The organism is Bradyrhizobium sp. WSM2254 (assembly GCF_000472645.1).
Lineage (GTDB): Bacteria > Pseudomonadota > Alphaproteobacteria > Rhizobiales > Xanthobacteraceae > Bradyrhizobium > Bradyrhizobium niftali.
Window position 1 is genome coordinate 449,977 of sequence record NZ_AXAB01000001.1, and the last position, 54,355, is coordinate 504,331.

The window sequence follows — 54,355 nt, forward strand, 5'->3', positions numbered from 1 at the left end:
CCGCCCAGAGATGGCTGCCCGACGTCGCGTCGTTGAGCTGTGCGGTGATGCGCACCCGGTTGTTCGCCTTGCGCACGCTGCCTTCGACGATGTAGCGGACGCCGAGTTCCTCGGCGATCTGCCTGATGTGGACCGCGCGTCCCTTGTAGGTGAAGGACGAGTTGCGGGCGATCACCATGAACCAGCGCTGCTTCGACAGCGCGGTGAGGATGTCCTCGCTGATCCCGTCGCCGAAATAGTCCTGTGCGGGATCGCCGCTCATGTTCTCGAAGGCGAGCACCGCGATCGCCGGGCGGTCCGCCGCGGTGCGCGGCCGGGCAGGGACGGGCTCGGCGGGAGCAGGCGCCGCTGCCAACTCTTCCCGGACCTCGCCGATGAAACGAAAGCCCTTGCGCGGGATCGTCTTGATCAGCCGTTGTGCGGCGCCGTCGTCGCCGAGCGCCTTGCGCGCGGCGTTGATCCGGCTGTTCAGGGCGGAATCCGAGACGATGCGGTCGCTCCAGATCTGGCTGATCAGGTCATCCTTGCTGACCACTCGCGCCCGTTGCGCGACGAGGTAAAGCAGCAGATCGAACACCTGGGGCTGCAACGGCACGGCCACCCCGGCGCAGGTCAGTTCGCGCAGGTCGCCGTCGAGCACGTTGTTTTCAAAGCAAAATCGCACGTTTCTGTCGTCTCAAGCAAAAATCAAAGTCGTCTCAGGCGAAAATCAACCGTCCGCGAAAGTCTTGGGCATACCGATGCGGCATGGTGCAGCGACCAATGAAGTGCCGGCGTTTTGGCACAACGGAGCTTTCCATGTCCCAAATTGATCAACAGGTTCATTCAATCGGCCCGGAGGTTGCGGGCTCACGCATTTTCAAGTTCATCGCCTTTCTGTACGGAATTGCGGCATATCTCGTGTTTTTCGTCACCATTCTCTACGCTATCGGCTTCGTGATGGGGCTGGCGGTGCCGAAGACCATCGACACCGGAGCCGAAGCGCCCGTCGTTCGCGCGGTCATCGTCAATCTGCTGCTGATGTCGCTGTTCGCGGTTCAACACAGCGTGATGGCGCGCCAGCAATTCAAGGCGTGGTGGACGCAGTTCGTCCCCAAGCCGGTCGAGCGATCGACTTACGTGCTGTTCGCGAGCCTGTCATTGCTCCTCCTGTTCTGGCAGTGGCGTCCGCTGCCTGCGGTCATATGGGAGGTCGAGGATCCCGATCTTGCCGTGACGCTGGTCACGCTGTCCTTCGCGGGTTGGATATTGGTGTTCACCTCGACCTTCATCATCAATCATTTCGAATTGTTCGGCCTGCACCAGGTGACCAACCATCTCGTCGGCAAGGAACCGGCGCCGCCGCGTTTCAAGACGCCGCTGCTCTACAAGTTCGTCCGTCATCCGATCTATCTCGGCTTCATCATCGCGTTCTGGGCGGCACCGGTCATGACCGCGGGCCATCTGCTGTTCGCGGCCGTGACCACGCTCTACATCTTCGTCGGCATCGCGCTGGAGGAGCGCGACCTCGTCGATCTCTTCGGCGACGAATACCGGCAGTACAAACAACGCGTATCGATGCTTATTCCCTGGCGCCGGTCAGTTTAGTCGTCGCCTCTTTCCGCCGCGTCCGCCGAACGGAGGACGCGCGACGGAACTGAGGCGTGTATCTCGCCGGACTCCAGCCTTCTGCGTCCCTCGGGGTGATTCCCCCTCACTCCGATGCCACCAGCGCGAGCGAACCTCGTCGCGACCCCGCATCCGACTTCGCCGAGTTATCGGTGAACCGGAGCGGGGAGAGGATTTTCAACCTTCATCAACGGAGACGACCAAATGAAACATGTCGGACACTGCTTCTGCGGCGCGGTCACGGTCGAGGTCACGGGTGCGCCGGAGGCGATGGGCTATTGCCATTGCAGTTCCTGCCGGTCCTGGTCCGGCGGGCCGGTGAACGCCTTCAGCCTGTGGAAGCCCGATGCCGTGCGCATCACCGAAGGCGCGCAGCACGTCGAAACCTTCGCCAAGACGCCGCTCAGCCAGCGCAAATACTGCAGGAAGTGCGGCGGCCATCTCATGACCAATCACCCGCCGCTCGGCCTGACCGACGTCTTCACCGCCACCATCCCCACCCTGGCGTTCACGCCCGGCGTCCACGTCAACTACGCCGAGACGGTGCTGCCGATGCGCGACGGCCTGCCCAAGCTGAAGGACTTCCCCGCCGAGTTCGGCGGCAGCGGCGAGATGATGCAGGAGTAGGAGGCCGCTGCTCTTCCTCGTCTCTCGTGGGAGACGGGAAGAGGGCTGCAGCTCAGCCGTTCTCGACCAGGAACTCCACCCGCTCGGCGGCAAAGCGCGAATGCTTCGTCACCAGCGGCTTGCCATCGAGATCGTGGTCGGTGGCGTCGACCACGAGGATCGGCCGTCCCAGCGGCAGATCGAGCCGTGCAGCGTCGGTCGCATCGACGATGCCGGCGGTGATCCGGGTCGCGCCGCGGCGATAGTCGCGGACACCGAAGTGCTCGAGCAGTTTCGTCATCGAGCGCGTTGCTGCAAACACGCTGCCCGCATCCGGAAACAACTCCGCCGACAGCCACGTGGTGGAGACGCAGATCGGCGTGCGGTCGGCGAGGCGGATCGCCTCGATCCGCACCAGCGGCGCGCCGACCTTCAAGCCCAGCTCGCGCGCAAGCTCACGCGTCGCGACGTCGTCGGCCGCCTCGATCAACTGCCCGCGCGGCTCACGGCCGCCGGCGCCGACGATCTCGGAGAAGCGCGTGCGCGAGCGCAGCGGATAGGCGATGCGCTGCGCCTCGACATAGGTTCCGCTGCCGCGCTCGGCGCGCACCAGGCCGCGCTCGGCAAGGGCTGCCAGCGCCCGCCGCACGGTGTGGCGGTTGACGCGATAGGTCTCGGCGATCTCCATCTCGCCCGGCAGCTTGTCGCCGGCGGCAAAGCGGCCGTCGGCGATGCCGCGCTCGATGCCGTCGGCAACGAGGCGCCATAGCGCGACGCCCGTGGAGGCGGTGTCCTGCATGCTCATATCGCCGGTCAGCCTAGCCCGAAAATCACACGCTTGTCACGAAACAGTCATGGCGCTTCCGTATGAAGTTGTCTACTATCATAGACAACTTGGATTCGGCAAGTTCGGTGGCAAGTTCGGTGGATCGGGTGACGCAGCAGAACAATCAGCAAGCCCAGCGCAAGGCCGCGATGGCCGTGCTGGCGCACGCGGAGGCGGGCGAGATCGCCGCTCGCCTCCGCGCTTTCGCCCTCCCGGCCCATCAGGATCTGCGCACGCCGGAAAACGGCCTCGTCATGCTGCGCGGCCGGGTCGGCGGCGACGGCGCCCCGTTCAATCTCGGCGAAGCCACGGTGTCGCGCGCCGCGGTGCGGCTTGCGAGCGGGGAGGTCGGCTTCGGCTACACGCTCGGACGCAACGGTGAGAAGGCACGCCTGATCGCGCTGTGCGATGCGCTGGTGCAGTCGCGGGATTTTTCAGCATCGGTCGAGCGGGACGTTATCGCACCGTTGCGCGAGCAGCTTACGATCCGGCGCAAGCAGGCGGCGGCCGAGACCGCCGCGACGAAGGTTGATTTCTACACCATGGTGCGCGGTGAGGGGTGAGATCATGACCACGATTGCGGAACTGCCGCCGGGGTTCGCCGACAAGGTGCTGTCGGCGCAATCGACCTTTCGCTCGGTCATGGACGCGATGGCGCGGCCGGGCTCGGTTCAGCGCATCGTACCGGTGGCGGGAACACCCGGGCCGATGATGCGCGGCGTCGCCGCGATCGCGCTGACGCTGTTCGATCACGATACGCCGCTCTGGCTCGATGCGCGGATGGCAGAGAGTTCCGACGTCGTGAAATGGCTCAAGTTCCACACCGGCGCGCCGGTCATTCAGGATTCCTCGATCGCAAGCTTTGCCTTGATCGGCGACGGCGCCTTGCTTCCGGCGCTCGAGCGCTTCGCGCTCGGCACCAGCGAATATCCGGATCGGTCGACCACATTGATCCTCCAGGTCGATCGCCTCGACACAGGACGCAGCTTCGAGCTGCGCGGCCCCGGCATCGACGGCGTCGCGACGCTCCGGGCCTCGATCAAGCCCGCCGACCTGTTCGAGCGGCTGCGTGTCAACGAAACGCTGTTTCCGCGCGGCATCGACGTGGTGCTGGTCGCCGATGACGCCGTGGTCGCGATCCCGCGCACCACGCGTGTCGTGAGTAAAGGAAGCTAGGCATATGTATGTCGCAGTCAAAGGCGGCGAACGCGCCATCGAGAACGCCCATCGGCTGCTCGCCAATGCGCGGCGGGGCGATCAGAGCATTCCGGAAGTCACGCTCGACCAGATCTCGGAGCAGCTTGGTCTGGCTGTGGACCGCGTGATGAGCGAGGGCTCGCTTTATGACCGCGAGCTCGCGGCGCTCGCGATCAAGCAGGCGCGCGGCGATCTGATCGAGGCGATCTTCCTGGTCCGCGCCTTCCGCGCCACGCTGCCGCGCTTCGGCGCCAGCGAGCCGGTCGACACCGGCGCCATGCGGGTGCAGCGGCGGGTGTCCTCGACCTTCAAGGACATTCCCGGTGGTCAGATCCTCGGGCCGACCTTCGACTATACGCATCGCCTGCTCGATCCCTCGCTCGCGGAGGGTTTTGTGCCCGAAGCGCCCGCGATGGCCGAGGCCTCGACCGCGCCAACGCCGCGCGTGACCGATATCCTGGGCCGCGACGGGTTGATCGAATCCTCGCCGCGGGCCGAGGACGGCGCCAGCGTCGGCGATCTTACCCGCGAGCCGCTCAACTTCCCGGCGGATCGCGACCTGCGCCTGCAAAATCTCGCACGCGGCGACGAAGGCTTCCTGCTGGCGATGGGCTATTCCACCCAGCGCGGCTACGGCCGCAACCACCCCTTCGCCGGCGAGATCCGCTTTGGCGAGGTCGAGGTCGAATTCTCCGCCGAGGACGTCGGCTTCGCCGTGCCGCTCGGCTCGATCGAGCTCACCGAGTGCCAGATGGTCAACCAGTTCAAGGGTTCTGCAACGGAAGCGCCGTGCTTCACCCGCGGCTATGGCCTCGCCTTCGGCCAGAGCGAGCGCAAGACCATGTCGATGGCGCTGGTCGATCGCGCGCTGCGTGCCCGCGAGCTCGGCGAAGAGGCGCTCGCACCGGCGCAAGATGAAGAATTCGTGATGTCGCATTCGGACAACGTCCAGGCGACCGGCTTCGTCGAGCATCTGAAGCTGCCGCATTATGTCGACTTCCAGTCCGAGCTTGGCCTGCTGCGCAAGCTGCGTCAGGAGTTTGCCGAGGCCAATGCGCCCGATGCCATGAAGGAGGCCGCGGAATGAACGCGCCCACCTACAATTTCGCCTATCTCGACGAACAGACCAAGCGGATGATCCGCCGCGCCATCCTGAAGGCGATCGCGATCCCTGGCTACCAGGTGCCGTTCGCCAGCCGCGAAATGCCGATGCCCTATGGCTGGGGCACCGGTGGCGTGCAGGTGACGGCGGCGATCCTCGGGCCTGAGGACGTGCTGAAGGTGATCGACCAGGGCTCCGACGACACCACCAACGCGATCTCGATCCGTAAATTCTTTGCCAAGACCGCCGGGGTCGCCACCACGACGGCGACTGACGATGCGACCGTGATCCAGACCCGTCACCGCATTCCCGAGGCGGCGCTGCACGAGAACCAGGTGCTGGTCTATCAAGTGCCGATCCCGGAGCCGCTGCGTTTCCTCGAGCCGCGCGAGACCGAGACGCGGCGCATGCATGCGCTTGCCGAATACGGCCTGATGCATGTGAAGCTCTATGAGGACATTGCGCGCTTCGGACATATCGCGACCGCCTACGCCTATCCGGTGAAGGTGAATGCGCGCTACGTGATGGATCCATCGCCGACGCCGAAATTCGACAATCCCAAGATGGACAATTGTCCGGCGCTGCAACTGTTCGGCGCCGGCCGCGAGAAGCGCATCTATGCGATCCCGCCCTATACGAAAGTGGTGTCGCTCGATTTCGAGGATCACCCCTTCGAGCCCTACCGCTTCAACGCGCCCTGCGCGCTGTGCGGCGCCGAGAATTCCTATCTCGACGAGATCGTCACCGACGACAAGGGCGGCCGCATGTTCGTCTGCTCCGACACCGACTATTGCGAGGGCCGTCAGGCCGCCGGCCATCACGGCAGCCTGAGCGCTGCGCCGTACAAGGAGAGGGCGCAGGAGAAATCAAATGGCTGATCACGACATGCTGGAGAACGATGAGCCGCTGCTGGTCGCGGAGTTGCTCAGCAAGTCCTACGGCCGCATCGCCGCGTGCCGCGACGTGTCTTTCTCGCTCTATTCCGGCGAGGTGCTGGCGATCGTCGGCGAATCCGGTTCGGGCAAGTCGACGCTGCTCCAGCTGCTGTCCGGCCAGCTCGCAGCCAGCGGTGGCCACGTCTCCTACCGGATGCGCGATGGCGTCAGCCGCGATCTCGCCACGCTCGGCGAGGCCGAGCGGCGCTTCCTGTTCCGCACCGACTGGGGCTTCGTGCACCAGGATCCCGCGCAGGGCCTGCGCATGGCGGTCTCGGCCGGCGCCAATGTCGGCGAGCGGCTGATGGCGGTGGGATGGAATCACTACGGCCGCATCCGCGACACCGCGTCCGACTGGCTCACGCGCGTCGAAATCGACGTCGCGCGCATCGATGATGCGCCGCGGACCTATTCCGGCGGCATGCGCCAGCGTCTCCAGATCGCCCGCAACCTCGTCACCGAGCCGCGGCTGGTATTCATGGACGAGCCGACCGGCGGCCTTGATGTGTCGGTGCAGGCGCGCCTGCTCGATCTCCTGCGCAGCCTCGTCGCCGAGCTGCATCTCGCCGTCGTCATCGTCACCCACGATCTCGCAGTCGCGCGGCTATTGTCGCATCGCGTGATGGTGATGAAGGGCGGCCGCGTCATCGAGACCGGTCTCACCGACCAGGTGCTCGACGATCCCCGCGAGCCCTATACCCAACTCCTCGTCTCCTCGATTCTGCCGCCATGAGCCCACTGATGACCGCCATGATTGACGTCACCGATGCCAGGAAGACCTTTACGATGCACCTGCAGGGCGGCATCGAGCTGCCTGTCGTCAGCGGCGTCACCTTCCAGGTGAACCCCGGCGAATGCGTCGTGCTGTCGGGCCCGTCGGGCGCCGGCAAGTCGTCGATCCTGAAGATGATCTTCGGCAACTACCGCTGCGACTCCGGCCGCATCGGCATTCGCCATCGCGGCGCGCTGATCGATCTGGCCACTGCCGAGCCGCGGCAGGTCCTCAATGTGCGCCGCGCGACCATCGGCTATGTCAGCCAGTTCCTGCGCGCGGTGCCGCGGGTTGCCACGATCGACGTCGTCGCCGAGCCGCTGATCGCTGGCGGCATGGCCCGAGCCGAGGCGCAGCAGCGCGCCGGCAACCTGCTGCACCGTCTCAACATTCCTGAAAGACTCTGGCGGCTCCCGCCCGCGACCTTTTCCGGCGGCGAGCAGCAGCGCGTCAACATCGCGCGCGGTTTCATCTCCGACCTGCCGATCCTGCTGCTGGACGAGCCGACCGCTTCGCTCGATGCCGCCAACCGCGCCGTCGTGGTCGAGCTGATCGCCGAGAAAAAGCGCCAGGGCGTCGCCATGGTCGCCATTGTCCATGACGACGAAATCCGGCATCTGATTGCCGACCGCATCGTCGATGTCACCAGCTTTGCCGCCGCGGCCTGAAGGAAATGGAAATGAACGCCAAGCCGAAGGACACCGTGATCGCCAATGCCAGGATCGTGCTGGCCGACCGGGTGATCGAGCAGGGCTGGCTTGCTCTTGCGGATGGACGCATCGCCGAGATCGGCGAGGGCAGGGCGCCTGCGGGTGCCGAGGATGCCGGCGGCGATCTGATCATGCCGGGCCTGATCGAGCTCCACACCGACCATCTCGAAGCGCATTACGTGCCACGGCCGAAGGTGTTCTGGAACCCGGTCGCCGCCGTCGTCTCCTATGACGGCCAGCTCGCCACATCGGGCATCACCACCGTGTTCGACTCGCTCCGGGTCTGGCGCGAGGATGGCGCCGAGGAAGTCGACGGCCGCGCCGGCGTGCTCGCCGCCGCGATCACCACCGCGCGCGATGCCGACCTGCTGCGCGCCGACCACTTCCTGCATCTGCGCTGCGAAATCCCGATGCCGAGCGTGGTCGAGGAGGCCAAGGAGCTGATCGACCGTCCCGACGTGAAGCTGATGTCGCTGATGGACCACACGCCCGGCCAGCGCCAGTTCCGCGACGAGGGCAAGCTGCGCGACTATTACCGCGGCAAGAACGGCGGCAAGACCGATGCCGAGCTCGACGAGCTGTTCGCAAAGCGCTTCGAGTATCAGAAGGCTTATGCGGCGACCAACATGCGCGAGATCGTGGCGCTGGCGCATCAGTACAAGATTCCGCTGGCGAGCCATGACGACACCACCGAGGAGAATGTCGCGGACGCCGTGCGCGATCGCGTTTCGGTGGCGGAATTCCCGACGACGCTGGAGGCCGCGCGCGGCCTGCATCAGGCCGGCATCGACATCCTGATGGGCGCGCCCAACGTCGTGCGCGGCGGCTCGCACTCCGGCAATATCGCCGCGGTCGATCTCGCCCGCGAGGGCCTACTCGACATTCTCTCGTCGGACTACATTCCATCGAGCCTTCTGATGGCCGCGCTGCAATTGCCGGAACACGTGCCCGCGATCAGCCTTCCGGCGGCGGTACGCACCGTGACGAAAGCGCCGGCCGAGGCGGTCGGTCTCTCCGACCGCGGCGAGATCGCGGTCGGCAGGCGTGCCGACCTCATCCGCGTGCACGTCGCGGGCAGCGTTCCCGTTGTCCGCAGCGTCTGGCGCGAAGGAGGCCGGGTGGCATGAGCGAGACCGCGACCATGGCGCAGGGCGGGGTGGGTGCGATCGGCCCTGGCCGGCTCGTGCTCGTGGTCGGTCCCAGCGGCGCCGGCAAGGACACCTTGCTGCGGCTGGCGCAGGCGGCCTGCATCGACGATCAGAACGTCGTCTTCCCGCGCCGCGTCGTGACGCGTGAGTCCTCCGCGGACGAGGACAACATTGCCATGAGCCCGGATGAATTCCGGCGCGGGATCGATCACGGCGATTTCGCCGTGCATTGGGACGCGCATGGGCATTCCTACGCGCTGCCGCTCGAAATCAATGACGACATCCGCGCCGGCCGCGCCGTCGTCGTCAACGTCTCGCGCACCGTGATTGCCGCGCTGCGCCAGGCCTATGCCAATGTCGTCGTGGTCGCCATCACGGCGCCGCCGGACGTGCTGGCGCAGCGGCTTGCCGCCCGCGCCCGGCACAGCGACGGCAATATCGCGGACCGGCTGTCGCGCAGCGTCGAAGACGTATCGGCGCAGGCCGATGTCACCATCCTCAACGCCGGCAGCGCGGATTATCACAGTCGCCAGCTCGTGCGCGTGATCAGGAACGAAGGCTGGCGCGAGTAACCGCCGGCGCAAAAGGAGAGTGGAAGAAATGTCGGTGATCGAAACGGTCGAACAATTGGAGGCCATCTACGGTGCCGTCGGTGACGCCTCGACCGTGAAAGTCGCCGACCATGTGACGCCGCTCTATCGCATCTTCATCGAGAAGGCGCCGTTCGCGGCGCTCGCCACCATCGGGCCCGAAGGCATCGACTGCTCGCCGCGCGGCGATCTGCCCGGCTTCGTCCGCATTCACGACCCCAAGACGCTGATGCTGCCGGATCGCCGCGGCAACAACCGGGTCGATTCCCTGCGCAACATCGTGCGCGACCCGCGCGTGTCCCTGATGTTCCTGGTCCCCGGCTCCGGCAATGCCGTCCGCGCCAACGGCCGCGCGCATTTGTCGATCGATCCGGAGCTGCTGGCCTCCTTCAAGGTCGAAGGCAAGGCGCCGCGCAGTGTGATGGTGATGAATGTGGACGAGATCTACTTCCAGTGCGCCCGCGCCATCGTCCGCTCCGATCTCTGGAACCCGGACAAGCGGATCGATCCGAAGACCTTGCCGACGCCCGGCCAGATCCTCGCCGAGATGAGCCAGAACAAGGTCGGCGGCGAGGAATATGATCGCATCTGGCCGGAGCGCGCGGCTGCCACGATGTGGTAGCGCACTTACCCTCTCCCCCTTGTGGGAGAGGGTGGCTCGCCGCGATAGCGGCGAGACGGGTGAGGGGTCTCCATCAGCGAGTCCGGAATCGTAGGGTGGGCAAAGGCGCACTTGCGCCGTGCCCACCGCAGGTCCAACACCGCGATGGAAATGGTGGGCACGCTCCGCTTTGCCCACCCTACGGCTTCTGCTTCCTTCTCCCTCGCCCCGTTCTTACGGCGAGGCAATCGTATATGGCTTCTTGGCGGGGTCTGAGAGCGCGCCTCGTCCTTCGAGACGACCGCTCCGCGGTCTCCTCAGGATGAGGCTAAGCGGCATCTTTGCCGGTCGAAATTGCTGCCGCACACTCCGCCCTCATCCTGAGGGCCCGCCAAAGGCGGGCGTCTCGAAGCATGGGCCGCAGAGCAACGACCTTAATTGAGATTGCCCTCGTTCTCTCGGGGGGCATGTGCGCCGCTCACGCGTGTTGAACTCATCGCGAGATGAATCTGCCTGTCGGCGCTTGCGGCGGGAGAAGCGGCCCAGCGCGCCGGCCGCAAATATGGATAGCCATTTCATTGACCAATCGTGCCGATCACTCGATATTTACAGCATCGAAACTGCTCCTCGAGCCGAAGCCGCAACATGAGAATCGATCACCAGCGTAATCCAGGCGACATGCACGAATGCATGACGCGGCGCTGTTTCTCGGCGGCCACCGGCGCCTGTTGTTGTTGCTGACCGCCTCCCTCTCAGCACGTCACATCGCAAATCCCAAGACAAATCCCAAGACAGGAACGCCGCAATCCCGGCGAATGAGCAGTCATGTCCCAAGCCCAGTTCGACGCCCAATTCGAAGCCCAATTCGAAGCCCAGTCCAACGCCTACATCATCGAAATCCACGACCGCGCCGCCGGCATCATCACCCGGGACGCGCGCGGCTTCCGCTTCTTTTCCTCCGAGCGCCTGTTCGACAGCCTCGAAGGCCGCCAGTTCCGCTCGGCCCGCGAGGCCGAGCGGGCCGCACGCGCGGTGTTCTCCGAGCGGAGCCGGCGCGCGAATTCGCAACTCTTCGCCAACTGATCCCACCGAAAGGACCGCGATATGATCACCCGACGACGCATACTCGCAACGACACTCCTGCTCGCGACCGCCTTTGCTGTCCCCGCACGCGCCGAGGACAAGCCCGCCGAAATCCGCATCGGCACCCAGAAAGGCGGCTTCTTCCCGGCGGTGCGGCAGCGCCAGACGCTCGAAAACGCCTTCAAGCCGCTCGGCATCGAGATCAAGTGGATCGACTTCCAGTTCGGTCCGCCGCTGCTGGAGGCCATCAATGTCGGCAGCGTCGATTTCGGCTATGTCGGCGACTCCCCGCCGATCTTCGCGCAGGCCGGCGGCGCAAGGATCCGCTACGTCGCCGCGGTGAAATCGGACGGCAACACCCAGGCGATCGTCGTGCCGAAGGATTCGCCGATTCACGCGCTCGCCGATCTCAAGGGCAAGCGCGTCGCCTTCGGCAAGGGATCGAGCGCGCACAATCTCTTGGTCGCGGCGCTCGAGAAGGCCGGTCTGTCCTGGTCCGACATCACGCCTGCGCCGCTCGCGCCGGCCGATGCGACGGCGGCCTTCGTGAAGGGCTCGGTCGACGCCTGGTCGATCTGGGATCCTTATCTCGCGCTGGCCGAACTGAAGGAGAATGCGCGCGTCATCGCCTTCGACAAGGACGTGCACAAGCCGAACGCCTTCTACATCGCCGGCACCGATTTCGTGGAGAAGTATCCCTCCCTCGTCGCGAAGCTCAACACGGCCTTCGCGTCCGAAGGCGTATGGGCGGATTCGCACCACGAGGACGTGGCGAAGGCGCAAGCCGAGGCGACCGGCGTCGATATCGAAGCCGTCAAGCGCTTCGTCGCCCGCTCCAATTATCGCGTGGTGCCGCTCGATGCCGAGGTGGTCAAGAGCCAGCAGGCGGTCGCTGACCGCTTTGCCAAACTCGGCCTGATCCCAAAGCCGGTCAACGTCTCCGACATCGTCTGGAAATGGACGCCGGGGTCTTGATCTGGGCTCAGCCCCTCAGCGCCGCGAGCAACTCATCCGGTCGCTCGGCCATGATCATGTGGCCGGCGCCCGGCACCACGACGGTCTTCGCATGCGGGATCGCGGCCGCGAGCGCCTTGCCCGCCTTCGCCGGTGTCATCATGTCCCGTTCGCCGAGGATCAGCGTCGCAGGCACTTTGACGCTCGCGGCAGCTTGAAGCGCATTGGCGTAAGCATTGCAGGCCGACAAATCCCTGAACAGCACGCCCGGCTCGCAAGACTTCAGCACCGCCTGCGCGCCGCCATGCATCCACAGGCCTGGCGCGAGGCTGCCGCCGAGCTCCGCGTTGAAGCCGAGGCCCCAGATCGACACCATGTCATTGGCATCCTGCGAGTTGGCTTCGGCCGCCTTCAAGAGATCCGGGCCGACCGTCATGGTCGCGGCAGTGCCGATCAGGCTCAGCGCGGAAACCTTGTCGGGATGCCGCGCGGCGGTCTCCAGCGAGATCAGCGATCCCATGGAGTGGCCGATCAGGTGCGCCTTCGCAGCTCCTGCGGCATCGAGCAGCGCCGCCGTCCAATCCGCCATCTCGGCGATGCTTGCGAGCGAGGGGCCGGCCGAGCGGCCGTGGCCGGGCATATCAGGCGCCAGCACGGAGTAGCCGTGATGGGCGAACCAGCGCGTGTGCAGCGCCCAGGTCGAATGGTCGAAGCCGGCGCCGTGGATGAAGACCACCGCGGGCAGGGACTTGTCGAATTCGCGGCCGCCGGTCGCGACAAACACATCAGTGCCGTTGACGGAGAGCTTCATGGCGTCAGACCTTTTGCGAGATGCGCAGCGCTTGATTGAGGTCGTCGATGATGTCGGAGGCGGTCTCGATGCCGATCGACAGCCGCACCAGCTCCTCGCCGATGCCGGCGGCCTTGAGCTGCGCGGCGTCCATCTGCTGGTGCGTGGTCGAGGCCGGGTGGATCACCAGCGTCTTGGCGTCGCCGACATTGGCGAGATGGCTGATCATGCGCAGCGATTCGATGAACTTGCGGCCGGCGGGCCGTCCGCCCTTGATGCCGAAGGAGACGATCGAGCCGGCGCCGCGCGGCAAGAGCTGCTTGGCGAGCTGGTAGTCCGTGTGGTCCTCGAGCGAGGGATGCAGCACCCAGTCCACGGCCTTGTTGGCCTTCAGCGCCTCCAGCACGGAGTGCGTGTTCTGCATGTGACGGTCCATGCGGACGCCGAGCGTCTCCACGCCCTGCAAGAGCTGGAACGCGTTGGTCGGCGACAGGCAGGCGCCGAAATCGCGCAGGCCTTCGGTGCGCGCGCGCATGATGAAGGCCGCGGTGCCGAACTGCTCGTCGAAGACGATGCCGTGATAGCCGCCATAGGGCTCGGTCAGCACGCCAAACTTGCCGGAGCCGCGCCAGTCAAAACGGCCACCGTCGACGATGGCGCCGCCGATCGCGATGCCGTGGCCGCCGATCCATTTGGTCGCCGAATGCATCACGATGTCGGCCCCGAGCTCGATTGGCCGGCTGAGATAGGGCGTCGCAAAGGTGTTGTCGATCAGCAGCGGAATTTTTGCGTCATGCGCGATCGCCGCGACCTTCGGGATATCGAGCACTTCGAGCCCGGGATTGCCGATGGTCTCGCCGATCACGAGCCTGGTGTTCGGCTTGATGGCGCTGCGGAACGCATCGAGATCGCGCGGCTTCACAAATGTCGTGGTGATGCCGAAGCGCGGCAGCGTGTGTGCGAGCAGGTTGATGGTGCCGCCATAGAGCGAGCTCGACGCCACAATGTGGTCGCCGGCGCTCAGCAGCGTCGCGATGGCGAGATGCAGCGCGGCCATGCCGCTCGCGGTGCAGATCGCGCCGACGCCGCCTTCGAGTGCCGCAAGCCGCTCCTCCAGCACGCCGGTGGTGGGATTGGAGATGCGCGTATAGATGTGGCCGGCGCGCTCCAGGTTGAACAGCGCGGCGGCGTGATCGGAATCCTGAAACACGTAGGACGTGGTCTGGTAGATCGGCACCGCGCGGGCGCCGGTCGCAGGATCCGGATGCTGGCCCGCATGCAGGCTCAGGGTCTCGAAGGCAGGCGGTTTTGGCGCGGGCATGCGTGGCCTCGTTGCTCGGTCGGCGATGGCGGCCGTTGTGCCACAAAACGATGGGGAACGTCAGCCCATTGACAGCGCCTCGATGATGGTGCGCTCCCTCGCCCCGCTAGCGGGGAGAGGGTTGGGGTGAGGGGGACTCTCCCCGGGGATGGTGACAGTTGGACTCGCGGAGAGTCCCCCTCACCCGGATTGCATCTAACGATGCAATCCGGCCTCTCCCCGCACGCGGGGAGAGGCGAAGAAGCGCGTCCGTGCCTTAGCTGCGGATCACCTGCTCGATGATCCGCGCCTCCCGCAGCAAAATCTCGGCGACCTCCTGCTCCCGCCTCGGGCCGAGCCTCGTCCGAACGGCGGAGACCGTGATCGCCGCGGCGGGCTGCCCGTCCGGCGTCTTGATCCAGGTCGAGATCGATTTCGTGCCCTGCACGAGGCCGATCTCTCTCATATTGTAACCCCGCCGTCTTGCATCGGTAATCTGGCTCATCACCGTCGCGACGTCGGTCTGGTAGGCCTCGAACCGTTTCTCGTTGGCTGCGACGATTTTTCGCGCGTCCGGCGCCGGCATCGCGGCGAGGATGGCGACGCCGGCGCTGCTGACGCCGAGCGGCCGGCGCGCGCCGACCTCGATCGACAGCACCTGGATCGGATAGACGCCGATCCTGCGATCGACGCACAGCGTGTCGTTGCCGGTCCGCACCGTCAGGAACAGCGTGTCGCCGATCTCGGCGGAGGCGCGCCGCAGCGACGGATTCGCCGCGACCAGCAGCCGCGACGGCCGCGCCCGTGCCAGCGCCAATTCCGGCACCTGGTTGCCGATCGCGTAGCGGCCGGTTCGATCGTGCCGCTCGACGATGCCTTCCTCGATCAGCACGTGGACGATGCGATGCACGGTCGGACGGGTGAGGCCGGTCGCCCGCACGACCTCGGCCAGCGGCACACCGTCCTCGCGCCCTGCGGCAAGAATGCGCAGCACCGCGAGCGCGCGCCGGATCGCCTGCGCGCCCTGTCGCGGTTCCAGCGCGCAGCGGGTGGCTTTCCGAGAAGGTCTCTTGTCCATAATATGGACAAGAACGCCACAATTCACTCGACAGGTAAAGCGCGCATCTGGAGATTGCGCGGCGATCGAGCGCCGTGCGCAACGTCAAGGCGTTCGAAGTGAATTGGAAGCGCCGCCGGGAGGTTAACATGAGATTAATCGCGATTGCCATAGCTGCCGCAGCCGCAATGCTGGCGGGGCCCGCATCGGCTCAGCAGTGGCCGGCGCGCAGCGTCAAGCTGATCGTGCCCTATCCGGCCGGCGGCAATGTCGACAGCGCCGCGCGCATCATCGCCGACAAACTCCAGGAAAAGCTCGGCCAGCCCTTCATCATCGAGAACAAGGCCGGCGCCGGCGGCATGATTGCGGGCGAGGCTTTCGCGAAATCGGCGCCCGACGGCTACACCCTGTTCGTCGGCGCCAACGGCCCGGTGCTGTTCGCGACCGAAATCAACAAGCGCGATGCTTATAGCTGGAAGAAGGATTTTCTGCCCATCTCGACCATCTCGATGACGCCGCTGGTGCTCGAGGTGCATCCCTCCGTCCAGGCCAACAATTTCAAGGAATTCATCGACCTCGCCAAGCGTGAGCCCGGCAAGCTGACGATGGCTTCGCCCGGCCCTGGCACCACCAACCATCTGCTCAGCGAGCTGATGCAATCCAGCCTCGAGCTGCAATGGGTCACCGCGCATTACCGCGGCAACGCGCCGGCCATCAACGATCTGCTCGGCGGGCAGGTGCAGTTCGCGTTCGACCAGCTCACGGTCAGCCTCCAGCACATCAAGGCCGGCCTGTTCCGCGCGCTCGCGGTCACCAGCCCGCACCGGCTGAAGTCGCTGCCTGACGTCCCGACCTTTGCCGAGCTCGGCTACAAGGATTTCGACGGCCAGACCTTTACGGGCCTGTTCGCGCCCGCCGGCACGCCGGCGCCTGTTGTCGACAAGCTGCACGAGACGCTGGTTGCGATCCTGAAAGACCCCGGCGTGATCGACAAGTTCGAGAAGCTCGGCGGAGAATCCACCCCGATGACGCCGGTCGAGTTCAGGGCCTATCTCGAGCGCGAGGACGCCAAGTGGATTCCGGTCGTGCGCAAGGCCAACATCAAGGCGGACTGAGCGATGCGGATCGATCCCAGCGAGCTCGGCGCGGAGCGCATCTACCGGCTGATGACCGGCATCGTGGTGCCGCGCCCGATCGCCTGGGTGACGAGCCTGTCGCGCTCCGGCGTGCTCAACCTCGCGCCCTTCAGCGCCTTCACCTTCGTCTCGCAGAAGCCGCCGATGCTGGCGATCAGCGTCGGCCGCAAGGGCGCCGACTACAAGGACACCGCGCACAACATCCTCGATACCGAGGAATATGTGATCCACATCGCCGATACCCCGCTGATGTCAGCGGTGCACGACAGCTCGATCGAGCATCCGCCCGAAGTCAGCGAGGTCGCCGAGCTCGGCCTCGAAACACTCGCGAGCGAGCGCATCAAGGTGCCGCGGCTCGCGGCCGCGCCGGTCGCGATGGAATGCGTGTTCCGGCAGTGCCTCGAATTCGGCGACGCCCGCAGCCGCCTGATCGTCGGTGAGGTCGTGATGTTCCACATTCGCGACGGCCTCGTGGAAAACGGCAAGGTCGAGACCAGAGCGCTCGACCCGATCGCGCGCATCGGCGGTCCCCGCTACGCCCGCCTCGACGAAATCGTGACACTGAACACCGTGTTCCAGACTCCCAAATCGACCGACTGAGCGCGCGGCGCATCGCGCCGGCCCTAGTGCCCAAAGACCATTGGAGAAAACGACAATGCGACTCCTGAGCTATCTCCTGGACGGCGAGCTTCGCTACGGTGCGGCTGTCGCGGGCGGCGTGGTCGATCTGACCAGGCGGATCGGCCGCGACTTCTCCGACGTGAGGGCGCTGATCGCCGCCAATGCGCTGGTGGAAGCGCAGGAAGCGATTGCCGATCAGAAGCCGGATTACGCGCTCGATGATCTCGTCCTGCTGCCGCCGGTGCTGGCGCCGGAGAAGCTCTGGTGCATCGGCGTCAACTACGCCGAGCGCAACGCCGAATATAAAGACAATTCGGACCTGCCCAAATATCCGAGCCTGTTCGTGCGCAGCATGTCCTCGATGACAGGCTCCGGCCAGCCGCTGGAGAAGCCCACCGTCTCGGATCAGCTCGACTACGAAGGCGAGCTCGTCATCGTGATCGGGCAGGGCGGCCGTCACATCCCGCGCGAGAAGGCCTTCGCGCACATCTTCGGCATGACGCTGTGCAACGAGGGCACGATCCGCGACTGGCTGCGCCACGGCAAGTTCAACGTCACGCAAGGCAAGAATTTCGACCGCTCCGGCAGCATCGGCCCATGGATCGTCACGGCTGACGAGCTCGATCCGCGCGGGCCTCATGACATCATCACCCGCGTCAACGGCGAGGTGCGGCAGCAGGACACCACCGAGCGGCTGATGTTCCCGTTCGATTTCCTGATCTCCTATCTATCCACCTTCGCCACTCTGAAGCCCGGCGACATGATCGTGACGGGCACGCCGACCGGGGCGGGCGCGCGCTTCGACCCGCCGCGCTGGCTGAAAGTCGGCGACGTCGTCGAGGTCGAATCGAGCCGCATCGGCGTGCTGCGCAACACCGTGGCCGCGGAGCAATAGACCATGCTGGATGCCGCCACGATCGAACGCCTTGCCGCGCGCCTCGACGAGGCCGAGCGCACCAAGGCGCTGATCCCGATGTTCTCGAAAGAGTATGCCGATTTCAGCATCGAGGACGCCTACGCCATCCAGCGCGCCTGGACAAAGCTCCAGCTCGGCCGCGGCCGCGTCGTCAAGGGCCACAAGATCGGCCTGACCTCGAAGGCGATGCAGAACGCGGTCGGCATCTCCGAGCCCGACTACGGCGTGCTGTTCGCCGACATGTTCTATGCCGACGCGACGCCCATCCCGTTCGATCGCTTCCATGCGCCGCGCATCGAGGTGGAGCTCGCCTTCGTGCTGAAGGCGCCGCTGCGCGGGCCCGACTGCACCATCTTCGACGTGCTCAACGCCACCGACTACGTCACGCCGGCACTCGAAATCCTGGAGACGCGCATGCATCGCGTCGATCCCGAGACCGGCAAGACCCGCAAGGTCATGGACACGATCTCGGACAACGCGGCGAACGCGGCACTGGTGCTCGGTGGCCGGCCGTTCCGCCCGATGGATGCGGATCTGCGCTGGATCGGCGCGCTCTTGTTCCGCAACGGCGAGGTCGAGGAGACCGGGCTTGCCGCCGGCGTGCTCAACCATCCGGCCAACGGCATCGCCTGGCTCGCCAATCGCCTCGCGCCGCATGACGAATATCTCAAGGCCGGCGAGGTGGTGCTGGCGGGATCGTTCACGCGTCCGGTGGACATCCGCCGCGGCGACACCTTCCACGCCGACTATGGCGCGTTCGGCTCGGTGTCGTGCCAGTTCGTCTGAACCAACACAGAAGAGGGAGCGCACCATGACACGGCGCAAGAGCATCCATATCGGCGGCTTCAAGCACGCCAACCCGATTCCGAACGCCTGCCGCATCGGCAATCTCGTGATGTCGGGCGTCATCCTCGGCCGCGATGCGGCCGGCGCCATGCCCGAGAGCTTGGACGCGCAATGCGCCAACATGTTCGCGCACATGAAGGCGACGGTGGAGGCCGCTGGCGGCACCACCGACGACATCATCAAGATGACGGTGTGGCTGAAGGACCGCTCGCAGCGCGCACCCGTGAATGTCGAGTGGCTGAAAATGTTTCCCGACGAGCATTCGCGCCCGGCGCGCCACGCGCTGCCGATGGACAACATGGACGGCGGCGCGCTGGTGCAGTGCGACTTCACCGCCGTGATCGACTGAAGGAGCCAGCGCATGCCGACCTATCTGCCGTTCGACCCGAACCCGCGCCGCCCGGTCAAGGCGCCGCCACCGAAGACCATCGACAGCCAGTTTCACGTGCTGGGCCCCATCGACAAATATCCGGAGCGCCCCGGTGCGGCCTACCGGATGCCGACCGCGACCTGGGAAGCGGCGCTGTGGATGCACAAGGCGCTCGGCATCGAGCGCGGCATCATCGTGCAGACCACGACCTATGGCGCCGATCATTCCGTCGTGCTCGACGGCCTCGCCGCGATGGGCCCGAATTATCGCGGCTGCGCCAATGCGCTGGTGTTCGCGGAGGCGAGCGACGCCTATCTCTCCAAGCTCCACGACGCCGGCGTGCGCGGCGCGCGCTTCAGCTTCCGCCAGGAGCTCGGCGCGGTGCTGTCGGACGCCGATTTCGCCCGCGCCATCGCCCGCATTCGCGAGCTCGGCTGGTACGTCAAGATCCAGCCCGAGAAGGACGGTATCGTCTCCAGTGTCGCCAAGTACGAGAATCTCGACGTGCCCGTGCTGATCGACCACATGGCCCGGCCCGATCCGCAAGCCGGCAGGAACGATCCGAACCTGCGCAAGATGCGGGAGCTGCTCGCCAAGGGCAATTTCTGGGTCATGCTGTCGCTCGGCGAGAAGACCTCGAAGGCCGGCCCGCCCTACGACGACGTGATCCCGATCGCGCGCGCCTATATCGAGGCAGCCGTCGACCGCTGCGTCTGGGCCAGCGACTGGCCGCATCCGGTCTCCGTCAAGCAGCCGCCAAACGACGCGGACCTGCTCGAGCTGATGTACCGCTACGCGCCCGACCAGGTGACGCTGGAGAAGATTCTGGTGCACAATCCGGCAAAGCTGTTCGGGTTTGCCGACTGATCGGCTCCCGTCGCGATCGGGCCATTCTCGCTCAGGGCGAGATGATCCGGTCGCGCATGGCAATCATCACGGCCTGCGTGCGGGTGGCGGCGCCGAGCTTCTTGCAGCAGCTCTTGATGTGCGCCTTCACGGTGCGTACCGTGATGGTCAAGGCGTCGGCGATCTCGTCGCTGGATCGCCCGACGGCCGCGAGCGTCAGCACCTCGCGCTCACGCGAGGACAGTACGAGCTGCGGAGCCTCGGGCAGGCCGCGCAGCTTCAGCACCCGGTCGAAGGCGTAAAGCGCCATGAGGTGGAGCGCGGGGAGATCGCGCTCCGGCAGATCGATCTCGGCGCCGCCGAACCACACCTGGCCGTTGCGGCCCGCTGGCGAGATGACAGGGATCACCACGCCATCCACCATGCCGAAGTCGCGGGCGCGTCGCACGAGCTCGACGGCGCGCGGCTCCCGTTCCGGATCGTACGGCGCTTCCCTGAACCAGCGAAACGGCTGAAGCGTTGTCCTGCAATAACGCAGCGCGGGATCGTGCCACACATACTGCGCCTCGGAATACATATCGAGAAAGCCGGCCGGCAACCGTTCGGCGAGAACGGCCTCGCGCGGTACTTCGGTCGACAGCGGGGCGACATAGGAAGTGCAGTAATAGTCGAAGCCGTGCTGGCGGAGCGTGCGGCTCATCGCATCCAGGATGCTCGCGACATCCGGAAGCTGCCGCACCGTCTCGACGAAATCGAATGCTCGACTGCGGACCACGTCCATCGGCCGCCTACGATCAGGCTTTGAGGGATCGGCGCTACGCTACCCTCCCAGGCACCGAGTATAGGACGTCAATGCCGTCGCTGCAATCTGCGCGAATTTGCCACGCTCGGGAGGGCATCGCCGACGTCCGGCCCGCTGTGATCACCGGGCCGGCTGCGCCGCCAGCCTGTCACGCACCTCAGCCGCAATCTCGAACGAGCGCAGCCGCGCGGCGTGGTCGTAGATCTGGCCCGTGGTCATCAGCTCGTCGGCGCCGGTCTCGGCGATCAGCGTCGTCAGCTTCTGCTCGACCACTTCAGGCGAGCCGACCGCGGAGCAGGACAGCGCTTGCGCCACGCCGGCCTTCTCGGCCGGCGACCACAGCGCGTCCATGTCGTCGACCGGCGGCGGCAGCGGGCCGGGCGTGCCGCGGCGCAGATTGATGAACTGCTGCTGGAGCGATGAGAACATGCGCTGCGCCTCGGCGTCGCTGTCGGCGGCGAACACGTTGACGCCGACCATCGCATGGGGCTTGTCGAGCTGCGCCGACGGCTCGAAGCGCGCGCGATACTCGCGCAGCGCCGGCATCATCATCTGCGGCGCGAAATGCGAGGCGAAGGCGAAGGGCAGGCCGAGCATCGCCGCAAGCTGCGCGCCGAAGGTGCTCGATCCCAGGATCCACAGCGGCACCTTGGTCCCCATGCCGGGCACGGCGCGGATCGCCTGGTTCGGCTGGACGTCGCCGAGCAGCGCCTGCAACTCCAGCACGTCATGCGGAAAATTCTCGGAAGTGGTGGCGAGATCGCGCCGCAGCGCCCGTGCGGTGAACTGGTCGGTGCCCGGCGCCCGCCCGAGCCCGAGATCGATCCGCCCCGGATAGAGCGACTCCAGCGTGCCGAACTGCTCGGCGATGACCAGCGGCGAGTGGTTCGGCAGCATGACGCCGCCGGAGCCGACGCGGATCGTCTTCGTGCCGCCCGCGACATGCCCGATCACCACCGACGTTGCGGCACTGGCGATCCCCGTCATGTTGTGATGTTCGGCCAGCCAAAACCGCTTGTAGCCCCAGGCCTCCGCATGCCGGGCGAGATCGAGTGAATTGCGGAACGCCTGCGCCGCATCGCCACCCTGGCGGATGGGCGCGAGGTCGAGCACGGAGAAGGGGATCATGCGTCGGGGTCCGAATGGAGGGAGACATGCGGCGGAAGCCCACATGTAGTGCTGTCCAGGTCCGAATGTTAGCGTCGCACGGTCCCCCAGATACGGACGCAACGATGCCATTCGGAATTGTCGTGGGTGACCGGCGAACTGCCCAGATTGCGCTTTTTGACCCAGCGGACTTTCAGCGCAGGTTTGACTTACGTCAACATTCAAGACTTGGCTTCATTTTCACTTCCGACGTTGGTTGCTTCGATTCCCTTTCTGGAGAGGTATGATGGCCGATCCGACCAAGCTCTCGGTTGAGAAAGCGCTCGAAAAGATACGTCAGCGCGACGAGCCGAAATCAGAGAATTCACGCCTTGATGAAAAAACTGACGCTCTCAATGAAGAGATAAAACGTATGAGAGCACAAAGGCTCCGCCTTGAACGACAACAGGGCAAGCGTGGCTGAATAGCGCGTAGGATGGGTAGAGCACTTGCGAAACCCATCATGTTTCGTCATCGAGCAAGGCCTCGATGGGTTTCGCGTCGCTCTACCCATCCTACGGAGCTGTCTGAGCGGCCCGCGCCTCCGTTCACAACACTGTTATTGCGACCTGTTGCGCCCTTTGTCCCAACTGGGCGTTCGGTGCCTGTTGTTGTACTCTTGCCGGAGCCATTGTACGGGCGCCAGGAGGAATGGACATGACCATGGTCGTACTCAACCGCCGAAACCTCCTCGCCGTCGGCGGCTCCGTCCTGGCAACCGGGGTTTTGGCAAGCGGGGTTCCCGGACTCCTGTTGCCGGCCCGCGCGGACGGTCTCGCACCGACCGAGTCGATGTCGGGCGGGGCGAACAACTACCGCAAGGGCGCGGCGATCGTGGACCGGATCGGCAAGGGCGGCTTCTGGATGAGCGGCACCGTCCGCCGCGCCGGCGACGGGGCTCCACTCGCCGGGCAGCGCATCCAGATCTGGGCGCACACGACCGAAGGGCAGGAGCACGAGCCGCAGAGTCATGGCGCCACGCTTACCGACAAGGACGGCAAGTTCCGGCTCGAGATGCCGCAGATCATTCCCATCTTCGGCCAGCCGCATGGTCACCTCGCCTATGACAGCGGCGAGTTCAAAACCGTCTTTCTGCGGCCGGTGATGCGGAGCGCAAGGGAAACCAGCCTGGAAGCGCATTTCGTCCTTCAGCCGGCCTGACCGCGTTGCAAATGAAGGGGTGGAGATCGGCCCGGGCGCCCCTGATCTGGGTCGCCCTTGCTTTGGCCATCGGCGTGCCGATCGCCAAGGCTGCGGGAAGCGAGCAGCTCGCATGGCGCGGTCCGGTCTACATTCTCGCCGGGTTTGCGGGGATCATCGCCCTCGGCCTCGTGCTGGTTCAGCCCCTGCTGATTGGCGGATACCTGCCGGGACTGTCGGCCTATCGCGGACGGCGTGCCCATCACTGGATCGGCGGCGCGCTTGCTCTGGCGGTGGTGATCCACGTCGCCGGCCTCTGGATCACCAGCCCGCCCGACATGATCGACGCGCTGACCTTCTCATCGCCGACGCCGTTCTCCCCCTTTGGCGTGACCGCCATGTGGGCCATCTTCATTGTTGCGCTTCTGGCCGCGCTGCGCCGGCGATTGGGACTGCGACCGCGAACCTGGCGCTTCGTTCACATGCCTCTCGCGATCGTCATCGTCGCCGGCAGCGTGGTCCATTGCCTGCTGATCGAGGGGACGATGGAGACGATCTCGAAGGCGGCGCTCTGCGCGCTCGTCCTCGCGGCAACCGTGAAAGTCATGGTTGACCTGCAGGTGTGGCGAAGGCGAAGGACGTTGCGCGGCGAGGGCATTGCGCCGCGGTAAGCCACGCGCGATTGATCGCGATTTACAGACGTCTTTATTCAAGCACGTTGATTCAAGCTCGTTGGGCGTCGTCATCGCCTGTGTGCGCTCTGCTTGCCGCAGATCGCGACGCGGCGTATCCTTTCGCGATGGTTGTCAGTGCCCCCGAGCTGAAAGCGTTCCTGCTCGCGACGCCGTTCTTCGGCGGTCTCCCGGACCCAAGCCTCGACCTCCTGATTTCGATGCTGGTCGAGCGCCGCTTTGATGCCGGCGCGACCGTCGTGGCGGAAGGCGAGCCGGGACGCTCGATGTTCATCGTCAAATCCGGTCGGCTGACGGTGAGCAAGCGGGCGAATTCGAGGAGCGTCATTCCGATTTCCATTCTGGGGCTCGGCGACTTCTTCGGCGAGATGTCGCTGATTGAAATGCAAAATCGCTCCGCCACGGTGGTCGCGGAGAGTCCGACGGTGCTGTACGAGCTGACGGCGCAAAAGCTCTACGCGTGCTACAAGGCCGATATCCACGCCTATGTGATCGTCCTGCAGAACATCAATCGCGAGCTTTGCCGGCGGCTGCGCCGCTCCGACGATCGCCTCACCGGACACGAGGTGGGCGAAGAGGAACCCTCTGCGCGATGAATGTGCTTCTCCGCGATGCCGCGCAGTTCGCTCCTTTACTTTTTGGCGAAATTCGTGGCGCGGATGGAGCGACGCGCAATCCGGGACGATTGCATCCGCGGCTAACGGTCCAACGCATCGAAGCTCGCGAGCTTGGCGTCGAGCCGGCAGCTTCATGTACCGAAGGTTTCTTCCTCGCCCGTCACTCGTCCTCAGTTGCAGATTTCTGCGCCAGCGTAGCCCGCACGGGGATTTGCACCTTCGATACGACACCCCGGCCGAAGGGGACGACAACCCGCGTTGTTACAAAACATACGACCTGTCGCCTGCGGTTTCGAGGGCGCGGACTCGGTTTTCTTTCTCTCGTCGTCTCGCGGCTTGGCATCCTCGCGGGTTGCGACCGGCTTCTTGTCCTGGACCTTCTCGCACTCGTTGTCGTCGTTGACCCGATAGCCTGCGCGGCAAGTGATCTTGACGCAGCTATCGCCATCAGCTTTGAAGCCGCGGTCGCAGACCAGCGGACAGACACGTCCTTGCTTGCCCTTGATCGCATCGAGAGCGTCGAAGCTCGCCAGCTTGGTGTCGAACTTCGTCCCGGCATGCTTGTTGAACAGCGTCAGCGAGCGCTGCGCGGCGGCGTTCCATTCTCCGTCCGCTGCACCCGTCAGGCACCCGACGCGACGGAGNTCNGACTGCANCAGTTTGGCNGTCTCCTGCGGCGAGAGGCNGGGCGCCGATTGCGTTGGGGCAACTGCNGCGACCTTCNGCTCGCCGTCACGCTGAGCCTTCTCNGTCGCCNGCTTTGCNGCCTGCTCGGNNGCNGCCTTGTCGTTCGCGATCTTGTCGGCGAGCGCCTTCTCGGCNGCCTGCTTGTCGGCCAGCGCCTTNGCNACGGCGGCCTCGGCATCCTTCCTGCGTTGCTCGGCNGCGGCCGCCTTNGCTTCCTCGACCTGCTTGNCCTTCTCGGCCGCGAGCCGGGCATCCTCGGCGGCCTTGGCGGCGGCNGCCGCCTTGTCCTGCTCGGCCTTCTTGGCGCGGTCCGCGACGAGCCGCGCCTTCTCNTCNTCNGCCTGCCGCGCCTTNTCTGCGGCTACAGTGCGGGTTTCTTCGGCGGCGATCTTGTTCAACTGGCCCTTGGCGAGATCGGTGTAGAAGCCNCTCGGAAAGCGGTTGAGGAAGGCAGTCCATCCTTCACGCGTGCCAAGCTGNAGCGCCAGCTCGTAGTCGCGCCGGATTTCGCTGTCGGGGCTTGCCTGCGGCCCGGTCGCGACCGGTTTCGCTGTGACCAGCGGCACGTCGTCGCCGCCGAGCGAGCCGTAGACATAGGGCTCCTGCTTGTAGCCGGTGTTCTTCAAGACATCGTCGCGGACAAAGCCAAAGGCCTTGCGCAGATCGAGCCCCGGCGTCGGCAGCCGCTCGACCAGGGCCGCCGCGAACGGACTATTTTTGGAGTCGCCGTCTGACGCAGTCGAGCCCGCCTTCGCGGCGAAGGCAATCATGGTGTTCGGGCTGGTCGGCTCGATCTTGGCGAGACCCCGGCCAACGGCGCGGGAAGCGACCGTGCGCTTCATCGTCTTGGCGAACGGATTGTCCCGGCAGGCGTCCAGAATGACCAAGCGAAGCTGCTTGGCAGGCTCCACGGCAAACAGCGCCCGGTCGAGCGCCACGGTCTCGTCGAGCACGTCGCCGTCCGTTTCCAGCGCAGCATCCGTGGGGATCAAATAGTTCGTGCCGTCGAGCTCGATGCCGTGTCCGGCATAGTAGATGACGGCAACTTGGGCATCGCGGGTCCGGCCCGCGAACTCGCGCAGCGACCGGCGCATGTCGGCGGCGTTGAGGTCGAGCCTGACATCGACATCGTCGAACCCCGCCCTCTTGAACATGCCGCCGACCAGGGTGGCGTCGTTCGCCGGGTTGGTGAGCCGGGGGACGCTCTTGTAGGCGGAATTGCCGATGACGAGCGCCACGCGCTTCTCGGCATGGGCCGGACCGCAGGCAAGCAAGACGGCGAATATTAATAATGCAAAAGGACCAAAACGACTCACAGCAGTCCCCCCGGAATGCGGTCTGAAAGATTAGACAGAGCATGACGAAAAGCAAATGCTTGCTCTGTGACATTGGTCACAAGAGAACAGCCCGGCTTAAGCGGGTTGAAGATACGTCAGCTCCGGATCACAAGCGACGGTTGTGGAGCTGCGCGGCCGATGTCCGGCCACCATCGTCAGCTGACGTGGCAAATCATGCGACGCAGCGAGCCGCGTGTTTTTCATCAATTTGGTCGGCCCTGGAGAGCATCCTCTTGGGGCGGCAGTTCCATGCGGATCCAGGCTACGGTCGACTTCTCGGGCGGATCGTCGGCTGATTGACGCAATCGATGCCGCCGAAACGAATGAGAATCCGCTCCTCATTGCCCCCAGCCTGGTGAGGGTGCTTTGCCGGGTGTACCTGATGGCGTGTTGGCCGTGATTGGCACCCCCACACTATTCTGCGCATGACTGCTGCTTATCTTTCACGCCCTGCCCATCATCATCGCTTGGCTCAGGATGCTTTTGTGGCTAATCTCGCTCGCCTGATCACCGCCCCTGCAAGCCAATCATCCTTCAATCCGGCTTGTAGCGCGGAGTCATGAGCCTAGCTGGAAAGCTCTCATTCTAATCGGCCCAAGAAGGCGCGAGAGACCTGCAGTCAAGGGAGATGGCACAATCCAGTTGGTTCGGTATTAGAAGCCGCTCAATTTTTCAGTGTTGCGCGGCGGCAACGACGCTCGTCGATGCAGTTCGTCTGACGTCATTCACATCCGGCACCCAAACAGTAACAGTCAGATTCGGGGGTCTTCATGGAGCATTACCTTCTTAGGCTTTCATATTCGACGACGGGCTGGAAAGATATCGTCCAAAAGGCACCCACCTTCGATGAGAGGTTAGGGCCAGTCCGCGATCTCATAGCCTCGCTTGGCGGATCGTTCGCTTCGTTTCATTTCTATGAAAGGGCGCCCTATCGCAACGAGCAGTTGCAGCACGTCGTACTGGAAAAGTTTGGAATATTCGGGCGTGACGACCTCTTCGCCGTTCTCGCTTTTCAAGAGCGGAACTCTGCGCAGGCCTTCAGGATCGCGCTGTCGACGCAGCCAGGAATTAAGAGCGTCGAACTCGTTTCGATCATGCCCTTCGAGGACGTCATCGCTGACTCGGTTGGAAAAGCGAAGAAGGCGGTCACCGGAAGCAAGTACGCCGGTCCAGGATGAGAGTAATCATCGTCTGCAGATTAGACTGAACTCAAAGAGGCCAAAGGGGCGGAGGAATGTCCAATACCCCATCGCCAGAGCCTTGTTCTTGCCCACGATGCGCGAACCCTGCCCGAGCGGGGGCGCGCTTTTGCGATGCCTGCGGTGCTCCATTGCGTCCGGGAGAGACCTCTCATTCAGATCGAGAGGGAGAACTCAAGCATGTTACGGTACTGTTTGCAGACATCGTCAATTCAACGAACCTTGTCGCAGGCCTATCCCCCGATGACGCAGAAGCGATTCTCAACCCGACCGTGACGTTGATGTTGGATGCCGTACAGGCATTCGGAGGGATCGTGAACCAATTGCGCGGCGATGGCGTGCTGGCGCTATTTGGTGCACCGCAAAGTCAGGAGGATTACGCGTTGCGCGCCTGTTGCGCGGCATTGCGTATGCACGAGGCAGCTGTTTCATCGGAACAGCGCATGTCGCTACGTGTGGGCCTCGCCTCAGGTCTTACATTCTTGAGCACGACTGGAATTAGCATAGCAGGCGTCTATGGCGCTTTTGGAGCGACGCTTCACCTCGCGTCGCGGCTCCAGGCAATGGCGAATCCGGGCACCACACTTTGTGATGCAAGCACGCGAGCGGCCGCGGGGCCCTCCGTTGAGTTTACCTCGTTGGGGCAGAAAGCATTGCGAGGTTTCAGCAATCAGCAGGATGTGTTTGTTTTGACAGGAGTGCATCATGGCACTTCCAGATTTAGTGAAGCGGTATCGCGGGGCCTGAGCCCGCTCGTTGGGCGCGATAGCGAGCTCGATGAACTAAACAAGATCGCCGCGCGTGTTCTCGCCGGCTCGTCCGCCGCAGTTTCAATCACCGGTGAGGCAGGAGTAGGTAAGTCCCGCCTCGCTTGGGAGTTTACCAAACAGCTTCAGGCAGGTGGCTGGCGAATCGTTGAGGCAGATGCCGTTTCATACGGGCGGAACGTGCCGTATCAACTCATCGGCTCCGTGCTTCGCTCAACTTTTGGAATCGATCCAAGCATTGAGCCATCTGCGTCAGCCGATGGCATTCGAAAGCAAGTAGCCGAGATTGGCGATGGCACGGTTCATTTAGGTGCTGTTCTGTCGCTTCTGGCGCTGCCGTTGGGTGAAGATGCCGCCGCGTGGAATGAATTGGATCCACTACATCGAGGCGACGCTTTGCGTGACACTGTGCGGACTTTATTTGACGCGATCAGTGGACGCCGGCCCGTCGTATTATTGTTGGAGGATTTGCAGTGGGGTGACGAGCAAAGTCGAAAGCTTCTCGACTTTGCTCCATCATCTGGTTGCAGGCTGTTGCTTCTGGCAACCAACAGGCCGGATTTCGCTCCAACGATGACCGGTCAGGCCACAAGCGTAATCTCTCTTGCAGCTCTCTCGTCTAGCGATACGCAACGATTGATGCGAGAGGCATTCCCGGGCGTTGCTGATCATTGGTTGCGCCAGAGACTGGTGGCGCGGTCTGCCGGAAATCCATTTTTCCTGGAAGAGCTAGCTCGCAACGTATTGGCGACTGACATTTCCGACAATGCCGGGCATACCCATCAGCCTGAAATTCCGCTAACGATTCAAGCGGTCATTGCTGCTCGTTTGGATCGGCTGGATGCCGAACACAAACGGATTGTAACAGCTGCTTCTGCGCTGGGAAACCGGTTCTCCCTTCAAATACTCCGCGCCATTCTCGATTCCAGCTCGGACGCGAGTTTTCATCGAAGCCTGCATTCGTTATGCGGTTCTGGAACGCTTCAGCAGTCCGACACGGACGAAGCCAGCTTTGCACATGCTCTAATCCAGGAAGTCGCATACTCGAGACTTCCACGAGGGCAGCGCCGCGATCTGCACAGCCAAATTGTGGCGGCGCTGTTGAGAATACATCCTGACCGCCTCGATGAACACGCCGAGATGATCGTTTATCACGCCGCGCTTGGGGAGGTTTGGGAGGAACTGCTCAAGGCTGCGGTCATAGCTGGTCGCCGGGCTGCCGGCCGATCCGCCTATGTCGAAGCATCACGGCTCTTCGATCATGGAATCACTGCGTGCAGACACCTGCCGCATTCGTCGGATCGACTGCGGAGCGAAATTGATTTGCGCTTCGAGCTGCGTAATACGCTTTTTCCCACCGCAGGCATCGAAAGAAGCCTGGCCAACTCCACGGCAGCAGAGAAACTTGCGGTAGAGTTGGGAGATCGGCAACGGCTCGGATGGGCGACCGCTTATGTTGCTCGGGATTTGCAGCTTGTGGGTCGGCCTGGTGCGAGCATGCTATCGGCAGCCCGTGCATTGGAGTTTGCCGACGGAGACAGAAGCCTGACGCGCGCGGCACAATATTTCGGGGCGCAAGCTGCTTATTCGCGGGGCGACTATGCCAACTCCGTTGCTACGCTCCGGAAGCTGATTCAAGATTTGGAGTCGCGCGATCCTTTGGCGTGGGCAGGAACACCAGGGCCCTCAGTCATCTTCTATCGGGCTTGGCTCATTTGGGCACTATCTCAACAAGGACATGCTGATGAGTCGGTGGCAGTGGCGCGCGTGATGCGTAGCCTGGCCGATGAAGTAAACTTGCCGCTGTGCAGAACAATCGCACATTTAAGTGAAGGTTTCGCTCTCGCTCTTGCCGGGCGCCCTGCGGAGGCGGAGGTCACCTTGCGGACTAGTCTCTCATTGTGCCGGAAATGGGAGTTCTTCGCTTGGTCAACCAACATCTGTCTGAATCTAGGCTACGTCCTGGCCCAGTTGGGCTTGTTTGAGGAGGCGTTTGACCTTTTTCAGCAGGCTATACATCGTACAACGACCAGCGGCATCTTCGTAAACCACGCTCTTGAACTTGCACGGTTCGCCGAAGCAAATCATCTTGCGGGTCGCCTCGACGAAGCCGTTCGGCTCTCCGAGCGAGCCATCGAAGTGGCTGGTTTGTACGAAGAGAGAGGGAACGAAGCATGGGCGACGGTGGCATTGGCTGAAGCCTTGTCAGCTCTTGGATCGGTCGTCGGCGCCGAGACTCACTATGCAGCCGCCCTTCGTTTAGGCACCGAGTGCCAAATGGCACCTGTCATTCGTCGGTGCAATGAAGGGCTTTCTAGACTTTACGATGAGCCGGATCGTGCTCGCGTTGCGGGCACGACGATCGGTGCGAAGGCAAGCGGCGCGCCGTAGTTCCGAGCTCCGTCGTTCGAAAGGTCATTGGCAGAACCATATGGCGCATCCCCTGACGTCATCCACGGTCGAGCCTCGACGGAAGCCTCGGATAGCCCGCTCAGGGGCCGCGATCAGCTGCCAAGGCGGGCCATCAAGCGCTTGGGACCGCGGAAGGCAATGGTCCGGGTGTATTCGATTGGCTGGTCCTCCACCAGCGCAAGCGTGGGATAACGCCTGACGATCTCCTCGAGCAGCACCATAAGCTGCAGCCGGGCCAAGGGCGCACCGATGCAAAAGTGCGTCCCCCTGCCAAAGGATACATGCTCGCTCGCATTCGGCCGTCTGATGTCGAAGCGTTCGGGCTCGGGGAACAGCTTCGCATCGTCGTTGGCCGCACCGAGGGCAAGCAGAACATTGGCGTTGGCGGGAATGGTCACTCCCTGCAGTACCGTCGCCGCTCGGGTCCTCCGCCGCCAGCACACGATCGAGGTGCTAAAGCGCAGCACTTCTTCGACGGCGCCAGGAATCAGCGAGGTGTCGCTGCAGATCGCCTGCCAGCTCGGGCGGTGGCTGAGCAGTGCCAGGAGCGCGTTGGCGGAGAGGTTGGTGGTGGACTCGTGTCCTGCCAGCAGCAATCCGAACATCAGCGAGGTGATCTCGTTGTCGGACAGCTCCGGTTCAACTTCCCCGCGGTGCGCAATCAGGAAGCTTGCATAGTCGCTTTCCGGGCGGCGCAGGCGGTCATTGACCAGCGCGACGCAGTAGCGCCAGTAGGCCACCATGTCCTCGGCGCCGCGCCGTTGCTCCTCCGGTGAAAGATCCCCGAAAGTCATTAGTATGCGGTAGCCCGCCCAGCGCTTGATGCGCGGTGCATCTTCGGCCGGAATACCCATCAGCAGGAAGAGGACTCGCGCCGGAAGCTCGTACACAAGGTCGGCAACGAGATCGACTTCGGCGCGACCCTCGAGGGCGCCGATGGCCTCGCGCGCCAGTCGACGTATGTCGGGCACCAGCGTCTCGAAACGTCTGGCATTCAGGAAGCGCCCAGCGACCCGCCGAATACGGTCGTGTTTGGGCGGATCGCAATTGACCTGTGTCGGCTCCGCGCCCATGCCAGCCTTCAGGATGGCCAAGGCTTCGGGCGCCAGGGGTGTGACCGGAGCCAACGCGATGTCGGCTGAGAAACTGGTCGCATCCCGCAGAAGGAGCAGAACATCCTCCCGCGTCGTCACGACCCAGTAGTTGATCTCCGGGCAGAAGAACACTGGCTCCTCGGCACGGGCGCGCTCGAAAAATTCATACATGCCGTGATGATCGAACGGCTTGAATCGCGCCCCGATACCTGAAGAGCTGATGATCGAGTCGCTCGCGGTGGACACCAACGTCGTCATTTTCGGCTGCCCCCAAAAGGTACGCTGCCTTGGCGGAGCAACTCTATCACATTGAAGGTGTCCTGCATTCCGGTGAATCTGGCCCTACAATGCCGCGGTTGGGTCAACGGCGGCGGTCAGCCAATCACGCAATGGCAGATGCCGGTCGAATGTCCGTTCAGGGTCAAAATGCGAAACACTGCCGCTGAGCACAACAGGTTCGCACCCTGATCGCCGAAGTCCAGACAGAAATGGATTTTCGTCGCTTCGCGCGGGGACGCTCAGCCCACCGGTCCCGGAATCCAATAGTCCCCTGAAAGCGGGCGAACTCTGACGTCATCAATGACTCCGAGCTCCAGGCTTGGATCGAAATGGCGCATCGTCCGCTCGTTGAGGTCAATGATGCGGCCAGGCCTTAATGGCCCCACGTCATTGATCTTGACGATGACCTTCTTGCCGACGGCCTCGACGAGGGCATATTTCGGCCTTGCGCCAAATTGGACCCCACCGAACTTCCGGCGCAAATTCGTCTTGATGGCGGCCGCCCAGACAGAGGGATCATAGCGCTCGCCGGAGGCTGTGTTCGGACCGCCCTCTTCCTTGCCGGGCTTGAACGGATTGTACATGGATGCTGCGCCAACGATCGCCTCCCCAGAAGCGGCATCCACGACGGCGCTCGAGTGAACGCCACTCACTTCACTTCGCGCAACGGTAACAGAAACGGCAAGCGCAACCAGGGCGCCGCAAATTGCGGCGCTCGAGCGGAACAGCATCATAACTCCTGTGATTTTTTTCGAACGTCCGGTTCCCGATCCCGCAAGCGTGGTCAAGCGAACGCGGAAGCGTTCATGAACTTGCGCCAATCTCTTGCGGATTCGAGCCAACCCCTTGGCTACGGAACCGTTGTGCGAACCGGAGTGGTCCTCACGCAGTGTTTTACGTTGTCACCGACTAAGACAGAGATTGCGTCAGCAGAATGGCTCGATGGAACCCGGGATGGAGTGGCGCGGCGCGTGCGACGCCGGCAAGGGTCGAAAGCTGATACGCGCGGGCCATTTGCCCGTCGGGCAAAACACTTGGCCCATGCAAAATCCCGTCAATCCCCGATCGCAAAAATATTCCGCTTTACCGAAATTCGGAATTGCGGCATTCTCTCGCCATCCCGGTCCTCGGAGAGGGGCGATCGTACGTCGTAACGAACGTGGATCGGGGTGCGGTGGACGCAGCTGCGTCGGGCACGCGAAGGCGGGACCAGGGCGAGATGAACCTCGTGAGGTCGTGCCGCGTGCGGACGAACGGCGCCAACGCCTTGCGAAGCCCTTTGGGCGAAGCAAGGTGAAGCTGCGTACGGCAAAACCGTGTGGTCCTGACCGTCGTTGCTACGGTCAAGCCTTGCGGAGATGCTTCCAGGCCCAACGGGGTCTTGGGGCATCGCCAATTCGCAAGGTGACGGAGGCCAGAAGGAACTCGGCTCCGGGGAGAGCGCGTATACGCCGTCAACCCATCGCGCAGGGAAGGCCGGGTGTTTTCCGGCCCACCTGTTGTTCCGCCTGCGCATTTGCGTGTGCAAATTCTTCGCGCAGCGGATCATGGGTGCCAGCCGGCACCCGGTCTTCCCTGCGCCCTCTTCACGGAAGGAGGGTCAAGGAAACGAGCAAAACTCGGGCGTTTCGAGCCGCGAGAATGCCGCTTCATGCGCGATTTGAGTGTCGTGCTGCCAGACAGGATTGATGGAGACGCGGGCGCGTGTCGCTCAAAATCCACGGCGTTGGACATCTCCAGCTGACGTGCCTCAAACGGTCGCATCCGCGGACGCGATATCTTTGCGTTGTCCTGACCTCGTCCCATAGTGTCGGCAGATGATTCGCAACCAGGGCGGGTATCAAATGACAGCGCATAAATATCTTATCGTGGCTGCGGGCTTGATGACGGCGGGCGCCGCCCATGCCGAGGACATTCCATCCAACGCCGAACTGTTTCGCATGCTGAAAGAGCAGCAGCAGACCATTTCCGAGCTGCGCGCCGAATTGAGGCAGGCGAAAGCGGAGCGGCGCACGGCGACTCCGAGAGAGGCGGCTGCACCGGCAGCCAGGCCGGCCGGACGCGACGCCGCGAAGGAGACGGTGGCGGCAACCCCGCCCGCGCAGGCCTATGCGAGTTACACCAAGGGGCCCGCGGTCTTGCCGGCGTCCGGCGGCGGTGCCTATGTCGGCGTTTTCGGCGGCGGCGGCAGTCGCAGCGGCACCGACGTCAGCCAATTGGGCACCGTCTTTTTCCTGGAGGCCGCGGGAGGCCCGCTGGCCGTCGATGCCACGGGGCGGACCAGCAGTGGCGGCGTCGGGTTCGGCGGCGCGCATCTCGGTTATGAATGGTCGTATGGCGCGTATGTGCGGCCTGCCTTGGAGATCGAAGGTTTCTATCTGGCAGGCAACCAGCCGCGTGCGACGCTGGTGAACCCCACAGATCGGATTGCTGAACGCACCTTCGATAATACTTTCCCGACCCGCACCACGGTGCTTCTGGCGAACATGGTTGTCGGCTTCAACACGCCCTATCAAGGCATCACGCCCTATATCGGCGGCGGGATCGGAGCCGCCAATGTCTCCATCGACGGCGCCACGTCCACCCAGACCGACCCGGCCGAGCCCGGTATCAACCACTTCAACGCGCGCCCCGACTCGTCAGCCTGGACCTTTGCCGCACAGGCAAAAGCCGGTGCGCGTTTCGCCCTCGGCAACAGCGGCGCTTATTTGTTTGGCGAGTACCGCTATTTGTATGTCGGCGATGTGAATCAGGTTTTTGGTTCCACCGTGAATCCCGTTCATGCACCGACCAGTCCGTGGACGGCCAGCTTCGGCGGCACGTCCCATCATCTGGCAGCCGGCGGCGTCGGCTTCGGCTTCTAAGGCATGATCCGGAAAAGTGCGCAGCGGTTTTCCGAAAGGATCATGCCCAAACAATAACCTGGTTGGAGCGGAGCTTGATCCTCGCGAGAACCGGAGAGGGGCGGACGATACGTCCTGCCCCTCGAGCGCCTCGCAAAAGGTTCTACGGGGTCAACTGAAAGACAGAAGAAGTCGATTTGCTGAAGGAAATGGTGCTGCCAGACAGGATTGAACTGTCGACCTCTCCATTACCAATGGAGTGCTCTACCACTGAGCTACGGCAGCATGTGCTGGGATCTAGAATCGGCCGCCACGAGGGACCTACCAAGCGGGCCGATATCTGCCACAAGCCCCCCTCCTGTGCAAGCTTGCTAGCTCCGCCAAAACGAGAAAATCGGGCCGATATCGGGGCCAAAATGCCCGTTTTTGCTTGAAACCGCCGATGTTCCGTCGATTCGGGTTCCGATTTCCCCACCCAACTGGCCAGCTGGCCGGGCGACCGGATTCGCCTCATTTTGGAGTTTCGCACGATCGGATCGCGCGGGCCTCTTGAGCTGCCACGTTCATGGGGCATGTTATCGCCGACCGCTGTAATGGACCGGTGATGGCTGACGAGAACGACAAGAGCACGAGGCAGGATTCGAGACCGGCGAGGTCGTCCCGGGACGACCGGCTGAAGTCGGCGCTGCGCGAAAACCTGAAGCGGCGGAAGCTGCAGGCGCGCGAACGCGCCGCAAGTGCCGACCCCTCGCAGAATGAAGATGATTCCCTAAATGAGGGGACCGCCGGCAAGACCGGCGGCTAAAATCCGGCGGCTAGAAATTTTGGAGTTGAGCGACGTGGCCATGGGGCAAGACGGACAGCAACCAACCGAGCGTGACGCGCTGATGTCGCGGTTCACGCGCCCCGAGCAGACCTTTCCGGCGCTGACTTCGGCCGAGATCGAGCGCATCAGGCATTTCGGCGAGCTCCGCACCTATTCGGATCGCGAGCTGCTGTTCGAGACCGGCAAGCCGGGACCCGGCATGTTCGTCATCCTGAAGGGCCACGTCGCCATCACCCAGCGCGACGGGCTCGGTCATGTCACCCCGATCATCGACCAGGGGCCCGGCCAGTTCCTGGCCGAGCTCGGCCAGCTCTCGGGCAGGCCGGCGCTGGTCGACGGCCGCGCCGAGGGCGATGTCGAGGTGCTCCTGATCCCGCCGGACCGGCTGCGCGCCCTGCTGGTCGCCGAAGCCGAGCTCGGCGAGCGCATCATGCGCGCGCTGATCCTGCGCCGGGTCAGCCTGATCCAGGGCGGCGTCGGTGGCCCGGTGCTGATCGGGCCGTCGAACTCCGCCGGCGTGGTGCGCCTGCAGGGCTTCCTCACCCGCAACGGCCAGCCGCATCATCTGCTCGATGCCGACAGCGAGCACGACGCGGCCGAGGTGATCGCGCGTTATTCGCCGAAGCCGGAGGATTGGCCGCTGGTCGTCACCGCCGACGGCAGCGTGCTGCGCAATCCCAGCGAGATCGAGCTCGGCCGCGCCATCGGCATGATCGGCGGAGCGAAGGACGATCGGATCTACGACGTCGCGATCGTCGGCTGCGGGCCGGCAGGGCTCGCGACCGCGGTCTACGCGGCCTCCGAAGGTCTCTCGGTCGCGGTCGTCGACACCCGCGCCTTCGGCGGCCAGGCCGGCGCCAGCGCGCGGATCGAGAACTACCTCGGCTTTCCGACCGGCATCTCGGGTCAGGCCCTGGCCGGCCGCGCCTTCACCCAGGCGCAGAAGTTCGGCGCCGAGATCATGATCCCGATGTCGGTGAAGTCGCTGGACTGTTCGCGCCGTGCCGGCACCTTCGCGCTCGCGCTGGATTGCGGCGACACATTGCGCTCGCGCGCGGTGGTGGTGGCGAGCGGCGCGCGCTATCGCCGGCCGGAGATCGCAAATCTCGACACGTTCGAGGGCCGCGGCGTCTGGTACTGGGCGTCCCCGGTCGAGGCGCGGCTCTGCGCCGGCGAGGAGGTTGCGCTCGTCGGCGCCGGCAATTCGGCGGGCCAGGCCGCCGTGTTCCTGTCGGGTCACGCCAAGAAGGTGCTGATGATCATTCGCGGCGGCGGTCTCGGTGCCAGTATGTCGCGCTATCTCATCGAGCGCATCGAAGCCACGCCGAACATCGAATTGATGTTCAACACCGAGATCACGGCGCTCGAGGGCGACGAGGCCTCGCTGCTGCGGCGCATCCGCTGGAAGAGCCGGCTGTCGAGCGACGAGGATTTCGCCGACATCCGCAATCTCTTCCTGTTCGTCGGCGCCGATCCCGCCACCGGCTGGCTCGACGGCTGCGGCGTGACGCTCGATCGCGGCGGCTTCGTCGTCACAGGCGCGCAGTCCGAGCAGAATTTGGGCCGGCTGGTCGCGCCGCTCGAGACCTCAGTGCCCGGCGTCTATGCCGTCGGCGACGTCCGCTCCGGCTCGGTCAAGCGCGTCGGCGGCGCCATCGGCGAGGGCGCGCAGGTCGTTGCCTCCCTGCACGGCTATCTCGGCGACGCCGCAAAACCGGCGCTTTAGTCAAGGACAAGACAAGCAGATGGCAAGCGGATTATGGCTTGCCATCCTGACGTGTCCCACAGACTATCCCCTCATCCTGAGGAGCGCGCCTAAGCGCGTCTCGAAGGATCGAGGCCCAGCTGCCAAAGCCGGGCCTTCATGGTTCGAGACGGCGCTGACGCGCCTCCTCACCATGAGGATCTACCAACAAGTTTCAAGGGAGGACTAAATGGCCGAACTCGTCGTGCTCTACAAGACGCCCAAGGACGCTGCCGCCTTCGACAAGCATTATGCCGAGACTCACATTCCGCTCGCCAAGAAATTGCCCGGCCTGAAGAAATACGCCGTCAGCACGGGGCCGGTCGGCTCCCCCGCAGGACCTTCCGGGATCCACCTCGTCGCCATCCTCAGCTTCAACAGCGTGGCCGACATCCAGGCTGCCTTCGGCAGCGCGGAAGGCAAGGCGGCCGCAGGCGACGTGCCGAAATTCGCCAGTGGCGGCGCCGACCTGCTGATCTTCGACACCAAGGAAGTGTGAGTCGCGAAGCGCCTCGCCAAATTCGATTCAACTTTCGTCGAAGACCTGAAAGCTCGTAGCCCGGATGGCTACAACTGCCGTCGTTTGTGACAGCGATGCAAAAAATTCAGCCATGCGTTTGTCGATTCGCACGACGACGCATGGCTCCGCACGAGCCTGTGACATTGCGCATGTAGCCATCCGATGAGGACCGTAATACTAATCTCCGTCTCAATGCAGAGTAAAAGAGAAGGAGAGATGTCATGGTTCTTGGGTTGAGCTTGCCCGCCCTTACGCTGGTCCATGTCATCATTAGCCTGATCGCCATCGTCGCCGGCCTTGTCGTCATGTTCGGCCTGCTCGGCTCGAAGCCGATGCCGGGCCTCACCGCGATCTTCCTGCTGTTCACGATCCTCACCAGCGCGACCGGCTTCCTGTTTCCGTTCAAGGAGCTGCTGCCCTCGCACATCATCGGCATCATCTCGCTGGTGCTGCTCGCGATCGCCTGCATCGCGCTCTACGGCATGAAGCTCGCGGGCGTCTGGCGTCCGGTCTACATCGTGACCGCGATGATCTCGCTGTACTTCAACGTCTTCGTGCTGGTGATCCAGTCGTTCCTGAAGGTGCCGGCGCTCGCCGCGCTCGCGCCCGCCGTGCCGCCGGCGCCGCCGTCCGGCCCGGTGTTCGCCGTGGTGCAGGGCATCGTGCTGGTGTTCTTCGTGGTGCTGACCATCGGCGCCTGGCGCCGCTTCAAGCCGATGACGTTTGCCTGATCGCACGATCCCTCGTCGTTCCGGGGCACCGCGCAGCGATGAGCCACGGTGCGCAATTGCGCACCGGGAATCTCGCGCGACAATTTCCAGATTCCGGGTTCGCGCGGGCGCGCGCCCCGGAATGACGTCCCACTGAAAGGAGCCCCACCATGCCCACCATCACCACCAAGGACGGCGTCGAGATTTTTTTCAAGGACTGGGGCTCGGGCCAGCCGATCGTGTTCAGCCATGGCTGGCCGCTGTCATCGGACGATTGGGACGCGCAGATGATGTTCTTCGTCACCCGCGGCTACCGCGTCATCGCCCATGACCGCCGCGGCCACGGCCGCTCGGCGCAGGTCGCCGACGGTCACGACATGGATCACTATGCCGACGATCTTGCGGCGGTCACCGCGCATCTCGACCTGAAGAACGCCATCCACGTCGGCCATTCCACCGGCGGCGGCGAGGTCGTGCACTACATCGCGCGCCACGGCGAGAGCCGGGTGGCGAAGGCGGCGATCCTCTCCGCGGTGCCGCCGCTGATGGTGCAGACCGCGGCCAATCCCGGCGGCCTGCCGAAGAGCGTGTTCGACGACTTCCAGGTCCAGCTCGCCGCCGGCCGCTCGGCCTTCTACCGCGACATCGCCGCAGGTCCCTTCTACGGCTACAACCGTCCCGGCGCCAAACCGTCGGAAGCGGTGATCCAGAACTGGTGGCGCCAAGGCATGATGGGCGGCGCCAAGGCGCATTACGACGGCATCGTCGCATTCTCGCAGACCGACTTCACCGAGGATCTCAAGAAGATCAACGTGCCCGTGCTGGTGATGCACGGCGACGACGACCAGATCGTGCCTTACGCCGATTCCGCGCCGTTGTCCGCCAAGCTGCTCAAGAAGGGCATCCTGAAGACCTACAAGGGCTTCCCCCACGGCATGCCGACCACCCACGCCGAGACCATCAACGCCGACCTGCTGGCGTTTTTCAGGGATTGAGTCGTCTTTCCTTCTCCCCTTGCGGGAGAAGGTGGCGCGAAGCGCCGGATGAGGGGTTCTATCCACGAGTCCGAACGAAAGAGGTTCTTTCGCGGAGACANCCCCTCACCCGTCTCGCCGCTATGCGGCGAGCCACCCTCTCCCGCAGGGGGAGAGGGGAAGAACGTCACTTCAGGATCGCCCTGACCGCATCGAACGTGCGCTTCACGAAAGCTTCCGGCTTCTCCCGCGCACCTTCGCCGATCCAGCTCTCGCCGCCGACGCGCATCGCGCCGGTGGCGATCATGGCAACGAGCCGCGCCTTCAGCCGGTCCGATTTGCGGCCGGCGCGCTGCGCAAGCCCGTCCGCGAGGGTGCGCTCGAGCTTTTCGTATTTGAGCTGGTCGCGCGCGTGGAGCGCGGGATTGTCGCGCTTGAGCCGCGACATCGCAGCCGCTTCGGTCGGATCGATCCGTTTGACCGCCGCCGCGATCGCATTCTCCGCCGCCGTCAGCATGGATTCGTCCGCAGGCCGTGCGAGAATCCCGGCGACCAGCGCGGCCGCGGCGTCCTCCTGCCAGGCGGCGACCACGTCCTCTTTCGAGGCGAAATAATGGAAGAAGCTGCGGCGCGAGACATCGGCAGCGGCCGCGATGTCGTCGATGGTCGCGGCTTCGAAGCCGCGCTCCAGGAACAGCGCCATCGCCGCACGCTTCAGCCGCTCGCGGGTCTGCTGCTGCTTGCGCTCGCGCAGGCCGGGCCCCGCCGGCGATTTTTCTCCGGAGGACAAGGGCTTGGCGCGTTTCCTGGCGTGCTTCGAAGCCTTCAAATTATTTCACCTCTTGCAAATTTGCACTTAGTGCACATTTGGACCGGTCGCGGGCCTTTTTCCAGCCCCCGATAGCCTGGAGTTACGGCATGACTGACTGGACCACGGCGGACATCCCCTCCCTCAGCGGCAGGACCGCCGTCGTGACCGGCGCGACGGGCGGGCTCGGCTACGAGACGGCGATGGCGCTGGCGGGCGCCGGTGCCATTGTCATACTCACCGGACGCAACGACGCAAAGGGCCTGCGGGCAATCGAGGGCATTTGCGAGCGGTTTCCCAATGCGCTGATCGCTTACGAGCATCTCGACCTCGCCAGCCTGTCCTCCGTCGCCGATTTCGCCAGGCGCTTTGCCGCCGGCAACGAGCAGCTCGACCTCCTCGTCAACAATGCCGGCGTGATGGCGCTGCCGAAACGGCAGCAGACCGAGGATGGCTTCGAGATGCAGCTCGGCACCAATTATCTCGGACACTACGCGCTGACGGCGCGCCTGTTGCCGCAGCTTCGCCGGGCGAAGGCGTCTCGTGTCGTCAATCTCTCGAGCCTTGCGCACCGCTCCGGCGCGATCAATTTCGATGATCTGCAAGGCAAGCGTTCCTATCGCCCGTGGCGGGCCTATTGCCAGTCCAAGCTGGCGATGCTGATGTTTGCTTTGGAGTTGCAGCGTCGCAGCCGCGCGGCCGGCTGGGGCGTGACGAGCCTTGCCGCCCATCCCGGCTACGCGCGGACCGATCTCATTTCGAACGGGCCGGGCGCCAACACCCTCTCGTGGCGGGTGGGACGGTGGCTCCAACCCTTGATCAGCCAGTCCGCTGCCGAGGGCGCGCTGCCCACGCTGTTCGCAGCGACATCTCCAGCGGCCGAGGCCGGCGGCTATTACGGTCCGAACGGGTTCTACGAATTGAAGGGGCCGCCAGCGCCGGCGAAGATCATGCCGCAGGCCAAGGATTTCGCTGCGGCGGCCATGCTGTGGGATGTCTCGGCAACGCTGACCGGTGTATCCTTCGACGAGATCGTGGTCGCCGCATGAGCCGCGACACTGTTGGGGACGTCCCGATGAAAATCATCATCTTTGGCGCGACCGGCATGGTCGGGCAGGGCGTCTTGCGCGAGTGCCTGGTCGATGCCGGCATCGACCGCGTGCTCGTGGTCGGCCGCAGCCCGACCGGCGTGCGCAACGCCAAGCTCACCGAGATCATCCACGACGATTTCCTGGATTATTCGGCGATCGAGTCTCAGCTCACCGGCTTCGACGCCTGTTTCTTCTGCCTCGGCGTCTCCTCGATCGGCATGAACGAGGAGCGCTACCGTCATCTCACCTACGATCTCACGCTCGCCGCTGCGACGACGCTGGCGAGACTCAATCCGCAGATGATCTTCACCTATGTCACCGGCGCCGGCACCGACTCCACCGAGCAGGGCCCGCGGATGTGGGCGCGGATCAAGGGCAAGACCGAGAACGATCTGCTCAAGCTGCCGTTCAAGGGCGCCTACATGTTCCGGCCCGGCGCGATCCAGCCCCTGCATGGTGCCCGCTCCAAGACCGCCTGGGTGCAGGCCGTGTATACCGCAACCTGGCCACTCTGGTCGGTGCTGCGCCGGATTTCGCCGCGGCTCGTCACCTCCACCGAGCAAATGGGCCGCGCCATGATCCACGTCGCCCGGCAGGGGTATCCGCGCAAGGTGCTGGAGATGGAGGATATCAATAGTCTCTAGTCCGCCGGGTTGTTAGGTCTAGGGAAATTTCCGCGGCCGCGCGCGTTGGGCCGTATCCGCCCCCGAGGAGAAATGCCGGCGATGTCGCCCCAGCTCAAACTGATCGCGCTCGATGCCGACGATCTCGCCGTGATCTCCACCCATGTGCAGGATGCCCGGGTGCAGGCCGCCGACATTATCTGGCGGCAGAGCGAGAAGCGGCTGGTGGTCGGCATGAGCCGGCTGGACTGGGAGCAGACGCTGGACGGCGAGGCCGAGCCGCGCCGGCTGGTCGCCGCGCTCCGCTTTGACCGCGTGCTTGCCTGCAAATCGCGCAACATCGACATCGGAGCTCCGGACAAGGTTCTGGACCTCGTCGGGATCGAGTTTCACTCCCAGGACGGCCGGGACGAGGAGCCCGGCGGCAGCGCTCTGCTCTTGTTCGCCCAGGGCGGCGCCATCCGCCTCGATGTCGAATGCCTGGAATGCGAGCTGACCGATCTCGGGGCGGACGAACTGGGGGCGGGGATCGAGGGGGAGGGGTGAGGATGGGCATACCGCGTCAAACCCTCAGCCGTCGTCCTGGCGAAAGCCAGGACCCATAGCCACCGGCGGCTATGATAGAGTGGGCTGGGGTCACATCCTGGTTCAATAACAAAGACTTGGGGTAATGGGTCCTGGCTTTCGCCAGGACGACGTCAAAGCAGGACGACGACCGAAAACGACGACACCTTCCAAGGGTTGACGGCGGGAGGCCGCCGCGCCATTGAGCAGGGGACCTGGTGCGCCAATCCGCCCCGAGAAACCAGCCAGAAGCCAAGCCAGACATGCCCGTTCGCCTCGACCGCAGCAGCGCCGATTTTGACCAGCGATTCGCGGCCTTCCTCGCCGCCAAGCGCGAGGTCTCGGCCGACGTGGAGGCCGCCGCGCGCGCGATCGTCGACGACGTGGCGAAGCGCGGCGACGCGGCCCTGCTCGAGGCCACGGCAAAGTTCGACCGGCTGACGCTGGACGCATCCGGCCTTCGCATCTCGGCCGCCGAGATCGAGGCCGCGGAAAAGGTCTGCGATGCCGCGACGCTGGATGCGCTCAAGCTCGCACGCGACCGCATCGAGACCTACCATCGGCGCCAGCTCCCGAACGACGAGCGCTTCACCGACCCGCTCGGTGTCGAGCTCGGCTGGCGCTACACCGCGATCGAGTCCGCCGGCCTCTACGTGCCCGGGGGAACTGCGGCCTATCCGTCCTCGGTGCTGATGAACGCGGTGCCCGCGAAGGTCGCCGGCGTCTCGCGCCTCGTGATGGTGGTGCCCGCGCCCGACGGCAAGCTCAATCCGCTGGTGCTGGCGGCGGCAAAGCTGGGCGGCGTCACCGAGATCTACCGCGTCGGCGGCGCGCAGGCCGTCGCCGCGCTCGCGCACGGCACCGCCACCATCGCGCCGGTCGCAAAGATCGTCGGCCCCGGCAACGCCTATGTCGCCGCCGCCAAGCGGCTGGTGTTCGGCAAGGTCGGCATCGACATGATCGCCGGCCCGTCCGAGGTGCTGGTCATTGCCGACGACACCGGCAATGCCGACTGGATCGCCGCTGATCTGCTGGCGCAGGCCGAGCACGACACGAGCGCGCAATCGATCCTGATCACCGATTCAGCGCGCCTTGCCGCCGATGTCGAGAAGGCGGTCGAGGCGCAGCTGAAGACACTGCCGCGCACTGCGATCGCGAGCGCCTCCTGGGCCGATTTCGGCGCCATCATCATGGTGAAGAATCTCAACGATGCCATCCCGCTCGCGGATGCGATTGCCGCCGAGCATCTCGAGATCATGACCGCAGACCCTGACGCGCTCGCAGCAAAGGTTCGCAATGCGGGTGCGGTGTTCCTCGGCGCGCATACGCCGGAGGCGATCGGCGATTATGTCGGCGGCTCCAACCACGTGCTGCCGACGGCGCGCTCGGCGCGGTTCTCCTCGGGCCTCTCGGTGCACGACTTCATCAAGCGTACCTCGATCCTGAAATGCGGTCCGGATCAGCTGCGTGCCCTCGGACCTGCCGCGATGACGCTTGGCAAGGCGGAAGGGCTGGACGCCCATTCGCGCTCGATTGGATTGCGCCTCAATCTGTCATGACAAAGCCGCCCGAACAGGACGACTCCAACAATCGCATCGTCGCGGTCACCCTCGACGAGGAATCGATCGGCCGTTCCGGGCCCGACATCGAGCATGAGCGCGCGATCGCGATCTACGACCTGATCGAGCAGAACCTGTTCGCGCCGGACGGTGCCGACGGGAAGGGACCGTTCACGCTGCATATCGGCATCACCGGCAACCGCCTGATGTTCGACATCCGCCGCGAGGACAGCACGCCCGTGGTCGTGCATCTGTTGTCGCTGGGGCCGTTCCGCGGGATCGTGAAGGATTATTTCATGATCTGCGACAGCTATTACCAGGCGATCCGCACCGCGACCCCGGACAAGATCGAGGCCATCGACATGGGCCGCCGCGGCATCCATGACGAGGGATCGCGCACGCTCCAGGAGCGGCTGAAGGGCAAGGTGCGGGTCGACTTCGAGACCTCGCGCCGGCTGTTCACGCTCATCACCGTCCTGCACTGGAAGGGTTAGGCGCATGATCCCGAAAAGTGGACACCGGTTTTCGGACCAGATCATGCGCAGGACTAAAGGCTTCATGGCCCGGAAAAGTGTGCAGCGGTTTTCCGACAAGGCCATGCCCTCTTTCAAAAGAGGCTAGGTGCGATGGCGGGTCCGCCACGCGCACGCGATCCGCAATCGGTGCTGTTCGCCTGTGCGATGAACAGCGTGCGCTCGCCGATGGCCGAGAGCCTGCTGCGGCACATGTTTCCGCAGGGCCTCTACGTCAAGTCGGCCGGCGCGAGGCGCGGCGAGCTCGATCCGTTTGCGGTGTCTGTGATGGCCGAGCTCGGCCAGGACATCTCCACCCACAGGCCGCAGACCTTCGAGGAGCTGGAGGACTGGGAGGGGCTGAATTTCGACCTTATCATCACGCTGTCGCCGGAGGCGCACCACAAGGCGCTGGAGCTGACCCGCACGCTCGCCGCCGACGTCGAATACTGGCCGACCCAGGACCCCACCACCATGGAAGGCAGCCGCGACCAGAAGCTCGCCGCCTACCGCGACGTCTGCGACCAGCTCCTGATGCGCATCCGCCGGCGGTTTGCGAAGGTGGGCGCGGCGAGCGGATAGCGACGCGCGCCGTAACACCCGCGTCACAGACCGCGGGCACACGCATCGGAAGTCAGTCGAATCAGCAAAGTCCGGGTTCCCGGGTTGTGAAATCAGCCCCCTTCCGATAGGTTCCGCGCGCAATTCACCCCCTGCTTCATCCCCCAAATCACCTGATGCTCGGTCGCCCCAAATTCGTTCTTGCCTCCGGTTCGCCGCGGCGCCTGTCGCTGCTCAACCAGGCCGGCATCGAGCCGGACGCGCTCCGGCCGGCCGACGTCGACGAGACGCCGAAGCGGGGCGAGCTGCCGCGCGCCTGCGCCAATCGCCTCGCGCGGGCCAAGGCGGATGGGGCGCTGAAATCGGTGCAGCTCGACGACGAATTGCGCGGCGCCTTCATCCTCTCCGCCGACACGGTGGTGGCGGTCGGGCGCCGCATCCTGCCCAAGGCCAACCTCGTGGACGAGGCGGCGCAGTGCCTGCGGCTGCTCTCGGGCCGCAATCACCGCGTCTACACCGCGATCTGCCTCGTCACGCCGCGCGAGGCCTTCCGCCAGCGCCTGGTCGAGACCCGCGTCCGCTTCAAGCGCCTGTCGGAAGACGACATCCAGGCCTATATCGGCTCCGGCGAATGGCGCGGCAAAGCCGGCGGCTACGCCGTGCAGGGCATCGCCGGCTCCTTCGTGGTGAAGATGGTGGGGTCCTACAGCAACGTCGTCGGCCTGCCGCTCTACGAGACCACGACGCTGCTCGGCGGCGAAGGCTTTCCCATCCGCTTCGGCTGGCTCAACGCCACCGCCGTGTGAACGCGAATGCCGGCTCGGGCGGGCCTGAACAAAAATCTCGAAAACAACCCCATGCACAGTAGAATTGGCCCGCGGGACCCGGGCCGCGACGCCTGCGCGTCCGCCCGCAGAACCCCCTGGCCGACAGGCTCCTAGACTCTCTCACCCCGGGTAAGCTGCCGACATCATGGACGACCACGTCAAAAAGCCCGCTGGGCCGCTCAAAACCTGCCCGATCTGCGGCAAGCCTGCGGTGCAGGCCACCCACCCGTTCTGCTCCTCGCGCTGCCGCGACGTCGACCTGAACCGCTGGCTGAAAGGCTCCTACGTCATCCCCGGCCGCGACGACGAAGCGGACGGAGAAGAATAGCCAAGTAATATCAATAATTTATAGGGGTGGCCGATGCACCCCGCGCCAGCCACAGCAAGCCCGGCCCACCTTGTACACAGCCGGGCCGCGTCCGGCGCAGCCACTTGGCAAAGCCGGGTGGACAGGCCGCCTTCAGCCCACTATAAACCGCCCGCTCGATGGGCCTTGCGCCCTCTCGTCGGGTACGCCCAGGTAGCTCAGTTGGTAGAGCATGCGACTGAAAATCGCAGTGTCGGTGGTTCGATTCCGCCCCTGGGCACCATTCCTCTCGTCTTCGGACTTCCACCAATCCGGCTGCCGTTTCTGCCGTGTGGGTTCGCTGTACGCGCCAGGACGCGGCTGATATGCTTTTCGCCATCGGGACGGCAAATGGCAGTGCGTCAACAGATTCCCTTGCGATGCCGGCCTTCTGATCGGATTTCGATCCCGCTCGCACCTTTTTGACGTCGACTTATCGAACGGCTGCCTTGTCCCCCCACATTGGGAGATGTGTCATGGCTGCATCGGATTGGCGTCTCGAAGGCGAATGGATCAAGAATTGTAATTGCGCGTTTGGCTGCCCATGCGACTTCAATGCCCTGCCAACTCAGGGCTATTGCAAGGGGTTGGTCGGCATGCGGATCACCAAGGGACATTTCGAGGGGACCAACCTCGATGGCTTGTGCTTCGCGGCCACCGTCGATTTCCCGGGAGCGCTGCATGAAGGCAACGGCAAAATGCAGCCGATCATCGATGAGCGCGCAACGCCGGAACAGCGCCAGGCGCTGTTTGACATCTTCTCCGGGAAGCATTCCGCCGAGGGCACGCTGTTCCAGATCCTCAGCCTGATCGTGACCACCGTCCACGATCCCGTCTTTGCGCCGTTCGAATTTTCCTTCGACAAGGACGGACGCGTCGCCAAGCTCGTCGCCAAGGGCGTGTTGGAGACGGAGGTCGAACCGATCAAGAATCCGGTGACGGGTTCTCCTCATCGTATTCAGGTGGTGGTGCCCGAGGGTTTCGAGCACAGGGCTGCCGAGGTCGCGTCCGCCAACATCCGCTCGACCGGGGCGATCAGTTTCGAGACCAAAGGCACGCACAGCTCGCTTGCGACCGTCGTGCAGACACCCGAGGGAGTCGCAGCCTGATGCTGCGCCAAAGTCGAGCCATCGATGGGCGACATCCTCTTCCGGGGAAAGCCGATGAGCGGGCATTTGGCGCTTGAACACCTGCTTAAGCGCGACCGCCTGATCGTGGTTGTCGGGACCGCCGCGGTGGTGGCGCTGGCCTGGGCCTATCTGGCGAGCGGGGCCGGCATGGACACCGAGATGATGGCCGACATGCCGGACATGGCGCCAATGCCGTGGACGCCACTCTATACCGTGCTGCTGTTCGCAATGTGGTGGGTGATGATGATCGCGATGATGGTCCCGAGCGCGGCGCCCACCGTCCTGTTGTATGCGACTGTCAAGCGCAGGCAGGAGACTACATCTGGCGCCGCGATGGAGGTCTGGATCTTTCTCGCCGGCTATCTCCTGGCATGGGCCGGGTTCAGTCTCGTTGCGGTCCTGGCGCAGTGGGCGCTCGAACGTACCTGGCTCCTGTCGATGGCGATGGCAAGTACGAGCGCCATTCTGGGCGGCATTCTTCTTTTGGCCGCGGGGCTCTATCAGTTCACGCCGCTCAAGGGCGCCTGTCTTCGCTACTGTCAAAGCCCGCTGCTGTTCCTGAGCAGGTACTGGCAAGTCGGCAGAAGCGGAGCATTCCGCATGGGACTTCGCCACGGCAGCTATTGCGTCGGCTGCTGCTGGTTCTTAATGGCATTGCTGTTCGTCAGCGGCGTGATGAATTTGCTCTGGATCATCGCCATTGCACTCTATGTCGCCTGCGAGAAACTGCTTCCGTTCGGCCGAAGCCTGAGCTATGCGGCGGGCGTGACCCTTATCTTGTTCGGAACGATCGTTCTTGCGCGCACGGTGTGAGGCGTGTTGGCTTGCGTCAAGCTCGAGCCATTGCAGCGCACGGTCTGCGTGCAATTTTCGGCCATTCAATACCAACTAACGTCCCTCGCGGAGGAAGCTCCATCTGAGATGAGGTCCATACGGCTGATGGCGCTCAACATTCGAGCGCCCGGCCCCATCAAGAGCAACCAGAAAATCATATCGATATTTCAATTATATAGCAGTTCGCAATTTTACTTTGAGTGGCGCACCATTCCGTGTGACTAGCGCCCGGAGCTCCCCGCTGCGCCTCACCCCCCGTACAGATAGTTCGGCAGCCACAGCGTCATGCCAGGCCAGAGGTACATGATGACCATGCACAGGATGACGATCATCATGTAGGGCATCATGCCGGCGAAGATCTGGTTGAGCGTGACATGCTTCGGTGCGACGCCCTTGAGGTAGAACGCCGACATCGCGACCGGCGGTGACAGGAACGCTGCCTGCAAGTTTACGAACACCAGCGTCCCCCACAGGATCGGGTCGATGTTGAAGTGCCTCAGCATCGGCAGGAAGATCGGCACGAAGATGATGATGATCTCGGTCCATTCGAGCGGCCAGCCGAGCACGAAGATGATCGCCTGCGACAGGAGCATGAACTGCACCGGTGTCATGTTGAGCGAGAGTACCCATCGCTCAAGCAGCGCCTGCCCGCCGAGAATTGCGAACACTGCCGAGAACAGCGCCGAGCCGACGAAGAGCCAGCACACCATCGCGGTGGTCTTCGCGGTCAGGAACACCGCTTCCTTGGTACGCCTCCAGTCGAGCGTGCGGGCTTGCAGCGCCAGCAAGAATGCGCCAAAGGCGCCAACGGCGGCGGACTCGGTCGCGGTGCAGATTCCGAACAGGATTACGGCGAGCACGACGACGGTGAGAATGCCGAGCGGCATGGTCGACGAGGCCAGCAGTTTCACAATCGAAAGCCGCTCGGCGTCGAACCTCCAGTAGTAACGGACCTGCAACAGCGCGCAAACAGCCGCGATGCCCCAGAACCAGAGGTAGAATTGGAGCCCCGGCCCCAGTTCAGCGGGCGTGGCCTCGTGCGTCACCAGCTCTGGCGTGCCCAATTGCTGCACGCCGGTTACCGCGAGTTCGATGGTAGCCTGCTGGTGAATCACCACGTACCACCAGATGGTGGCCATCGTGCCGGCGACGATCGTAAACGGCACCAGCGCGTAACCGAAGCTTGAGAGCAGCATCCAGTAGCTGACGGGACGGCCTTCCGCGTCGATTCGCGTTGCCTGCGACGGAGAGATCAGCCCCTTGATCAGCGAGATCAGGATCGTTTGCGATCGATAGCTGTCCTCGAACTTCGACAGCCACGCCGGCACCGGAACCTTCGTTTGGGCCTCCGGCAATCGCGGAGCGATCTTCGGACTGATCATCGCCCAGGCGACTATGTAAATGAGATACAGGAACGACAGAAAGAAGCCCGGGAACATCGCCGCCGCGTACAGCTTGACGATCGACTGACCGGCGACCGCGGCATAGACGATGATCATGACCGACGGCGGAATCAGAATGCCGAGCGTGCCGCCCGCCGTGATGACGCCGGAGGCGAGCTTCACGTCGTACCCCGCCTTGAGCATGGGATTGAATGCGATGACGCCCATCAGCACCACCACCGCGCCGACAAGGCCACTCGCGATCCCCCAAAACGTGCAGACGATCAGGGTCGCGACCGCAAGCGAAGCCGGAACGCGGCGGAACGCGAGCTGGATCGAGTAGAACATCCTGTCGACCAGCGCGCCGCGCTCCATCACGTAGCCCATCAGCACGAACAGCGGGATGGAGATCAGGACGTCGTTGGTCATCGCGCCGTAGGTGCGCTCAACCATCAAATCGAAAACGCGGTTGTCGGCCCAGGAATGCGTCGGGTCATAGAACGCGATGTAGCCAAAAAATATGCCCAGGCCCATCAGCGTGAACGCTGTCGGGAAGCCCAGCATGATCACAACCACGATGAGCGTGAGCATCAAGAGCCCGAGTGCCGGATCGCTCATGTGTTCACGTCCCCGCCCATGCCGCGCTGCCGCGCACTCTCGTCGATTTCATGCGCCCGCTCGATGGCGATCTTGCGCGTTTCCTCATCGACATATTCGCTGTGGGCGAGCTGCTGCTCGATGACGTCGATCTCGGCGACGTCCCTCAGCCGGCTGGGCCATTCGCCGGTCTTCAGGCAGACGGCGCAACGCACGATCTCGGCGACGCCTTGCAGCATCACCAGCGCGCCGGCGATGGGGATCACGGATTTGAAGTGATAAACCGGCGGCCCATCTGCCGTCACGTTCGAATGCTCCGCGATCCGCCACGAGTCGGCAGCGTAGTCAAAGCCCGCGTATATGAGGGCGGCGATACCAGGGATAAAGAAAACCGCATAGAGCACGATGTCCAGCGACGCCTGTATGCGCGGTCGCATTGAGCTGTAAAGGAAGTCGCCGCGGACATGGGCGTTCTGCGCCAGCGTGTAGGCGCCGCACAGCATAAACGCGCTTCCGTACAGCATGTTCTCAAGGTCAAAGATCCACGCCGTCGGCATGTTCATGATATAGCGCTTGAACACTTCGACGCAGACGACGGCCATCAGCAACATGATCAACCAGGCCGCGGCCTTGCCGCACCAGGTGCTGATTTCGTCAATGGCGAGTAGAAATTTATGGACGGTCATTGGTCGCCGCCGATTAATCCGAGGATAGAATGAAATGACAAGGCGACCGTCCGGTCGCCGTCCCGAACGGTGTCTTGCCGATTCAATATGTCGTCAGGTCTTCTTCGCGGTCCCTTTTGGCCCGAAGTAGTAGTCGAACGCCATCTTGCGGTTGACGACGGTGTCCTGCTCCCATTGCGTCGCACGCCTGGCAAACGCGATCTGCGATTCGACGATTTCCTTGAACAGCGGATTTTCCGCCGATTTTTTCTTGACGATTTCGTCGTATATCTCGAGCTGCGCCTTGAGAATGGAGTCCGGCGTCTTGTAGAATTTGACCTTGTCCTTGGTCTGCAGCTCGATGTAGTCCTGCGAGTAACGGTCGATCGCCTTCCATTGCATCTCTTGCGAGGCGGCGCTGACTGCGTTGGCAATGATCGCCTTCATCTTGTCCGGCAGCGCGTCGTACTTGGTCTTGTTGAAGGTGATTTCGAGCTGCTCGGCGTTCTGGTGGTAGCTCTGCAGCATGCAGACCTTGGAGACGTCCGCGAAGCCAAGCGGGCGGTCCGACGAGGCGTTGTTGAACTCGGCCGCGTCGAGCAGGCCGCGGTCCATCGCCGACACGATTTCGCCGCCGGGCAGCGCGTTGACCGCGGCGCCCAGGGCTGTGAACATGTCAATCGAGATGCCGACGGTGCGGAATTTGAGGCCCTTGAGATCGTCGGCGCTGGCGACCGGTTTCTTGAACCACCCGAGCGGCTGCGTCGCCATCGGTCCGTACGGGAACGACACGACGTTCAGGCCGACCGATGCATAGAGTTTGGCGAGAAGCTCCTTGCCGCCGCCCCACCTGTGCCAGGCGAGCAGCATGTTGGCGTCCATGGCGTAGCCCGGACCCGAGCCCCACAACGCCAGCGCGTTCTGCTTGCCGTAGTGGTAGACCAGCACGCCGTGGCCGCCGTCGAGCGTGCCCTTCGACACGGCATCGATCAGCCCAAACGCGGGCACCACGGCGCCGGCGGGAAGCACCTCGATCTTGAGGTCGCCGCCGGTCATGTCGTTGACCGTCTTGGCGTAGTCGAGCGCGTATTCGTGGAAGATATCCTTCGACGGCCAAGTGCTCTGAAAGCGCATGCTCATTGGGCCTTGCGCGCTAACGATTGTCGGCGCGGCTACCGTCGCGGCGGCCCCCGCAGCAGCGATCTTGAGAAAGCGCCGGCGGCTGGAAGTATTGCCCTTGTTTGATTTGGCCATGGTTCCCTCCTCCCGTTGGAATAGCGATCCTTGGCGGATCAGCCCCTTTTTTATTGGGAGAAGTCAAAGACTTGCGCTGGGGATTGGCAAGGAATGTTCGGGATGATGCGACGCTACGACGCGGATTGCGGCAATGATGCGCCGCACGTTGGAAGCGCAGATCATCGGAATTTTGAAAGAGCATGAGGCCGACGTTTCGGTCGCCGATCTGCCGCAAGCATCGCGTCAGCGACGCCAGCATCTACAAATGAAAAGTGAAGGTGGGCCGGATGGAGGTGTCGGAGGCCAAGCGGCTGAAGACGCTGGAGGACGAGAACGCGAAGCCGAAGCGTTGCTGGCCGACGCCATGGACAATGCGGCCTTGAAGGAGCTTCTGGAAGTTGGACTGCTGTTGCTGCCAGGGCCATGATGAGATCCGCGCACGCGGTTCAGGCACCGGCGCCTTAAATTACATAGTTGCTTCAATGACATACGAGTTCGTAATTTTAGTCCGAATGGCGCACCATTCCAGCCGCCAGACGGCCCTTTCCGGAAGATCGCGCGAAAGCATCGCGCAAATCCTCGCATCCGTCGCAAAATGAGCGGCTGGCCGTTTTGAGCTGTTGGTCCTGAACGCGAGAACCGACCCATCGCCGATCGCGCGCTCGACGATGGGCCGTTCCGGGTGGATGTCGCGAAACGCGTATCGCGCCACAGACCACTATCCCAATCCCTTAGTTGGATTGATGTTCCTCCTGGAGAGAATTGAAGTTCATGCCGATCATCTGGTCGTGACTCGAGATAAGGGGCGCAGCGCCACCGGATAGTCCAAACTGCCAAGAGCGTGTCCCGATGGAAGCCGTCCAAGGCGATCCAAATGATGATCATGCCACGCCTGGGAGGCTCAAGCGCCACGCGCGGCCAACCAGGTCGTAGTCCCTGCCAGGACAACGCCCGGCATCATCAGACCGTCATCGCCCTGTCATCGAAGTTCCATCGATCGCTGCTCCTTTCGCCGCGCATCGCAGAGGACGGACATGCAGCTGATCAAGACAATTTCTTCCGACCGCCGGTCGATTCTGAAGGGCCTCGCGGCCGCGGCCGTCGCGCCGCTGGCGGCGCCGGCTTTTGCGGCCGAGGGCCTGCCGGCGCAACTGACCGGATCGGCGGCGGCAATCGCCACCGACATGGCCTATTGGACGGCCGTGAAGGGGCTCTATGCCGTGACGCCTGATGTCGTCAATCTGGAGAACGGCTTCTGGGGCATCATGGCAGAGCCTGTCAGGCGCGAGTTCATCCGCCAGTCCGACATGGTCAACTATCAGAACACCTACTACGCGCGGCAGCGCGCGGGTGCGGATTTCGAGGCCGTGCGGGCCAAGGTGGCGGAGGCGGTCGGCGCGGCGCCCGGCGAAATCGCGCTCACCCGCGGCGCGACCGAAGCGCTCCAGTTGCTCATCAGCGGCTACAACAGGCTGAAGCCCGGCGACAGCGTGCTCTACGCCGACCTCGACTACGATTCGATGCAGTATGCGATGAACGCGCTCAGGGCGCGCCGCGGTGTCGACGTGGTCAAGTTCGATGTGCCCGAGCCGGCCACCCGCCAGGCCGTGCTCGACGCCTATGCCCGCGCCTTCGAGGCGAATCCGAAGACCAGGCTTCTCCTCCTCACCCATGTCAGCCATCGCACCGGCCTCGTCATGCCGGTCGCCGAGATCGCCCGCATGGCCAAGGCGAAGGGCATCGATGTCATCCTCGACGCCGCTCATTCTTGGGGACAGATGGACTTCAGGCTGGGTGAGCTCGAGGTCGATTTCGTC

At 63.9% G+C, this 54,355-nt stretch carries 56 protein-coding genes, 2 tRNA genes and 1 pseudogene (2 of these 59 running past the window's edge); 44 read left to right on the forward strand and 15 right to left on the reverse strand.

Going from position 1 to position 54,355, the window contains the following annotated elements:
- Positions 1-664, reverse strand: partial view of a winged helix-turn-helix domain-containing protein gene (locus tag A3M7_RS0102070; protein WP_027542425.1) — the 5' end (the start) only. The gene continues 887 nt to the left of window position 1, outside the view; 664 of the gene's 1,551 nt are visible here — the first part of the coding sequence; its start codon is at positions 662-664; its stop codon lies beyond the left edge, outside the window.
- Positions 665-798: 134 nt separating this feature from the next.
- On the opposite strand from A3M7_RS0102070, the gene mddA reads away from it, so the two are divergent.
- Both mddA and A3M7_RS0102080 read left to right on the forward strand, forming a co-directional pair.
- The gene (gene mddA / locus A3M7_RS0102075; RefSeq protein WP_027542426.1) at positions 799-1,587 is read left to right on the forward strand and encodes a methanethiol S-methyltransferase; all 789 of its coding nucleotides are present in this window, start codon (positions 799-801) and stop codon (positions 1,585-1,587) included.
- Between the two features lie 225 nt (positions 1,588-1,812).
- A complete protein-coding gene (locus A3M7_RS0102080) occupies positions 1,813-2,235 on the forward strand; it encodes a GFA family protein (RefSeq protein ID WP_027542427.1) in 423 nt (140 codons plus the stop codon).
- Positions 2,236-2,287: 52 nt separating this feature from the next.
- Here the strand turns inward: A3M7_RS0102080 and phnF are convergent, their stop codons facing one another.
- Positions 2,288-3,019: a phosphonate metabolism transcriptional regulator PhnF gene (gene phnF, locus A3M7_RS0102085; protein WP_025575231.1), complete on the reverse strand. Its 732-nt coding sequence runs from the start codon at positions 3,017-3,019 to the stop codon at positions 2,288-2,290.
- A gap of 170 nt (positions 3,020-3,189) precedes the next feature.
- On the opposite strand from phnF, the gene phnG reads away from it, so the two are divergent.
- The 11 genes from phnG (at position 3,190) to A3M7_RS0102140 (ending at position 12,153) form a co-directional block, all read left to right on the forward strand.
- Positions 3,190-3,603, forward strand: coding sequence for a phosphonate C-P lyase system protein PhnG (gene phnG / locus A3M7_RS0102090; RefSeq protein ID WP_049823178.1), 414 nt, complete (start codon positions 3,190-3,192; stop codon positions 3,601-3,603).
- Between the two features lie 4 nt (positions 3,604-3,607).
- Positions 3,608-4,216: a phosphonate C-P lyase system protein PhnH gene (gene phnH / locus A3M7_RS0102095; RefSeq protein ID WP_027542429.1), complete on the forward strand. Its 609-nt coding sequence runs from the start codon at positions 3,608-3,610 to the stop codon at positions 4,214-4,216.
- A gap of 4 nt (positions 4,217-4,220) precedes the next feature.
- The gene (locus A3M7_RS0102100; RefSeq protein WP_027542430.1) at positions 4,221-5,324 is read left to right on the forward strand and encodes a carbon-phosphorus lyase complex subunit PhnI; all 1,104 of its coding nucleotides are present in this window, start codon (positions 4,221-4,223) and stop codon (positions 5,322-5,324) included.
- Positions 5,321-6,217 (forward strand): alpha-D-ribose 1-methylphosphonate 5-phosphate C-P-lyase PhnJ, encoded by an 897-nt coding sequence (locus A3M7_RS0102105; RefSeq protein WP_027542431.1) that lies wholly within the window; start codon positions 5,321-5,323, stop codon positions 6,215-6,217. The genes A3M7_RS0102100 and A3M7_RS0102105 overlap by 4 nt, the downstream gene beginning before the upstream one ends.
- A complete protein-coding gene (gene phnK, locus A3M7_RS0102110) occupies positions 6,210-7,007 on the forward strand; it encodes a phosphonate C-P lyase system protein PhnK (RefSeq protein ID WP_084301501.1) in 798 nt (265 codons plus the stop codon). Before A3M7_RS0102105 ends, phnK begins: the two co-directional genes overlap by 8 nt.
- Before the next feature lie 8 nt (positions 7,008-7,015).
- Positions 7,016-7,714, forward strand: coding sequence for a phosphonate C-P lyase system protein PhnL (gene phnL, locus A3M7_RS0102115; RefSeq protein ID WP_027542433.1), 699 nt, complete (start codon positions 7,016-7,018; stop codon positions 7,712-7,714).
- Between the two features lie 11 nt (positions 7,715-7,725).
- Positions 7,726-8,883: an alpha-D-ribose 1-methylphosphonate 5-triphosphate diphosphatase gene (locus A3M7_RS0102120; RefSeq protein ID WP_027542434.1), complete on the forward strand. Its 1,158-nt coding sequence runs from the start codon at positions 7,726-7,728 to the stop codon at positions 8,881-8,883.
- On the forward strand, positions 8,880-9,476 hold the full coding sequence (gene phnN, locus A3M7_RS0102125; protein WP_027542435.1) for a phosphonate metabolism protein/1,5-bisphosphokinase (PRPP-forming) PhnN: 597 nt from the start codon (positions 8,880-8,882) through the stop codon (positions 9,474-9,476). Before A3M7_RS0102120 ends, phnN begins: the two co-directional genes overlap by 4 nt.
- 28 nt (positions 9,477-9,504) lie before the next feature.
- Positions 9,505-10,116 carry a pyridoxamine 5'-phosphate oxidase family protein gene (locus tag A3M7_RS0102130; protein WP_027542436.1) on the forward strand — a complete coding sequence of 204 codons (612 nt, stop codon included), beginning with the start codon at positions 9,505-9,507 and terminating at the stop codon, positions 10,114-10,116.
- Positions 10,117-10,920: 804 nt separating this feature from the next.
- Positions 10,921-11,178, forward strand: coding sequence for a hypothetical protein (locus A3M7_RS0102135; protein WP_049823167.1), 258 nt, complete (start codon positions 10,921-10,923; stop codon positions 11,176-11,178).
- A gap of 21 nt (positions 11,179-11,199) precedes the next feature.
- Positions 11,200-12,153: an aliphatic sulfonate ABC transporter substrate-binding protein gene (locus tag A3M7_RS0102140; RefSeq protein WP_027542438.1), complete on the forward strand. Its 954-nt coding sequence runs from the start codon at positions 11,200-11,202 to the stop codon at positions 12,151-12,153.
- 7 nt (positions 12,154-12,160) lie between these two features.
- Here the strand turns inward: A3M7_RS0102140 and A3M7_RS0102145 are convergent, their stop codons facing one another.
- From A3M7_RS0102145 to A3M7_RS0102155, 3 genes are all read right to left on the reverse strand, one after another.
- Entirely contained in the window at positions 12,161-12,943 is a 783-nt protein-coding gene (locus tag A3M7_RS0102145) for an alpha/beta fold hydrolase (protein WP_027542439.1), read from the reverse strand.
- A 4-nt stretch (positions 12,944-12,947) separates the two neighbouring features.
- Positions 12,948-14,243 carry an O-acetylhomoserine aminocarboxypropyltransferase gene (locus A3M7_RS0102150; protein WP_027542440.1) on the reverse strand — a complete coding sequence of 432 codons (1,296 nt, stop codon included), beginning with the start codon at positions 14,241-14,243 and terminating at the stop codon, positions 12,948-12,950.
- Between the two features lie 256 nt (positions 14,244-14,499).
- Positions 14,500-15,300, reverse strand: coding sequence for an IclR family transcriptional regulator (locus A3M7_RS0102155; protein ID WP_027542441.1), 801 nt, complete (start codon positions 15,298-15,300; stop codon positions 14,500-14,502).
- Between the two features lie 128 nt (positions 15,301-15,428).
- Between A3M7_RS0102155 and A3M7_RS0102160 the strand changes: the two genes are divergently transcribed.
- Genes A3M7_RS0102160 through A3M7_RS0102185 form a run of 6 tightly spaced genes read left to right on the forward strand, consistent with a single transcriptional unit; the run spans position 15,429 to position 20,035 of the window.
- Positions 15,429-16,394: a tripartite tricarboxylate transporter substrate binding protein gene (locus tag A3M7_RS0102160; protein ID WP_027542442.1), complete on the forward strand. Its 966-nt coding sequence runs from the start codon at positions 15,429-15,431 to the stop codon at positions 16,392-16,394.
- Between the two features lie 3 nt (positions 16,395-16,397).
- Positions 16,398-17,015 carry a flavin reductase family protein gene (locus A3M7_RS0102165; RefSeq protein ID WP_027542443.1) on the forward strand — a complete coding sequence of 206 codons (618 nt, stop codon included), beginning with the start codon at positions 16,398-16,400 and terminating at the stop codon, positions 17,013-17,015.
- A gap of 55 nt (positions 17,016-17,070) precedes the next feature.
- Complete coding sequence (locus A3M7_RS0102170; protein ID WP_027542444.1) at positions 17,071-17,931, forward strand: fumarylacetoacetate hydrolase family protein; 861 nt, start codon at positions 17,071-17,073, stop codon at positions 17,929-17,931.
- A gap of 3 nt (positions 17,932-17,934) precedes the next feature.
- Positions 17,935-18,738: a 2-oxo-hept-4-ene-1,7-dioate hydratase gene (gene hpaH, locus A3M7_RS0102175; protein ID WP_027542445.1), complete on the forward strand. Its 804-nt coding sequence runs from the start codon at positions 17,935-17,937 to the stop codon at positions 18,736-18,738.
- 25 nt (positions 18,739-18,763) lie between these two features.
- Positions 18,764-19,147, forward strand: a complete 384-nt coding sequence (locus tag A3M7_RS0102180; protein WP_027542446.1) for a RidA family protein — start codon at positions 18,764-18,766, stop codon at positions 19,145-19,147.
- 12 nt (positions 19,148-19,159) lie between these two features.
- A complete protein-coding gene (locus tag A3M7_RS0102185; protein ID WP_027542447.1) occupies positions 19,160-20,035 on the forward strand; it encodes an amidohydrolase in 876 nt (291 codons plus the stop codon).
- A 31-nt stretch (positions 20,036-20,066) separates the two neighbouring features.
- Here A3M7_RS0102185 and A3M7_RS0102190 read toward each other — a convergent pair whose 3' ends face one another.
- Together A3M7_RS0102190 and A3M7_RS0102195 are read right to left on the reverse strand one after the other, a co-directional pair.
- Complete coding sequence (locus A3M7_RS0102190; protein WP_027542448.1) at positions 20,067-20,795, reverse strand: LuxR family transcriptional regulator; 729 nt, start codon at positions 20,793-20,795, stop codon at positions 20,067-20,069.
- A 141-nt stretch (positions 20,796-20,936) separates the two neighbouring features.
- Positions 20,937-21,944: an LLM class flavin-dependent oxidoreductase gene (locus A3M7_RS0102195; protein WP_027542449.1), complete on the reverse strand. Its 1,008-nt coding sequence runs from the start codon at positions 21,942-21,944 to the stop codon at positions 20,937-20,939.
- A gap of 265 nt (positions 21,945-22,209) precedes the next feature.
- Between A3M7_RS0102195 and A3M7_RS49430 the strand changes: the two genes are divergently transcribed.
- From A3M7_RS49430 to A3M7_RS0102210, 4 genes are all read left to right on the forward strand, one after another.
- Positions 22,210-22,386: a hypothetical protein gene (locus A3M7_RS49430; protein ID WP_192859540.1), complete on the forward strand. Its 177-nt coding sequence runs from the start codon at positions 22,210-22,212 to the stop codon at positions 22,384-22,386.
- Positions 22,387-22,619: 233 nt separating this feature from the next.
- Positions 22,620-23,123, forward strand: a complete 504-nt coding sequence (locus tag A3M7_RS0102200) for a twin-arginine translocation pathway signal (protein WP_027542450.1) — start codon at positions 22,620-22,622, stop codon at positions 23,121-23,123.
- A gap of 11 nt (positions 23,124-23,134) precedes the next feature.
- Positions 23,135-23,773 (forward strand): ferric reductase-like transmembrane domain-containing protein, encoded by a 639-nt coding sequence (locus A3M7_RS0102205; protein ID WP_027542451.1) that lies wholly within the window; start codon positions 23,135-23,137, stop codon positions 23,771-23,773.
- A gap of 128 nt (positions 23,774-23,901) precedes the next feature.
- Positions 23,902-24,390, forward strand: coding sequence for a cyclic nucleotide-binding domain-containing protein (locus A3M7_RS0102210; protein ID WP_027542452.1), 489 nt, complete (start codon positions 23,902-23,904; stop codon positions 24,388-24,390).
- 191 nt (positions 24,391-24,581) lie between these two features.
- Here A3M7_RS0102210 and A3M7_RS0102220 read toward each other — a convergent pair whose 3' ends face one another.
- Positions 24,582-26,414, reverse strand: a complete 1,833-nt coding sequence (locus A3M7_RS0102220; RefSeq protein WP_049823168.1) for a caspase family protein — start codon at positions 26,412-26,414, stop codon at positions 24,582-24,584.
- Positions 26,415-27,205: 791 nt separating this feature from the next.
- Between A3M7_RS0102220 and A3M7_RS0102225 the strand changes: the two genes are divergently transcribed.
- Together A3M7_RS0102225 and A3M7_RS46035 are read left to right on the forward strand one after the other, a co-directional pair.
- The gene (locus A3M7_RS0102225; protein WP_027542454.1) at positions 27,206-27,613 is read left to right on the forward strand and encodes a hypothetical protein; all 408 of its coding nucleotides are present in this window, start codon (positions 27,206-27,208) and stop codon (positions 27,611-27,613) included.
- Positions 27,614-27,669: 56 nt separating this feature from the next.
- Positions 27,670-30,792, forward strand: coding sequence for an AAA family ATPase (locus A3M7_RS46035; protein ID WP_084301506.1), 3,123 nt, complete (start codon positions 27,670-27,672; stop codon positions 30,790-30,792).
- A 113-nt stretch (positions 30,793-30,905) separates the two neighbouring features.
- On the opposite strand, the gene A3M7_RS0102235 is transcribed toward A3M7_RS46035, so the two are convergent.
- Both A3M7_RS0102235 and A3M7_RS0102240 read right to left on the reverse strand, forming a co-directional pair.
- Positions 30,906-32,165, reverse strand: a complete 1,260-nt coding sequence (locus A3M7_RS0102235) for a cytochrome P450 (RefSeq protein WP_049823169.1) — start codon at positions 32,163-32,165, stop codon at positions 30,906-30,908.
- A 260-nt stretch (positions 32,166-32,425) separates the two neighbouring features.
- Positions 32,426-32,920 (reverse strand): septal ring lytic transglycosylase RlpA family protein, encoded by a 495-nt coding sequence (locus A3M7_RS0102240; RefSeq protein ID WP_198033683.1) that lies wholly within the window; start codon positions 32,918-32,920, stop codon positions 32,426-32,428.
- Positions 32,921-34,003: 1,083 nt separating this feature from the next.
- On the opposite strand from A3M7_RS0102240, the gene A3M7_RS0102245 reads away from it, so the two are divergent.
- Entirely contained in the window at positions 34,004-35,050 is a 1,047-nt protein-coding gene (locus A3M7_RS0102245) for an outer membrane protein (protein ID WP_245284185.1), read from the forward strand.
- Between the two features lie 189 nt (positions 35,051-35,239).
- Here the strand turns inward: A3M7_RS0102245 and A3M7_RS0102250 are convergent.
- A tRNA-Thr gene (locus tag A3M7_RS0102250) sits at positions 35,240-35,314 on the reverse strand.
- A 319-nt stretch (positions 35,315-35,633) separates the two neighbouring features.
- On the opposite strand from A3M7_RS0102250, the gene A3M7_RS0102255 reads away from it, so the two are divergent.
- The 5 genes from A3M7_RS0102255 to A3M7_RS0102280 all read left to right on the forward strand — a co-directional run bounded on the left by A3M7_RS0102255 (position 35,634) and on the right by A3M7_RS0102280 (position 39,824).
- Complete coding sequence (locus tag A3M7_RS0102255; RefSeq protein WP_027542459.1) at positions 35,634-35,834, forward strand: hypothetical protein; 201 nt, start codon at positions 35,634-35,636, stop codon at positions 35,832-35,834.
- A gap of 40 nt (positions 35,835-35,874) precedes the next feature.
- Entirely contained in the window at positions 35,875-37,581 is a 1,707-nt protein-coding gene (locus A3M7_RS0102260) for an FAD-dependent oxidoreductase (protein WP_027542460.1), read from the forward strand.
- Positions 37,582-37,789: 208 nt separating this feature from the next.
- Positions 37,790-38,098, forward strand: coding sequence for an EthD family reductase (locus tag A3M7_RS0102270; RefSeq protein ID WP_027542462.1), 309 nt, complete (start codon positions 37,790-37,792; stop codon positions 38,096-38,098).
- A 242-nt stretch (positions 38,099-38,340) separates the two neighbouring features.
- Entirely contained in the window at positions 38,341-38,850 is a 510-nt protein-coding gene (locus tag A3M7_RS0102275) for a hypothetical protein (protein WP_027542463.1), read from the forward strand.
- A gap of 149 nt (positions 38,851-38,999) precedes the next feature.
- On the forward strand, positions 39,000-39,824 hold the full coding sequence (locus tag A3M7_RS0102280) for an alpha/beta fold hydrolase (protein WP_027542464.1): 825 nt from the start codon (positions 39,000-39,002) through the stop codon (positions 39,822-39,824).
- 166 nt (positions 39,825-39,990) lie between these two features.
- Here A3M7_RS0102280 and A3M7_RS0102285 read toward each other — a convergent pair whose 3' ends face one another.
- Positions 39,991-40,632 (reverse strand): TetR/AcrR family transcriptional regulator, encoded by a 642-nt coding sequence (locus A3M7_RS0102285; RefSeq protein WP_027542465.1) that lies wholly within the window; start codon positions 40,630-40,632, stop codon positions 39,991-39,993.
- Between the two features lie 89 nt (positions 40,633-40,721).
- Here A3M7_RS0102285 and A3M7_RS0102290 point away from each other — a divergent pair, with 89 nt between their 5' ends.
- The 11 genes from A3M7_RS0102290 to A3M7_RS0102340 all read left to right on the forward strand — a co-directional run bounded on the left by A3M7_RS0102290 (position 40,722) and on the right by A3M7_RS0102340 (position 48,637).
- A complete protein-coding gene (locus A3M7_RS0102290; protein WP_027542466.1) occupies positions 40,722-41,660 on the forward strand; it encodes an SDR family oxidoreductase in 939 nt (312 codons plus the stop codon).
- A 26-nt stretch (positions 41,661-41,686) separates the two neighbouring features.
- A complete protein-coding gene (locus tag A3M7_RS0102295) occupies positions 41,687-42,346 on the forward strand; it encodes an NAD-dependent epimerase/dehydratase family protein (RefSeq protein WP_027542467.1) in 660 nt (219 codons plus the stop codon).
- An 81-nt stretch (positions 42,347-42,427) separates the two neighbouring features.
- Positions 42,428-42,871 (forward strand): DUF2948 family protein, encoded by a 444-nt coding sequence (locus A3M7_RS0102300; RefSeq protein WP_027542468.1) that lies wholly within the window; start codon positions 42,428-42,430, stop codon positions 42,869-42,871.
- Positions 42,872-43,152: 281 nt separating this feature from the next.
- Positions 43,153-44,448, forward strand: coding sequence for a histidinol dehydrogenase (gene hisD / locus A3M7_RS0102305; RefSeq protein WP_027542469.1), 1,296 nt, complete (start codon positions 43,153-43,155; stop codon positions 44,446-44,448).
- Entirely contained in the window at positions 44,445-44,942 is a 498-nt protein-coding gene (locus A3M7_RS0102310; protein WP_027542470.1) for a UPF0262 family protein, read from the forward strand. The genes hisD and A3M7_RS0102310 overlap by 4 nt, the downstream gene beginning before the upstream one ends.
- A gap of 132 nt (positions 44,943-45,074) precedes the next feature.
- Entirely contained in the window at positions 45,075-45,542 is a 468-nt protein-coding gene (locus tag A3M7_RS0102315) for a low molecular weight phosphatase family protein (protein ID WP_027542471.1), read from the forward strand.
- Positions 45,543-45,697: 155 nt separating this feature from the next.
- A complete protein-coding gene (locus A3M7_RS0102320) occupies positions 45,698-46,327 on the forward strand; it encodes a Maf-like protein (RefSeq protein ID WP_027542472.1) in 630 nt (209 codons plus the stop codon).
- Positions 46,328-46,493: 166 nt separating this feature from the next.
- Complete coding sequence (gene yacG / locus A3M7_RS0102325; protein ID WP_027542473.1) at positions 46,494-46,676, forward strand: DNA gyrase inhibitor YacG; 183 nt, start codon at positions 46,494-46,496, stop codon at positions 46,674-46,676.
- A gap of 186 nt (positions 46,677-46,862) precedes the next feature.
- Positions 46,863-46,938: transfer RNA gene (locus tag A3M7_RS0102330), tRNA-Phe, on the forward strand.
- A 232-nt stretch (positions 46,939-47,170) separates the two neighbouring features.
- On the forward strand, positions 47,171-47,803 hold the full coding sequence (locus A3M7_RS0102335) for a DUF1326 domain-containing protein (protein ID WP_027542474.1): 633 nt from the start codon (positions 47,171-47,173) through the stop codon (positions 47,801-47,803).
- A gap of 24 nt (positions 47,804-47,827) precedes the next feature.
- Complete coding sequence (locus A3M7_RS0102340) at positions 47,828-48,637, forward strand: DUF2182 domain-containing protein (RefSeq protein WP_245284186.1); 810 nt, start codon at positions 47,828-47,830, stop codon at positions 48,635-48,637.
- A gap of 269 nt (positions 48,638-48,906) precedes the next feature.
- On the opposite strand, the gene A3M7_RS0102350 is transcribed toward A3M7_RS0102340, so the two are convergent.
- The 3 genes from A3M7_RS0102350 to A3M7_RS0102360 all read right to left on the reverse strand — a co-directional run bounded on the left by A3M7_RS0102350 (position 48,907) and on the right by A3M7_RS0102360 (position 52,556).
- Complete coding sequence (locus A3M7_RS0102350; protein ID WP_027542477.1) at positions 48,907-50,658, reverse strand: TRAP transporter large permease subunit; 1,752 nt, start codon at positions 50,656-50,658, stop codon at positions 48,907-48,909.
- Positions 50,655-51,323, reverse strand: coding sequence for a TRAP transporter small permease subunit (locus tag A3M7_RS0102355; RefSeq protein WP_027542478.1), 669 nt, complete (start codon positions 51,321-51,323; stop codon positions 50,655-50,657). Before A3M7_RS0102355 ends, A3M7_RS0102350 begins: the two co-directional genes overlap by 4 nt.
- Before the next feature lie 93 nt (positions 51,324-51,416).
- On the reverse strand, positions 51,417-52,556 hold the full coding sequence (locus A3M7_RS0102360; RefSeq protein WP_027542479.1) for a TRAP transporter substrate-binding protein: 1,140 nt from the start codon (positions 52,554-52,556) through the stop codon (positions 51,417-51,419).
- Positions 52,557-52,692: 136 nt separating this feature from the next.
- Between A3M7_RS0102360 and A3M7_RS0102365 the strand changes: the two are divergent.
- Positions 52,693-52,932: pseudogene (locus A3M7_RS0102365) on the forward strand (transposase); the annotation flags it as partial.
- 640 nt (positions 52,933-53,572) lie between these two features.
- A protein-coding gene (locus A3M7_RS0102370; protein ID WP_027542480.1) for an aminotransferase class V-fold PLP-dependent enzyme crosses the window boundary here: on the forward strand, positions 53,573-54,355 show its 5' portion. Its footprint extends 537 nt past the window's final position; the window shows 783 of its 1,320 coding nt (coding positions 1-783); its start codon is at positions 53,573-53,575; its stop codon lies beyond the right edge, outside the window.

What these genes read in the sequence shown, in the direction of transcription:
- mddA (WP_027542426.1), top strand. Translation starts at nt 799, where the DNA reads ATGTCCCAAATTGATCAACAGGTTCATTCAATCGGCCCGGAGGTTGCG.
- A3M7_RS0102080 (WP_027542427.1), top strand. Translation starts at nt 1,813, where the DNA reads ATGAAACATGTCGGACACTGCTTCTGCGGCGCGGTCACGGTCGAGGTC.
- phnF (WP_025575231.1), bottom strand. Translation starts at nt 3,019, where the DNA reads ATGAGCATGCAGGACACCGCCTCCACGGGCGTCGCGCTATGGCGCCTC.
- phnG (WP_049823178.1), top strand. Translation starts at nt 3,190, where the DNA reads ATGGCCGTGCTGGCGCACGCGGAGGCGGGCGAGATCGCCGCTCGCCTC.
- phnH (WP_027542429.1), top strand. Translation starts at nt 3,608, where the DNA reads ATGACCACGATTGCGGAACTGCCGCCGGGGTTCGCCGACAAGGTGCTG.
- A3M7_RS0102100 (WP_027542430.1), top strand. Translation starts at nt 4,221, where the DNA reads ATGTATGTCGCAGTCAAAGGCGGCGAACGCGCCATCGAGAACGCCCAT.
- A3M7_RS0102105 (WP_027542431.1), top strand. Translation starts at nt 5,321, where the DNA reads ATGAACGCGCCCACCTACAATTTCGCCTATCTCGACGAACAGACCAAG.
- phnK (WP_084301501.1), top strand. Translation starts at nt 6,210, where the DNA reads ATGGCTGATCACGACATGCTGGAGAACGATGAGCCGCTGCTGGTCGCG.
- phnL (WP_027542433.1), top strand. Translation starts at nt 7,016, where the DNA reads ATGACCGCCATGATTGACGTCACCGATGCCAGGAAGACCTTTACGATG.
- A3M7_RS0102120 (WP_027542434.1), top strand. Translation starts at nt 7,726, where the DNA reads ATGAACGCCAAGCCGAAGGACACCGTGATCGCCAATGCCAGGATCGTG.
- phnN (WP_027542435.1), top strand. Translation starts at nt 8,880, where the DNA reads ATGAGCGAGACCGCGACCATGGCGCAGGGCGGGGTGGGTGCGATCGGC.
- A3M7_RS0102130 (WP_027542436.1), top strand. Translation starts at nt 9,505, where the DNA reads ATGTCGGTGATCGAAACGGTCGAACAATTGGAGGCCATCTACGGTGCC.
- A3M7_RS0102135 (WP_049823167.1), top strand. Translation starts at nt 10,921, where the DNA reads ATGTCCCAAGCCCAGTTCGACGCCCAATTCGAAGCCCAATTCGAAGCC.
- A3M7_RS0102140 (WP_027542438.1), top strand. Translation starts at nt 11,200, where the DNA reads ATGATCACCCGACGACGCATACTCGCAACGACACTCCTGCTCGCGACC.
- A3M7_RS0102145 (WP_027542439.1), bottom strand. Translation starts at nt 12,943, where the DNA reads ATGAAGCTCTCCGTCAACGGCACTGATGTGTTTGTCGCGACCGGCGGC.
- A3M7_RS0102150 (WP_027542440.1), bottom strand. Translation starts at nt 14,243, where the DNA reads ATGCCCGCGCCAAAACCGCCTGCCTTCGAGACCCTGAGCCTGCATGCG.
- A3M7_RS0102155 (WP_027542441.1), bottom strand. Translation starts at nt 15,300, where the DNA reads ATGGACAAGAGACCTTCTCGGAAAGCCACCCGCTGCGCGCTGGAACCG.
- A3M7_RS0102160 (WP_027542442.1), top strand. Translation starts at nt 15,429, where the DNA reads ATGAGATTAATCGCGATTGCCATAGCTGCCGCAGCCGCAATGCTGGCG.
- A3M7_RS0102165 (WP_027542443.1), top strand. Translation starts at nt 16,398, where the DNA reads ATGCGGATCGATCCCAGCGAGCTCGGCGCGGAGCGCATCTACCGGCTG.
- A3M7_RS0102170 (WP_027542444.1), top strand. Translation starts at nt 17,071, where the DNA reads ATGCGACTCCTGAGCTATCTCCTGGACGGCGAGCTTCGCTACGGTGCG.
- hpaH (WP_027542445.1), top strand. Translation starts at nt 17,935, where the DNA reads ATGCTGGATGCCGCCACGATCGAACGCCTTGCCGCGCGCCTCGACGAG.
- A3M7_RS0102180 (WP_027542446.1), top strand. Translation starts at nt 18,764, where the DNA reads ATGACACGGCGCAAGAGCATCCATATCGGCGGCTTCAAGCACGCCAAC.
- A3M7_RS0102185 (WP_027542447.1), top strand. Translation starts at nt 19,160, where the DNA reads ATGCCGACCTATCTGCCGTTCGACCCGAACCCGCGCCGCCCGGTCAAG.
- A3M7_RS0102190 (WP_027542448.1), bottom strand. Translation starts at nt 20,795, where the DNA reads ATGGACGTGGTCCGCAGTCGAGCATTCGATTTCGTCGAGACGGTGCGG.
- A3M7_RS0102195 (WP_027542449.1), bottom strand. Translation starts at nt 21,944, where the DNA reads ATGATCCCCTTCTCCGTGCTCGACCTCGCGCCCATCCGCCAGGGTGGC.
- A3M7_RS49430 (WP_192859540.1), top strand. Translation starts at nt 22,210, where the DNA reads ATGGCCGATCCGACCAAGCTCTCGGTTGAGAAAGCGCTCGAAAAGATA.
- A3M7_RS0102200 (WP_027542450.1), top strand. Translation starts at nt 22,620, where the DNA reads ATGACCATGGTCGTACTCAACCGCCGAAACCTCCTCGCCGTCGGCGGC.
- A3M7_RS0102205 (WP_027542451.1), top strand. Translation starts at nt 23,135, where the DNA reads ATGAAGGGGTGGAGATCGGCCCGGGCGCCCCTGATCTGGGTCGCCCTT.
- A3M7_RS0102210 (WP_027542452.1), top strand. Translation starts at nt 23,902, where the DNA reads ATGGTTGTCAGTGCCCCCGAGCTGAAAGCGTTCCTGCTCGCGACGCCG.
- A3M7_RS0102225 (WP_027542454.1), top strand. Translation starts at nt 27,206, where the DNA reads ATGGAGCATTACCTTCTTAGGCTTTCATATTCGACGACGGGCTGGAAA.
- A3M7_RS46035 (WP_084301506.1), top strand. Translation starts at nt 27,670, where the DNA reads ATGTCCAATACCCCATCGCCAGAGCCTTGTTCTTGCCCACGATGCGCG.
- A3M7_RS0102235 (WP_049823169.1), bottom strand. Translation starts at nt 32,165, where the DNA reads ATGACGACGTTGGTGTCCACCGCGAGCGACTCGATCATCAGCTCTTCA.
- A3M7_RS0102240 (WP_198033683.1), bottom strand. Translation starts at nt 32,920, where the DNA reads ATGATGCTGTTCCGCTCGAGCGCCGCAATTTGCGGCGCCCTGGTTGCG.
- A3M7_RS0102245 (WP_245284185.1), top strand. Translation starts at nt 34,004, where the DNA reads ATGATTCGCAACCAGGGCGGGTATCAAATGACAGCGCATAAATATCTT.
- A3M7_RS0102255 (WP_027542459.1), top strand. Translation starts at nt 35,634, where the DNA reads ATGGCTGACGAGAACGACAAGAGCACGAGGCAGGATTCGAGACCGGCG.
- A3M7_RS0102260 (WP_027542460.1), top strand. Translation starts at nt 35,875, where the DNA reads ATGGGGCAAGACGGACAGCAACCAACCGAGCGTGACGCGCTGATGTCG.
- A3M7_RS0102270 (WP_027542462.1), top strand. Translation starts at nt 37,790, where the DNA reads ATGGCCGAACTCGTCGTGCTCTACAAGACGCCCAAGGACGCTGCCGCC.
- A3M7_RS0102275 (WP_027542463.1), top strand. Translation starts at nt 38,341, where the DNA reads ATGGTTCTTGGGTTGAGCTTGCCCGCCCTTACGCTGGTCCATGTCATC.
- A3M7_RS0102280 (WP_027542464.1), top strand. Translation starts at nt 39,000, where the DNA reads ATGCCCACCATCACCACCAAGGACGGCGTCGAGATTTTTTTCAAGGAC.
- A3M7_RS0102290 (WP_027542466.1), top strand. Translation starts at nt 40,722, where the DNA reads ATGACTGACTGGACCACGGCGGACATCCCCTCCCTCAGCGGCAGGACC.
- A3M7_RS0102295 (WP_027542467.1), top strand. Translation starts at nt 41,687, where the DNA reads ATGAAAATCATCATCTTTGGCGCGACCGGCATGGTCGGGCAGGGCGTC.
- A3M7_RS0102300 (WP_027542468.1), top strand. Translation starts at nt 42,428, where the DNA reads ATGTCGCCCCAGCTCAAACTGATCGCGCTCGATGCCGACGATCTCGCC.
- hisD (WP_027542469.1), top strand. Translation starts at nt 43,153, where the DNA reads ATGCCCGTTCGCCTCGACCGCAGCAGCGCCGATTTTGACCAGCGATTC.
- A3M7_RS0102310 (WP_027542470.1), top strand. Translation starts at nt 44,445, where the DNA reads ATGACAAAGCCGCCCGAACAGGACGACTCCAACAATCGCATCGTCGCG.
- A3M7_RS0102315 (WP_027542471.1), top strand. Translation starts at nt 45,075, where the DNA reads ATGGCGGGTCCGCCACGCGCACGCGATCCGCAATCGGTGCTGTTCGCC.
- A3M7_RS0102320 (WP_027542472.1), top strand. Translation starts at nt 45,698, where the DNA reads ATGCTCGGTCGCCCCAAATTCGTTCTTGCCTCCGGTTCGCCGCGGCGC.
- yacG (WP_027542473.1), top strand. Translation starts at nt 46,494, where the DNA reads ATGGACGACCACGTCAAAAAGCCCGCTGGGCCGCTCAAAACCTGCCCG.
- A3M7_RS0102335 (WP_027542474.1), top strand. Translation starts at nt 47,171, where the DNA reads ATGGCTGCATCGGATTGGCGTCTCGAAGGCGAATGGATCAAGAATTGT.
- A3M7_RS0102340 (WP_245284186.1), top strand. Translation starts at nt 47,828, where the DNA reads ATGGGCGACATCCTCTTCCGGGGAAAGCCGATGAGCGGGCATTTGGCG.
- A3M7_RS0102350 (WP_027542477.1), bottom strand. Translation starts at nt 50,658, where the DNA reads ATGAGCGATCCGGCACTCGGGCTCTTGATGCTCACGCTCATCGTGGTT.
- A3M7_RS0102355 (WP_027542478.1), bottom strand. Translation starts at nt 51,323, where the DNA reads ATGACCGTCCATAAATTTCTACTCGCCATTGACGAAATCAGCACCTGG.
- A3M7_RS0102360 (WP_027542479.1), bottom strand. Translation starts at nt 52,556, where the DNA reads ATGGCCAAATCAAACAAGGGCAATACTTCCAGCCGCCGGCGCTTTCTC.